Annotated in this window: 56 protein-coding genes (2 of these 56 only partly in view); 20 read left to right on the top strand and 36 right to left on the bottom strand. The window is 65.9% G+C overall.

Annotation, left to right across the window (positions count from 1 at the left end; genetic code table 11):
* Both G6N67_RS04955 and G6N67_RS04960 read left to right on the top strand, forming a co-directional pair.
* Positions 1-241: the end of an SMODS domain-containing nucleotidyltransferase gene (locus G6N67_RS04955; protein WP_230021367.1), read on the top strand. 1109 nt of this gene lie to the left of the window's left edge; 241 of the gene's 1350 nt are visible here — the last part of the coding sequence; its start codon lies off the left edge, out of view; the stop codon is at positions 239-241.
* An 801-nt stretch (positions 242-1042) separates the two neighbouring features.
* Complete coding sequence (locus G6N67_RS04960; protein WP_131524718.1) at positions 1043-1426, top strand: hypothetical protein; 384 nt, start codon at positions 1043-1045, stop codon at positions 1424-1426.
* Between the two features lie 51 nt (positions 1427-1477).
* Here G6N67_RS04960 and G6N67_RS04965 read toward each other — a convergent pair whose 3' ends face one another.
* Positions 1478-2932 (bottom strand): amino acid permease, encoded by a 1455-nt coding sequence (locus G6N67_RS04965; protein ID WP_036433794.1) that lies wholly within the window; start codon positions 2930-2932, stop codon positions 1478-1480.
* Positions 2933-3055: 123 nt separating this feature from the next.
* Between G6N67_RS04965 and G6N67_RS04970 the strand changes: the two genes are divergently transcribed.
* Positions 3056-3403 carry a hypothetical protein gene (locus G6N67_RS04970; RefSeq protein ID WP_051578813.1) on the top strand — a complete coding sequence of 116 codons (348 nt, stop codon included), beginning with the start codon at positions 3056-3058 and terminating at the stop codon, positions 3401-3403.
* Positions 3404-3409: 6 nt separating this feature from the next.
* On the opposite strand, the gene G6N67_RS04975 is transcribed toward G6N67_RS04970, so the two are convergent.
* On the bottom strand, positions 3410-4228 hold the full coding sequence (locus G6N67_RS04975; RefSeq protein ID WP_036433792.1) for a mycofactocin-coupled SDR family oxidoreductase: 819 nt from the start codon (positions 4226-4228) through the stop codon (positions 3410-3412).
* 279 nt (positions 4229-4507) lie between these two features.
* Here G6N67_RS04975 and G6N67_RS04980 point away from each other — a divergent pair, with 279 nt between their 5' ends.
* The 4 genes from G6N67_RS04980 (at position 4508) to G6N67_RS04995 (ending at position 7823) form a co-directional block, all read left to right on the top strand.
* A complete protein-coding gene (locus tag G6N67_RS04980; RefSeq protein ID WP_036433790.1) occupies positions 4508-4735 on the top strand; it encodes a hypothetical protein in 228 nt (75 codons plus the stop codon).
* Positions 4736-4906: 171 nt separating this feature from the next.
* Entirely contained in the window at positions 4907-6382 is a 1476-nt protein-coding gene (locus tag G6N67_RS04985; protein ID WP_036433788.1) for a carotenoid oxygenase family protein, read from the top strand.
* A 33-nt stretch (positions 6383-6415) separates the two neighbouring features.
* Entirely contained in the window at positions 6416-7279 is an 864-nt protein-coding gene (locus G6N67_RS04990) for a winged helix-turn-helix transcriptional regulator (protein ID WP_036435819.1), read from the top strand.
* A gap of 94 nt (positions 7280-7373) precedes the next feature.
* Complete coding sequence (locus tag G6N67_RS04995) at positions 7374-7823, top strand: Hsp20/alpha crystallin family protein (protein ID WP_036433786.1); 450 nt, start codon at positions 7374-7376, stop codon at positions 7821-7823.
* On the opposite strand, the gene G6N67_RS05000 is transcribed toward G6N67_RS04995, so the two are convergent.
* Complete coding sequence (locus tag G6N67_RS05000; RefSeq protein ID WP_036433784.1) at positions 7820-8425, bottom strand: GNAT family N-acetyltransferase; 606 nt, start codon at positions 8423-8425, stop codon at positions 7820-7822. The genes G6N67_RS04995 and G6N67_RS05000 overlap by 4 nt on opposite strands.
* Entirely contained in the window at positions 8422-8841 is a 420-nt protein-coding gene (locus G6N67_RS05005) for a hypothetical protein (protein WP_036433782.1), read from the bottom strand. Before G6N67_RS05005 ends, G6N67_RS05000 begins: the two co-directional genes overlap by 4 nt.
* A gap of 19 nt (positions 8842-8860) precedes the next feature.
* Here G6N67_RS05005 and G6N67_RS05010 point away from each other — a divergent pair, with 19 nt between their 5' ends.
* Entirely contained in the window at positions 8861-9307 is a 447-nt protein-coding gene (locus G6N67_RS05010) for a cupin domain-containing protein (RefSeq protein WP_036433780.1), read from the top strand.
* On the opposite strand, the gene G6N67_RS05015 is transcribed toward G6N67_RS05010, so the two are convergent.
* The 17 genes from G6N67_RS05015 to G6N67_RS05095 all read right to left on the bottom strand — a co-directional run bounded on the left by G6N67_RS05015 (position 9243) and on the right by G6N67_RS05095 (position 28427).
* Complete coding sequence (locus tag G6N67_RS05015; protein WP_051578811.1) at positions 9243-10016, bottom strand: 3-keto-5-aminohexanoate cleavage protein; 774 nt, start codon at positions 10014-10016, stop codon at positions 9243-9245. The genes G6N67_RS05010 and G6N67_RS05015 overlap by 65 nt on opposite strands.
* A gap of 27 nt (positions 10017-10043) precedes the next feature.
* Positions 10044-10817 carry a VOC family protein gene (locus G6N67_RS05020; RefSeq protein ID WP_036433778.1) on the bottom strand — a complete coding sequence of 258 codons (774 nt, stop codon included), beginning with the start codon at positions 10815-10817 and terminating at the stop codon, positions 10044-10046.
* Between the two features lie 71 nt (positions 10818-10888).
* Positions 10889-12073, bottom strand: a complete 1185-nt coding sequence (locus G6N67_RS05025; protein WP_179976803.1) for a dihydrolipoamide acetyltransferase family protein — start codon at positions 12071-12073, stop codon at positions 10889-10891.
* Between the two features lie 20 nt (positions 12074-12093).
* Entirely contained in the window at positions 12094-13077 is a 984-nt protein-coding gene (locus G6N67_RS05030) for an alpha-ketoacid dehydrogenase subunit beta (RefSeq protein WP_197747977.1), read from the bottom strand.
* A gap of 35 nt (positions 13078-13112) precedes the next feature.
* Positions 13113-14150, bottom strand: a complete 1038-nt coding sequence (gene pdhA / locus G6N67_RS05035) for a pyruvate dehydrogenase (acetyl-transferring) E1 component subunit alpha (protein WP_036433774.1) — start codon at positions 14148-14150, stop codon at positions 13113-13115.
* Between the two features lie 10 nt (positions 14151-14160).
* Positions 14161-15597: a dihydrolipoyl dehydrogenase gene (gene lpdA, locus G6N67_RS05040; RefSeq protein ID WP_036433772.1), complete on the bottom strand. Its 1437-nt coding sequence runs from the start codon at positions 15595-15597 to the stop codon at positions 14161-14163.
* Positions 15598-15655: 58 nt separating this feature from the next.
* Positions 15656-16879: a PucR family transcriptional regulator gene (locus G6N67_RS05045; RefSeq protein ID WP_036433770.1), complete on the bottom strand. Its 1224-nt coding sequence runs from the start codon at positions 16877-16879 to the stop codon at positions 15656-15658.
* Positions 16880-16888: 9 nt separating this feature from the next.
* Complete coding sequence (locus G6N67_RS05050) at positions 16889-17911, bottom strand: acyl-CoA dehydrogenase family protein (protein WP_036433768.1); 1023 nt, start codon at positions 17909-17911, stop codon at positions 16889-16891.
* Entirely contained in the window at positions 17908-19059 is a 1152-nt protein-coding gene (locus G6N67_RS05055) for an acyl-CoA dehydrogenase family protein (RefSeq protein ID WP_036433765.1), read from the bottom strand. The genes G6N67_RS05050 and G6N67_RS05055 overlap by 4 nt, the downstream gene beginning before the upstream one ends.
* On the bottom strand, positions 19056-19946 hold the full coding sequence (locus tag G6N67_RS05060; protein WP_036433763.1) for an acyl-CoA dehydrogenase family protein: 891 nt from the start codon (positions 19944-19946) through the stop codon (positions 19056-19058). Before G6N67_RS05060 ends, G6N67_RS05055 begins: the two co-directional genes overlap by 4 nt.
* Entirely contained in the window at positions 19943-21091 is a 1149-nt protein-coding gene (locus G6N67_RS05065) for an acyl-CoA dehydrogenase family protein (RefSeq protein WP_036433762.1), read from the bottom strand. Before G6N67_RS05065 ends, G6N67_RS05060 begins: the two co-directional genes overlap by 4 nt.
* An 11-nt stretch (positions 21092-21102) precedes the next feature.
* Positions 21103-22254, bottom strand: coding sequence for a CaiB/BaiF CoA transferase family protein (locus G6N67_RS05070; protein ID WP_036433760.1), 1152 nt, complete (start codon positions 22252-22254; stop codon positions 21103-21105).
* Positions 22247-23152 carry an SDR family NAD(P)-dependent oxidoreductase gene (locus tag G6N67_RS05075; protein ID WP_036433757.1) on the bottom strand — a complete coding sequence of 302 codons (906 nt, stop codon included), beginning with the start codon at positions 23150-23152 and terminating at the stop codon, positions 22247-22249. The genes G6N67_RS05070 and G6N67_RS05075 overlap by 8 nt, the downstream gene beginning before the upstream one ends.
* Positions 23149-24978, bottom strand: coding sequence for a flavin-containing monooxygenase (locus G6N67_RS05080; RefSeq protein WP_036433755.1), 1830 nt, complete (start codon positions 24976-24978; stop codon positions 23149-23151). The genes G6N67_RS05075 and G6N67_RS05080 overlap by 4 nt, the downstream gene beginning before the upstream one ends.
* Positions 24975-26171, bottom strand: coding sequence for an LLM class flavin-dependent oxidoreductase (locus G6N67_RS05085; protein ID WP_036433753.1), 1197 nt, complete (start codon positions 26169-26171; stop codon positions 24975-24977). The genes G6N67_RS05080 and G6N67_RS05085 overlap by 4 nt, the downstream gene beginning before the upstream one ends.
* A gap of 67 nt (positions 26172-26238) precedes the next feature.
* Positions 26239-27558, bottom strand: coding sequence for an aromatic ring-hydroxylating oxygenase subunit alpha (locus G6N67_RS05090; protein ID WP_051578809.1), 1320 nt, complete (start codon positions 27556-27558; stop codon positions 26239-26241).
* Positions 27559-27578: 20 nt separating this feature from the next.
* Entirely contained in the window at positions 27579-28427 is an 849-nt protein-coding gene (locus G6N67_RS05095; protein ID WP_036433748.1) for an SDR family NAD(P)-dependent oxidoreductase, read from the bottom strand.
* Positions 28428-28572: 145 nt separating this feature from the next.
* Here G6N67_RS05095 and G6N67_RS05100 point away from each other — a divergent pair, with 145 nt between their 5' ends.
* The 10 genes from G6N67_RS05100 to frdD all read left to right on the top strand — a co-directional run bounded on the left by G6N67_RS05100 (position 28573) and on the right by frdD (position 38145).
* Positions 28573-30147, top strand: a complete 1575-nt coding sequence (locus tag G6N67_RS05100) for an SMP-30/gluconolactonase/LRE family protein (protein ID WP_036433746.1) — start codon at positions 28573-28575, stop codon at positions 30145-30147.
* Complete coding sequence (locus G6N67_RS05105; RefSeq protein WP_036433743.1) at positions 30144-30878, top strand: GntR family transcriptional regulator; 735 nt, start codon at positions 30144-30146, stop codon at positions 30876-30878. Before G6N67_RS05100 ends, G6N67_RS05105 begins: the two co-directional genes overlap by 4 nt.
* Before the next feature lie 4 nt (positions 30879-30882).
* Entirely contained in the window at positions 30883-32367 is a 1485-nt protein-coding gene (locus G6N67_RS05110; RefSeq protein WP_036433741.1) for an AMP-binding protein, read from the top strand.
* A 1-nt stretch (position 32368) separates the two neighbouring features.
* Complete coding sequence (locus G6N67_RS05115; RefSeq protein WP_036433740.1) at positions 32369-33136, top strand: SDR family NAD(P)-dependent oxidoreductase; 768 nt, start codon at positions 32369-32371, stop codon at positions 33134-33136.
* Complete coding sequence (locus tag G6N67_RS05120; protein WP_036435812.1) at positions 33133-34596, top strand: acyl-CoA synthetase; 1464 nt, start codon at positions 33133-33135, stop codon at positions 34594-34596. The genes G6N67_RS05115 and G6N67_RS05120 overlap by 4 nt, the downstream gene beginning before the upstream one ends.
* A gap of 73 nt (positions 34597-34669) precedes the next feature.
* Positions 34670-34924 (top strand): hypothetical protein, encoded by a 255-nt coding sequence (locus G6N67_RS05125; protein WP_229480292.1) that lies wholly within the window; start codon positions 34670-34672, stop codon positions 34922-34924.
* Between the two features lie 9 nt (positions 34925-34933).
* Complete coding sequence (gene frdA, locus G6N67_RS05130) at positions 34934-36676, top strand: fumarate reductase (quinol) flavoprotein subunit (protein WP_036433739.1); 1743 nt, start codon at positions 34934-34936, stop codon at positions 36674-36676.
* Position 36677: 1 nt separating this feature from the next.
* Positions 36678-37418: a succinate dehydrogenase/fumarate reductase iron-sulfur subunit gene (locus G6N67_RS05135; RefSeq protein WP_036433737.1), complete on the top strand. Its 741-nt coding sequence runs from the start codon at positions 36678-36680 to the stop codon at positions 37416-37418.
* Entirely contained in the window at positions 37415-37789 is a 375-nt protein-coding gene (locus G6N67_RS05140) for a succinate dehydrogenase/fumarate reductase transmembrane subunit (protein ID WP_036433736.1), read from the top strand. The genes G6N67_RS05135 and G6N67_RS05140 overlap by 4 nt, the downstream gene beginning before the upstream one ends.
* Positions 37786-38145 (top strand): fumarate reductase subunit FrdD, encoded by a 360-nt coding sequence (frdD, locus tag G6N67_RS05145; protein WP_230021378.1) that lies wholly within the window; start codon positions 37786-37788, stop codon positions 38143-38145. The genes G6N67_RS05140 and frdD overlap by 4 nt, the downstream gene beginning before the upstream one ends.
* An 85-nt stretch (positions 38146-38230) precedes the next feature.
* Here the strand turns inward: frdD and G6N67_RS05150 are convergent, their stop codons facing one another.
* The 4 genes from G6N67_RS05150 to G6N67_RS05165 all read right to left on the bottom strand — a co-directional run bounded on the left by G6N67_RS05150 (position 38231) and on the right by G6N67_RS05165 (position 43615).
* Positions 38231-39253 (bottom strand): ABC transporter permease, encoded by a 1023-nt coding sequence (locus tag G6N67_RS05150; RefSeq protein WP_230021379.1) that lies wholly within the window; start codon positions 39251-39253, stop codon positions 38231-38233.
* 4 nt (positions 39254-39257) lie between these two features.
* Positions 39258-40781, bottom strand: a complete 1524-nt coding sequence (locus tag G6N67_RS05155) for a sugar ABC transporter ATP-binding protein (protein ID WP_036433734.1) — start codon at positions 40779-40781, stop codon at positions 39258-39260.
* Entirely contained in the window at positions 40781-41980 is a 1200-nt protein-coding gene (locus G6N67_RS05160) for a substrate-binding domain-containing protein (protein WP_081812563.1), read from the bottom strand. Before G6N67_RS05160 ends, G6N67_RS05155 begins: the two co-directional genes overlap by 1 nt.
* A gap of 204 nt (positions 41981-42184) precedes the next feature.
* On the bottom strand, positions 42185-43615 hold the full coding sequence (locus G6N67_RS05165; RefSeq protein WP_036433733.1) for an aldehyde dehydrogenase family protein: 1431 nt from the start codon (positions 43613-43615) through the stop codon (positions 42185-42187).
* A gap of 159 nt (positions 43616-43774) precedes the next feature.
* Here G6N67_RS05165 and G6N67_RS05170 point away from each other — a divergent pair, with 159 nt between their 5' ends.
* Positions 43775-44983 carry an ROK family transcriptional regulator gene (locus G6N67_RS05170; RefSeq protein ID WP_036433732.1) on the top strand — a complete coding sequence of 403 codons (1209 nt, stop codon included), beginning with the start codon at positions 43775-43777 and terminating at the stop codon, positions 44981-44983.
* Between the two features lie 13 nt (positions 44984-44996).
* Here the strand turns inward: G6N67_RS05170 and G6N67_RS05175 are convergent, their stop codons facing one another.
* Genes G6N67_RS05175 through G6N67_RS05200 form a run of 6 tightly spaced genes read right to left on the bottom strand, consistent with a single transcriptional unit; the run spans position 44997 to position 50318 of the window.
* Entirely contained in the window at positions 44997-45455 is a 459-nt protein-coding gene (locus tag G6N67_RS05175) for a 6,7-dimethyl-8-ribityllumazine synthase (RefSeq protein ID WP_197747978.1), read from the bottom strand.
* Positions 45456-45474: 19 nt separating this feature from the next.
* Positions 45475-46287, bottom strand: a complete 813-nt coding sequence (locus tag G6N67_RS05180; RefSeq protein ID WP_036433730.1) for a mycofactocin-coupled SDR family oxidoreductase — start codon at positions 46285-46287, stop codon at positions 45475-45477.
* Between the two features lie 23 nt (positions 46288-46310).
* Positions 46311-47333, bottom strand: a complete 1023-nt coding sequence (locus G6N67_RS05185) for a Gfo/Idh/MocA family protein (RefSeq protein ID WP_036433729.1) — start codon at positions 47331-47333, stop codon at positions 46311-46313.
* A 6-nt stretch (positions 47334-47339) separates the two neighbouring features.
* Positions 47340-48611, bottom strand: coding sequence for a Tm-1-like ATP-binding domain-containing protein (locus G6N67_RS05190; protein WP_230021381.1), 1272 nt, complete (start codon positions 48609-48611; stop codon positions 47340-47342).
* On the bottom strand, positions 48611-49420 hold the full coding sequence (locus tag G6N67_RS05195) for an SDR family NAD(P)-dependent oxidoreductase (RefSeq protein WP_036433728.1): 810 nt from the start codon (positions 49418-49420) through the stop codon (positions 48611-48613). The genes G6N67_RS05190 and G6N67_RS05195 overlap by 1 nt, the downstream gene beginning before the upstream one ends.
* Before the next feature lie 28 nt (positions 49421-49448).
* Positions 49449-50318: a phosphoenolpyruvate hydrolase family protein gene (locus G6N67_RS05200; protein WP_165572172.1), complete on the bottom strand. Its 870-nt coding sequence runs from the start codon at positions 50316-50318 to the stop codon at positions 49449-49451.
* A gap of 251 nt (positions 50319-50569) precedes the next feature.
* Between G6N67_RS05200 and G6N67_RS05205 the strand changes: the two genes are divergently transcribed.
* Positions 50570-51883 (top strand): MFS transporter, encoded by a 1314-nt coding sequence (locus G6N67_RS05205; protein ID WP_110798431.1) that lies wholly within the window; start codon positions 50570-50572, stop codon positions 51881-51883.
* Positions 51884-51977: 94 nt separating this feature from the next.
* Here the strand turns inward: G6N67_RS05205 and G6N67_RS05210 are convergent, their stop codons facing one another.
* The 5 genes from G6N67_RS05210 to G6N67_RS05230 form a co-directional block, all read right to left on the bottom strand.
* The gene (locus tag G6N67_RS05210; protein ID WP_036433725.1) at positions 51978-52427 is read right to left on the bottom strand and encodes a type II toxin-antitoxin system Rv0910 family toxin; all 450 of its coding nucleotides are present in this window, start codon (positions 52425-52427) and stop codon (positions 51978-51980) included.
* A 3-nt stretch (positions 52428-52430) separates the two neighbouring features.
* The gene (locus tag G6N67_RS05215) at positions 52431-52610 is read right to left on the bottom strand and encodes an antitoxin (protein WP_036433724.1); all 180 of its coding nucleotides are present in this window, start codon (positions 52608-52610) and stop codon (positions 52431-52433) included.
* A 70-nt stretch (positions 52611-52680) separates the two neighbouring features.
* Positions 52681-55167: an HAD-IC family P-type ATPase gene (locus G6N67_RS05220; protein WP_036433723.1), complete on the bottom strand. Its 2487-nt coding sequence runs from the start codon at positions 55165-55167 to the stop codon at positions 52681-52683.
* Between the two features lie 28 nt (positions 55168-55195).
* The gene (locus tag G6N67_RS05225) at positions 55196-56779 is read right to left on the bottom strand and encodes a serine hydrolase (RefSeq protein WP_051578807.1); all 1584 of its coding nucleotides are present in this window, start codon (positions 56777-56779) and stop codon (positions 55196-55198) included.
* 35 nt (positions 56780-56814) lie between these two features.
* On the bottom strand, positions 56815-57671 hold the 3' portion of the coding sequence (locus G6N67_RS05230) for an MBL fold metallo-hydrolase (protein ID WP_036433721.1). The gene runs 250 nt beyond the window's last position; only the last 857 of its 1107 coding nucleotides appear in the window; the start codon falls outside the window, past its right edge; it ends in the stop codon at positions 56815-56817.

Consider the following 57671-nt stretch of genomic DNA (forward strand, 5'->3'; position numbering starts at 1 on the left):
GCGGGTAACCAACACCGGCGAACACGCGCGCAAGGAATCCTCGCTCCGTGGTGACTTCTTCCGTGCCAAGGCACGTAACCAGCGGAAACCTTCACCCGACCCTACCGAGAACTGGGAAAGCACCGCCTACACCGGCACGCACCTTGTCGAAGTATTCCTCGTCGTCGGCCAACGAGTCGTCGCAAGGAGCGAGCCTTTCAAAGTAAATATCTACAATTCGATATTTCAATGGCGCCGCTGACGCTGATTCCGATCTCGCTCATGATTTGAACTGGGAATTCGGCTTGCCACGCTCGGCCCATGCCAAGACTTACGACGCCCACCTAACTATTCCACCATTCCTACCAAAAGCCCTGTGGTCAGAACAACCGGATCGGTTCTCGTTTCTCAGCTGGAATGACCAATTGGCTCTGCACAAGTACTACCCGCCTAGCTTGGATACGACCGAGTTGGAACTGATCGCGCATCGTGGCAACGTCCAGGTCGCCGATCCCTCACTCCCCCCAACGTGCCGGCCGTGCCTACGCCAAGTTGCTGCGTGGCGAAAGAGCGAAAGACTGGCTACGGTGCCATGCCGAACGGACGGCGAATCTCAATCCGCCCGCTTGTCCGACCGTGACCCGACGTTCGTCTGCTCGCCAAGGTCTTCTCCATATGGCGAACCAGGAGTTGGACGAAGACAAGAAAGATCGTTGGGACAACATCCCGATCAACAATCTTCCACCGCGCACGTCGAAGGCGGCGCCCGAGGGAATACCTGCCCAACCGTCAGCAGCCGCCCAGCCCTCGGCACCCGTCCAGCCGTCAGCACCCAAGGCCCCTGCCGAAGCGCCCGGGCCGAAAGCTCCTGTCGATTTGCCACCGCGAATGCGGCGCGGGCCCGTGATCGGCGGTGGCCCTGGCATATTCGGCCCAGAGCTCGTACCGTTGCCCGGCAGCGCGGACACCTCCCAACCCTGGGCACCGGAGAAGCCGAGGATGATTCGTAATGCATGAAAACTACTGCGCCCCAGGAAAGCCAACGTATGGAAGGGAACGCCTCATGAGCTTCATTCATACCCATTTTCTTCCTGGATTCTATTTTGGCGACGACGCCGTCATGCTCGCAATGGACACGGCAGGTGCGGCGACCGTCCACGCCGCGCTGAGTGACGCGGTGCAGCATGGGTCGTCGCAGTTGGAACACGAGGGAGTCGTCTACGACTTCCGCATCGAGAATGGCGCAGCCGATATCGAGCTGTGTGACGATCGCGTTGATTGGCACCTTGACCGGGCAACTGCAGCCGAAATCCTCGATAACTTGGCGGCACCGGCTGACCACGCTGGACATCACTACGTCGACATCCACGCTCCTGCAGAGACTCTGGTTCTATCGTATGACGAATACACGCCCGAGTACTTCGACCAGCTCGCCAGCGAATCGTAGATCTCTTGGTCCACGAGTGACTACCTGCACGAAAGTCCGCGCAGCCGTCCGCTACGAACCCGCAGCCGACTTCTTACCACCCGCCGCGGGGCTCAGGTGTGAATGGCGGTAGCTGTAGAGCCCGTAGATCACCAGTCCGATCACCAACCACACGGCGAACCGCAGCCAGGTGACCGTCGTGAGGTAGGTGGTCAGCCAGATCGACGACCCGACCCCGATGAGCGGGATGATCGGCATGCCGGGAGTGCGGAAACCACGCTCGATATCGGGCGACCGGTAGCGCAACACGATCACTGCGGTGCACACCACCGCAAAGGCAAGCAGGATCCCGATGTTGGTCAGTTCGGCGGCCTCGGCGATCGGCAGGAAGCCGGCGATCAGGCCCGAGCCGATGCCAACGATCCAGGTGACCCGCACCGGTACTCGGTGCTTGGGGCTGACGGCCGCGAACCACTCCGGCAGCAGCCCGTCGCGCGACATCGAAAACCACACGCGGGTCACGGCATACATGAAGGTCCACATCACGGTCGCGATGCCGAGGATGGCGCCGACCGAGATCAGCGTCGCGATCCACGGCAGCCCAACGCTTTCGAAGGCTTGCGCGAAGGCCGATTCCGGATCCACGTCGCTGTACTTCACCATCCCGGTGAGCACGAGGCAGGCCAGCACGTAGAGGACCATCGAGATGACCAGCGAGAGAATGATGGCTTTCGGCAACAGCTTTCGGGCACTCGTGGACTCCTCTGCCGCCGTGCTCATGGCGTCGTACCCGAAGACCGCGAAGAACACCACCGAAGCGCCCGCGAAAACCCCGCCCCAGCCGAACGGCAGGAACGGCGTGTAGTTGTCGGTGTTCACGTAGAACACGCCGAGCCCGACGATCAGCACCACGACTCCGACCTTGAGCCAGACCAGAAAAGTCTCGATGCGGGCGGCGCTGCGCACGCCGCGGGTGAGGACGAACGCGATCAGCAGGCACAGCACGAGCGCGAACAGGTCGACCACGCGGCCCGGTTGGTCGGGGTCACTGCCGGGCGCGCCGAGCATCCACTCGGGCAGGTTCAGCCCGATCTGCTCGACGAGGAAGCCGAAATAGCCCGAGATGCCGATGCCGACGACGGCGACGATCGCGGTGTACTCCAGCAACAGATCCCAGCCGATGAACCAGCCGACACCCTCGCCCAGGACCACGTAGCCATACGTGTAGGCCGAACCGGCCTTCGGGATCATGCCCGCGAACTCTGCGTACGACAACGCCGCACACGCACTCGCGATACCTGCGATCAGAAACGACAGCAAAACCCCCGGGCCGGCTTTCTCGTTCGCGACGGCGCCGGCGAGCGAGAAGATGCCGGCACCGATGATGCCGCCGATCCCGATCGCGGTGAGCTGCCACAACCCGAGCACCCGCTGAAGTCCGCCGCCCTCCTCGAGCTCTTCCGGTTCGACCTGATCAACCGGCTTGCGGCGGAATATGCCTGTCGCTGAGGTTCCGAGAATGCTCATGTGGCGCGGCCTTTCGACTAGTAACGCGACGGCGTTCAATCGATGTGACCTGTCTCAGGTTAGCTCGTCGGAGGTCACATCCGAGGCAGCTCGGCCGACGATGTCAGGGCCTATCCTGGTGCCATGTCGTTGCGGCGGGCAGGTCTGATCACGTGTGCGGCGTTGCTGGCGCTCCTGGTCGCACCGGGACAGGCTCTCGCGGCGCCCATCGACGAACCAGCGCCCACCATTCCGGTGCCGCCGAACGTCTCCGGGCTGCCGCTGCCGGTTCTGCCGTTCCCGGCGGGCCTTCCACCGTTCCCGTACCCGGCGGACGTCCCCGTCGTCGAGTTGCCCAGTGACATTCCCGAGGTGCCGCTACCCGGCGCGGTGCCGAACGTCGCACTGCCCGCAGACGTACCCAAAGTTGAACTGCCAGGAGATATTCCACCGGTCCAGCTGCCGGCCGACATCCCGCCGGGCCTGTTGTAGCTCGCGCTAGTTCAACCCGTTCGACAGCACCATGGACTCCCCCGTCTGCAACCGTCCCTGATCGGACACCAGGTAGAGCACGGCGTTCGCCACGTCTTCGGGCTCGAGCAGGCCGGGCCGGGGCCGGCCCTGCCGGAAGACTTCCTCGACATCGTCCCGATCCGGGTTCTCCAGGTCGGGACGGATGAACCGGTATGTCGTCGGGTTGTGGATCATCGGCGTGTTCACCCCGGACGGCAGCACCGCGTTGACCGTGATGCCGTGCTCGGCCACCTCGTAGGCAAGCGACTTCACCAGCGCCACCACGCCGGCTTTCGCGGCCGCGTAGTGGCCGGAGTTGCTGGCCCCCGAGTTCGCCACGATCGACGACGTGGCGACCATACGCCCGGCGCCGCGTTCGATCAGGTGTGGCAGCACGGCCCGGAAGGTGTTGAACACCCCGGTGAGGTTGACGTCGAGCATGGTCTGCCATCGCTGCTCGGACATCGTCGCGATGGGTGAGCTGCTGGCGATGCCGGCGTTGGCGATCACGACGTCGATGCGGCCGTAGGCGTCGACCGCGTCGGCGGCCACCGCTTGCATCGCCGTCAGGCTCCGAACATCGGCCGTCACCGCAGTGCACTGACGACCGAGCGCCTCCACCGATGCGGCGGTCTGATCGAGATCGGCCGGCGTGGGCAACGGGTAGTCCACTTCGGGTACCGGCGCGGCGATGTCGCACGCCACGATGTCGGCGCCCTCGCGGGCCAGCGTGAGGGCATGCGCCCTGCCCTGCCCACGCGCAGCCCCGGTGATCAGCGCAACCTTGCCGTCGAGCAGGCCCATTTCGTACCTCCCAGTCGTCGTTCCACCGTAGGGACTGCACGGAATTGCGGAATTCATCGCAGGACGCGGTGACGCAAGTCACTGGTCAGACGACAGTTCCGACGCGCGAGACAAAAATGGCAAAGCCGCAAATCGCCGTGACCGCGCAGCCCGCGAGAAGAGCAAAGTGATTGCGACACATGATCGAAACCCGGTTGCCAGGAATATCGTGAGGTGTACTAAGGTTCTTCACAGACGGGGGTTTGAGCTCTCACTAGGCAACAACCCGGAGGTGGGGAAATGGTTCGTTCGAATCTGAAGCGCGCGGTCGCGATCGGCCTCGGCACGCTGGCCGTGCCGGTCGGCATCGCAGTCGCAGGGGCAGCACCGGCATCGGCCGGCCCGGAACTGTGCGCGACCGGCCCGTACGGCTATGTCTCGGCATGCGTCGAAGCACCCGGCTGGGGCTGGTACGACAACGGTCCGCGCTGGCGTGGCCACGGGCACGGCCACGGTCACGACGACTGAGCCGACGCTCCGCGAGATCACCAGGATGGTCGCCGTCAGCAATTGACGGCGACCATTTTCGTTGTTCAGAATCCGTCAAATCCCTGTAGTCACTCTCTTAGTTGTAGTAGTTTCGGGGCATGCAGCACGTCTGGATCCTGGGCGGGGCTTCGTCGTGAAAGGAGTGCAGGAATGAACACCGAAGTCGTCGCGAAGTTCCTGTCCACGTTGCCCGAGGACGACGACCACCCGTACCGCACCGGGGCGTGGCGACCGCAGACAACCGAATGGAACGCCGATGATCTGGATGCAGTCGACGGCGAGATCCCGGCCGACCTCGACGGAATCTACCTGCGCAACACCGAGAATCCGCTGCACCCCGCATTGCAGACCTATCACCCCTTCGACGGCGACGGCATGATGCACATCGTCGGATTCCGGGACGGAAAGGCGTTCTACCGCAACAGGTTCATCCGCACCGACGGTTTCCTGGCCGAAAACGAGGCAGGTGGCCCACTGTGGCCCGGCATCGCCGAACCGGTCGGCCTCGCCAAACGCGAACACGGCTGGGGTGCACGGACCCTGATGAAGGACGCGTCGAGCACCGACGTCACGGTGCACCGCGGCGTGGCACTGAGCAGCTTCTACCAGTGCGGCGACCTGTACCGGATCGACCCGTACACCGGGGACACGCTGGGCAAGGAGGACTGGCGCGGCGGGTTCCCGAGGGACTTGGGAGTCTCGGCGCATCCCAAGGTCGACGACGCGACAGGTGAGCTGCTGTTCTTCAATTACGGCAAGCAGGCGCCGTACATGCACTACGGCGTGGTCGACGCGAGCAACCGGCTGGTGCACTACGTCGACGTGGAGCTGCCCGGCCCGCGACTGCCCCACGACATGGCGTTCACCGAGAACTACGTGATCCTCAACGACTTTCCGCTGTTCTGGGACGCCAAGCTGCTGGCGCAGGGCATACACCTGCCCCGCCTGCACAAGGACATGCCGTCGCGCTTCGCGGTGCTGCCCCGCCGCGGCGGCGCGGGCGACGTCCGCTGGTTCGAAGCCGACACCACCTACGTCCTGCACTTCACCAACGCGTTCGAGGACGGCGACGAGATCGTGCTGGACGGGTTCTTCCAGGGCAAGGCGGTCCCCGCGCTCGCCCTGGACCAGATGCAGACCCGGCTGCACCGCTGGCGGTTCAACCTGGTCACCGGTGAAACCCGCGAAGAGCACTTGTCCGACAGCATCACCGAATTCGGCATGATCAACTCCGCATATGCGGGCCGCCCCTATCGGTACGCGTACGCCGCGACGGGCAAGCCGGGGTGGTTCCTGTTCGACGGCATAGTGCGCCACGATCTGCACACCGGCGCCGAGCAGCGGTTCGCCTTCGATGACGGTGTGTACGGCAGCGAGACCGCGATGGCGCCGCGCGTGGGCGGCCACGGCGAAGACGACGGTTACCTGGTCACCATCACCACCGACATGAACACCGACGCGTCCTATTGTCTGATCTTCGACGCCGCGCGCGTCGAAGACGGCCCGGTGGGCAAACTCGCTCTGCCGGAACGGGTTTCCAGCGGCACGCATTCGACGTGGGTCGCAGGCACGGAACTGCGGCGGTGGCATCGGGAGGACCATCCGGCCGCAGCGGTCGGCCTGTAGGTGACGCAGCCCGGCCCCAACGCGGTCGGCCAGATGCTGGGCCTGCTCGGTGACGAGTGGTCGCTGCTGGTGATCCAGCAGGCCCTGCTCGGCGCGACGCGGTACGGGCAGTTCATCGAGCGTCTGCCGATCTCGAATTCGGTGCTGACGCGGCGACTCGGCGCCCTGACCGACGACGGCCTGCTGGCACGACACCGCTACCAGGACAAGCCGCCGCGGCACGAATACCTTGTCACCGACCGCAGCCGATCGTTGTGGCCCGTCCTGCTGTCCATCTGGGAGTGGGAACGGCACTGGGTTCCCGAACATCGCGAGCGCCTGCCGGCGATGCAGCACCTGCGGTGCGGCGCCGACTTCACGCCCCTGCACACCTGTGAGGCCTGCAGGCGGGTCACCGGTCCGGGCGATGTCACCGTGGCTTGGGGCCCGAGTGGCGGCTGGCAGCGATCCCTGCCCGTCACGACCAACCGCCGCCGCTCGGAAACCGATCAGCGGGACTCCCCCTCGGGGCTGTTCCCGCAGACCATGAGCGTGCTCGGCAATCGCTGGGCGTGCGCGATACTGGTCGCCGCGTTCGTCGGCACAACCCGGTTTTCCCGGTTTCAGGAGTTGCTGGCCGCGCCACCCGGTTCGCTCGCCGACCGCCTGCGGACCTTCCGCGACAACGGCATCCTGACGATGACCGAGGACCGTCCCGAGTATCGGCTGACGCCGAAGGGACTGGCGTTCTTCCCCGTGCTGACGACCGCGCTGCAGTGGGCTCAGCGGTGGTTCGACACCCTGGACGGGCCTGCCGTCGTCGTCACCCACACGGCCTGTGGCCAGCAGTTCCATGCAGTCTTGCGGTGCGACGGCTGCACCGAGGCGCTCACCGGAACAAGTGTCGAACTTGTCTAGCACTCTCCCACCGAGAGTGCTAATATCGGCGTTGCACAGTGATTGGCTGCCCGCCAGGGTGGCGGGCTCTGAGACGTACGGGAGGTGGATTACTGTGCTTCGTTTTGATCCGTTCAGCGACCTTGATGCCTTGACCAGGAGTTTGCTGTCGAGCGACGCCGGGTCAAATCGCACACCGCGGTTCATGCCGATGGATCTGTGCAAGATCGACGATCACTATGTGCTGACCGCAGACCTTCCGGGCGTCGATCCCGGCTCGGTCGACATCAGCGTCGACAACGGCACCCTGACCATTTCGGCGCACCGCACCGCCCGCTCGGAGGAATCCGTGCAATGGCTGGCCAACGAGAGGTTCTTCGGCCGTTACCGCAGGCAGATGACGCTCGGCGACGGCATCGACACGTCCGCGATCTCGGCGACCTACGAGAACGGCGTGCTGACGGTGACCATCCCGGTGGCCGAACGGGCTCGCCCGCGCAAGATCGAAGTCGCCCACGGCGGTGGCCAGAAGTCGATCGAAACCACCACTGTCGATTCCGATTAGGTGATCCCGCCGCGGCGGTCCAACCTGAACCTCAGGTTGGACCGCACCGCGGGCCACTCGATGTCCAGGATCGAGTAGACGACGGTGTCGCGGCGGGCACCGTCGGCCGTGATCTGGTGGCTCCGCAGCACACCGTCGAGTTTCGCACCGAGCCGCTCGATGGCGGCGCGGCTCGCGAAGTTGAAGAAGTGCGTGCGGAATTCCACTGCGATGCAATTCAACTCGTCGAACGCGTGACCGAGCATCAAGAGCTTGGTTTCGGCGTTGACGCCGGTTTGGCGTGCGGCCGCCGTGTACCAGGTATGCCCGATCTCCAGCCGCCGGTTGGCGCCGTCGACGTGCAGGTAGCTCGACGAGCCCACGAGCCGGCCGTCCAGGGACCGCACCACGAAACTCACGCCGTGGTCGGCAGCACGCAGCTCGAGCATGCGCTCGACCCACTGCTCGGCACCGCCTGCGGCGGGCGTCATGGTGTACCACAGGGTGCCCAGTTCCCCGTCGGCCGCGGCCGCGTCGATCTCGGGAATGTGCTTGCGGGTCAAAGGTTCCAGCGTGACCCAGCGGTCACCGGTCAACACAACCGGCTCGACGAACCCCGTCATCGCCGCCCCAGCGTCGCGATCAGGGCCCACACCGAGCACACCACCGCGGCCAGCGCGAACGCTCCGCCGACATACAGTCCGTAACCCGCGGCCATCGGAGGCTTGACGTTGAGGCTGTAGTACCACGCGGTCAACGCCACGAGCAGCAGCGAAATCACAAGGCCCGCAGCCGATGCCCAACGCTCGGACAAGCCGCGTCCGGCCATCGCTCCGGCAACGATCAACGTCGAGCCCAGCAACACGATGAGCTGCCCGGGCCCGAAACCGCGCGGGAGCACGATGCTGCCGACCGCGCCACCGATCGCGTTGGCCCGGCCGCCGCCGTCGGCACTGGTGGTCAACCACGGCAACCACGCGGCGACCACCAGCACGGCGGCACACAGTGCCACCAGCCAACCTGGACGTAGTCGAACCATAGCGACGAGACTATCGGGTGTGACTGAACTACCGGACTGGGCCAGGCGGCTCGACTTGTCCCCGCACCCCGAAGGCGGCTGGTACCGGGAGACCTGGCGCAGCGAACTGACGATCAGCCAATCCTCGCTGCCCGCCGGATACGCCGGGCCACGCAACGCAGGCACGGCAATCCTGTTCCTTCTCATGCCCGGGCAGCAGTCGGCGTGGCACACCGTGCGCAGTGCCGAACTGTGGTTTCACCACCGCGGCAGCCCACTGGAGCTCGAGATCGGCCCGACGCAGGATTCGGCGGCCACGCACCTGCTCGGATCGGACGTCGCGGCCCGGCAGCGTCCGCAGGTAGTGGTGCCGCCCGGGCACTGGCAACGGGCCCGGCCCCGCGGCGACGAACCCACGCTGGTCAGTTGTGTGGTGGTGCCGGGTTTCGACTTCGCGGACTTTGCCCTTGGCGCGACGTCTGACTGAGCAGATCCAGCGCGGCGGCGACCAACGTCGGGTTGTCCGGGGCCCGCGACCCGTCCGGAAGAAAGAGCGTGTCTTCCAGCCCGATACGGGCCTGTAGCCGCAGCGCTCCCGCGTATTCGAGGAGCGGCCAACAGCTTTCACCCTCGCCGTGCAGCAGCACGGGAGCCGGCGAGTCCGCGGCCGTCACGATGCGGAGCAGCGCTGCGGCCGTATCGACGTCGCTGTCGGGCGGCAGTTCGATCATCGCCCGCAGGCAATGCTCGGCCACCTCCGATGCCGCCCAGGCGGCCGCCGCCTCGGCGTGAAAGAGCCCTGCCTCCACGCCGATGCCCTTGTCCAGCAGTGCCCGCGCGAGTTCGTCGGCGCCCGGTTCGTGCCAGTTGACCGACGCGAAATCAGGCAGCACGTGCCACTGCCCGACGGTTCGCAGTCGTGCCTCCCGATCGGGCGACGCCCAGTAGCCTGTCGTCACACCGACCGGCAGACCGGGCACGGCATGGCGTACCGCGGAGACGGCCGCGCCGACGATGTCAGGTTCCAGCGAATCGACGCCGTCGGCGGTCTTGGGATGCAGATGCACGGCGCGCGCCCCCACGCGGTGCACGGCAGCGGCCGCCTCCGCAAGCTGCTCGGGGGTGACGGGCAGCGCCGGATGCTCGTCGGGGGTGCGCGCGCCGTTGAGGCATGCCTTCAGGTAGATCGCGGCCATACTCCATGCATACCCGGTCGGGACAGGTCAGTCCTGCAGCGACGAAAGATTGAACGTCGCACCGGTGGGATCGGCGACCGCCGCCAGCCGGCCGTACGGCGTGTCCTCGGCCGCGCGGACGACGGATCCGCCGTTCTCGACGATCAGTTCGACGGTCTTGTCGACGTCTGCGGCACCCAGGAATGCCGTCCAGGTCGACGGCATGCCATCGGGCAGGAACGTGGCGCCGTCCATCACGCCGAGCAGCTCCTCGCCGTCGAACACCGCTGTGCTGTAGCGGAACTCGTCGGTGTCGGACACGGTCTGGGTGGTCCACCCGAACGCTTTTCGGTAGAAGTCCAGCGCACCCGCGTAGTCGCGCGTCGTGAGCTGGAAGTACAGCGGTGCGCCCGTCTCGTTGAACGCCTGATAGCCGGCGTGCCCGGTCGGCTGCCACAACCCGAAGAAGCCGCCGGTCGGGTCGGTCATCATCGCCATGCGACCCTTCTCCGGGATGTCCATGACACCACCGCAGTTGCTGCCGCCGGCCGCGGCGGCCGCGGCCACCGTGGCGTCGGCATCGGCGGTGTGCAGGTACGTGGTCCACACGTCGGGCGTGTTCCACTTCGGGTCGTTCTGCATGAGCCCGGCCACGATCCGGTCCCCCAGGAACGCGCTGACGTAGCCGCCGTACTCCGGCCCGCCCGTTTCATATGTCCAGCCGAAAACCGCGCTGTAGAAATCCTTGGCGCGCTCGACGTCAGAGGTGGTCAGGTCGAGCCAGACGGGGGCGCCCAGCGGCGCGGACGAACGGGTAGCCACGATGGTGTCTCCTTCTCGGTGGGTCGGTCAGACGTATCGACCGGCACCGCCGGAGAAACTCATCGCAGGCGTCAGGTCACGATGCGCAGCGGGTGTTCCAGAAGCGCCGTCAGATCGCGCAGGAAGACCGCACCGGTCGCGCCGTCGATCGCCCGATGATCAGCGGACAGCGTCAGCCGCAGAATCTTGCGGGCCGCCACCTCACCGTCGACCAGCCGCAGTTCGTCGGTCGCCGCCCCCACCGCGAGAATCGCGGCCTCGGGCGGATTGATCACCGCGACGAACTGCTCGATGCCGTACATCCCGAGATTGGAGATCGTGAACGTGCCACCGGTCATCTCGTCGGCGCGCAGCTTTCCGATGCGGGCCCGCCCGGCCATCTCCTTGGTCTCGCCGGCGATCTGGGACACGGACTTGCGGTCGGCGTCACGCACGACCGGCACCACGAGGCCTGCGTCGACGGCAACCGCGACTCCGATGTGCACGCCGTGGTGGCGCAGCAACGTGTCGCCGCCGAACGACACGTTGACGCCGGGGTTGCCGCGAAGCGCCGACGCGACGGCGCGGACGATGAAGTCGTTGACACTGACCTTGGGGCCGCCGCCCGCCTCCAGGCTGTCGTTGACGGTCTTGCGGAAGCCCAGCAGATCGGTCACGTCGACAGCTGCGGTCAGGTAGAAGTGCGGTGCGTTCTGCTTGCTCTCGGTCAGGCGTTTGGCCGCCACCCGCTGCAGCGTGGTGAGCGGCACCGCGTCGAAGTCCCCTTCGACCGGCGTTGGGCCGGCCGGGGATTCGGCCGGGCGCAGGTGCTCGACGTCCTTGCGGATGATCCGGCCACCGGGGCCGCTCCCGGTCACGGTGGCCAGATCGACTCCGTTGGCCTCGGCGACCTTGCGGGCGAGCGGTGACGCCTTGGGGCGATCGGACCGCACGGCCGGTGCCGCGGGGGCAGGCGTCGGCGCGGCAGGGGCCGGGTTGGGCGCGGCGGCCGGCGCCGCTTGTGGTACCGCGGATGTGCCACTGCCGTCGCCGATGATCGCGATCGGGACACCGATCGGCACCCGGTCGCCCTCGCCGGCGAGCATGTGCTCGAGGATGCCCGCGTCGTAGGCCTCGAGCTCCATGATGGCCTTGTCGGTCTCGATCTCGGCGAGCACCTCGCCGGGCTCGACCCGATCCCCGATGTTCTTGTGCCACGCGATGATTACGCCGTCCTCCATGGTGTCGGAGAGGCGGGGCATGGTGATTTCAGGCACGTGTGATCCTCAACGTCGTATCAGAGCCGGCCGACGGCGGCCAGTGTTTCGCGGGCTGCGCTGTACAGCGATTCGGCTGAGGGCAACGCAGCCTGCTCGAGCGGTTTGGCATAGGGCAGCGGCACTTCCGCGGCCGCGACGCGGCGCACGGGGGCATCGAGGTAGTCGAAAGCGCCGTCCGAGATCGACGCCGCGACCTCGGCGCCGATGCCGTAGGTGAGCCAGTCGTCCTCGGCGACGACGGCGCATCCCGTCTTGCGGACCGACTCCACCAGGGTGTCGCGGTCGAGCGGACGCAGGCTGCGTAGGTCGATCACCTCGGCGTCGATTCCGTCGTCGTCGTGCAGTCGCCGCGCGACCTGCGTTGCGACAGCAGCCATCCGGGAGTATCCGATCAGGGTGATGTCAGACCCGACGCGGCGCACCGCGGCCTTGCCGATCTCAGCGGGTGCAAGATCGACAGGCACTTCGCCCTTGACGTTGTACAGCGCGAGGTTCTCCAGGAACAGCACGGGATCGTCGTCGCGGATCGCGGCGCGCATCAGCGCCCGGGCGTCGGCCGGCGTGCTCGGCGCGACGACCTTGAGTCCTGGGACGAACGCGTAGTACAGCTCGATGTTCTGCGAATGCGTTGCGCCGAGCTGTTGTCCGCCGCCGCCCGGGGTGCGGATCACCATGGGCACGCTGGTCTGGCCGCCGAACATGCCGTAGATCTTGGCGGCGTGGTTGACGATCTGGTCCAGTGCCAGCAGCGAGAAGTTGATGGTCATGATCTCGACGACCGGCCGTAGCCCGAGCATGGCGGCGCCGACCGCAGCACCGACGAAACCCTCCTCGGCGATGGGAGTGTCGCGCACGCGCTTCTCACCGAACTCGGCGAGCAGACCCGCGGTGATCTTGTAGGAGCCTTCGAAGACGCCGATCTCCTCGCCGATCAGGAAGACCGAATCGTCGCGCTGCATTTCCTCCCGCAGGGTGTCGCGCAGCGCTTCGCGATAACTGATGACAGGCAACGGTTTTCCTTCTTGCTGAATCGTGGTCAGAACAACGGGTCGGCGGGCAGCCGACGGGATTCGCCCGGCACCGGCGTGGCATAGGTGTAGTCGAACAGCGTCGACGGATCGGGATGCGGGCTCGCATCGGCGAACGCCACGGCCGCGTCGGCCTCCTCCTGCGCCGATCGCTCCAGCGCCGCGGCGCCGGCCTCGTCAAAGGCGCCCGCACGCAGCAGGGTGTCTTTGAACAGTGTCAGCGGGTCCGCGTCTTGTGCTGCGGCGACATCGCTTTCGCTGCGATACTTGGCCGGGTCGACCACCGAATGCCCGCGCAGGCGGTGGCTGACCGCTTCCAGCAGTGCGGGTTTGCCTTCGGTACGGGCCGCCTCGACCAACCGGCGCGCGGTGTCGCGGACCGCGAGCACATCGGTGCCGTCTACGCGTTCCCCGACCATGCGGTATGCCGCGGCCCGCTTGTACAGCTCGGGTTCAGCCGATGAGCGCTCGACCGTGGTGCCCATGCCGAGGTTGTTGTTGATCACCACGAACACCACAGGCAGCCGCCACAGCGCGGCGATGTTGAGCGACTCGTGGAAGGCGCCGATGTTGGTGGTGCCGTCACCCATCTGGCACATCACCACGTCGTCGCCGCCGCGGTAGTCGATCGCCAGCGCCGCGCCGACAGCGAGCGGAAGCTGGCCTCCGACAATGCCGTAGCCGCCGAGCAGGCGAGTCTCGGTGTCATACATGTGCATCGAACCGCCCCAGCCCTTGGACGTGCCGGTGCTGCGGCCGAACAGTTCTGCCATCACGCGTTTGGGGTCGATCCCCTTGGCGATCGCGTAGCCGTGTTCGCGGTAATTGGTGAAGAGGTAGTCGGTGGGCCGCAGGGCGGCCATGAGCCCCACCACGGTGGCTTCCTCACCGAGGTTGAGGTGGCAGTACCCGCCCACCTTGGCCTGTGTGTAGCCCTGTGCGGCGCGCTCCTCGAAGCGCCGGATCAGCACCATCTGGCGGTAGTAGCCGCACAGCGTGTTGAGATCCTCTCCGGCGAGCGTGGTCCGGGCGATCGTGTCGGTCATGGAGAGCTCCTCAGCGCTTGGGTGGCGTGATGTGTACGGGCAGGCCCAGCGCCGCCAGTGCGGCTTCCATCCCGATCTCGCCGAGTGTCGGGTGCGCGTGGATGGTGTCGGCGAGTTCGTCGAGCGTCGCCTCAAGCGTGATGGCCAGCGCGCCTTCGGTGATCAGGTCACTGGCTGCGGGCCCGATGATGTGCACGCCGAGCACCTCACCGTATTTGCGTCCGGCCACGATCTTGACGAATCCTTCGGTGTCGCCGAAGGTTCGGGCCCGGCCGAGTGCGGCGAACGGGAACTTGGCGGTCACCGGGTCGTGCCCGGCGGCCCTCGCCTGCGCCTCGGTGAGCCCGACGCTGGCGATCTCGGGATGGGTGAACGTGGCCGCGGGCACGACGTCGTAGTCGATGCGCTTGTCGTGTCCGGCCAGCACGTCGGCGGCCGTGAGACCCTGATGCGACGCGACGTGGGCCAGCAGGGCCTTACCGGTGACATCGCCGATGGCGTACACGTGGTCGACGTTGGTGTGCAGTTGCTCGTCGACCTCGATGAAACCCCGCGCGTCGGTGTGCACGCCGGTGGCGTCGATGCCGAGTTCGGCGGTGTTCGGTCTGCGGCCGACGCCGAAAAGCACGATGTCGGCATCGATCTCCTGCGGCTGCGGGCCTTCGACCGTGACCCGCAACGCCTCTGTCTGGGCGATCGCGCTGACGGTCGAGCCGGTCAGCACCGTGATGCCGCGCTGCTTGAACGAACGCCCCAGGGCCGCACCGAGATCAGCGTCCTCGGCCGGTACGAGCGTGTCGCGCATCTCTACGACCGTGACGGCCGAACCGAACGCCGCGAACAGGCTGGCCCATTCGGCGCCGACGGCACTGCCGCCCACGATGACGATCCGCGCGGGCACCTCGGTGAGACCGAAGGCACCGTCGGACGTGATCACACCCGGCAGGTCGGCGCCGGGGATCGGCAGCGGGATGGGTGTCGACCCGGTGGCGATGATGACGTCGCGCGCGGTGGCGCGGTCGACGGCCTCGGCCGGTGTCGCCGCGTACCGGGGACCGTCGCCGGCGGGCACGTCGCAGATCTCCACTGTGGTGGGTCCGGTGAATCGGGCGTGGCCCTCGATCACGGTGACGCCGTTGGCTTTCAGCAGGCCGGCCACGCCGTCGGTCAGCCCCGTGACCACCTCGGTCATGCGCCGTCGCACCGCGGCATAGTCGAATCCGACGTTGTCGGCACGGATTCCGTACTCGGCGGCGTCGCGCACGGTCTGCAGTACCTCGGCCGACCGCAGCATGGCTTTGGTGGGTATGCAGCCCCAGTTGAGGCACACGCCGCCGGGGCGTTCCTTTTCCACCAAGCCCACCGAGAGCCCGTGTTGGGCCGCGCGGATGGCCGCGACATAGCCACCCGGGCCGCCGCCGATCACCAGAAGGTCGAACTCACGCACGCAGTCGAGTCTGCTGCTGTGTGAGCGCCGCCACCATACGCGTCGGCCCAGCGTTGGATCACCCAGATTGGGCAGAGTGCCCAATCTGGGGCAGATCGAGCGCGGACAGCGCGAGAGACAGTTCGACGTAGGCGGCCCGGCCGTGCAGCGGCCTGCCGACCAGTTCGGTGATCCGGTGCAGGCGGTTGAGCACGGTGTTGCGGTGGCAGTGCAACCGCACGGCCGCGTTGGCCGTCGAGCGGTCCTCCTCCAGCCAGACGACGAGCGTCTCCAGCAAGACTTCGCGTTCCCGGGCCGGCCGGGCCAGGATCCCGCCGAGGTTGCGGGCCACGAGTCGCTGGGCCAGGTCGGGAGACCGCACGAGCAGGGCCTCGGGATAGTGATCGCCGAGCGACACCAGTTGCGTCACATTCGGCGGCACCATGCTCAACGCGATCAGGGCCAAGGTGTAGGCCGAGCCGGCCTCCGCGAGCCCCGACACCGCGGGCGAGGCCGCGGCCCGGCCCCGGGCCAGCGGTCTCAGGCGCGTGATCACATCGGCGGCGTCGCGCTGTTCGAGCGCCACCACACCGATGCGGGTGTCGACCTTGGTCTGCCACACCGACCGGAAGCCCAGCGCGTCGAGCGCCGTCCGCGGGCTCGCCAGCGCGGGACTGCCATCCGGCCGCACATCGGCGACTATCACCAGGTAGCCGCCGTTGGCGGGCAGCTCGAGCTCGCGCGCCACCCGCGCGGCGAAGGCGGCGTCGCCGGCACGCCCGCCGAGCAGATCCTCGATCAGCGCGTTGCGGCGCTGCTCGTCGTGGCGCACGCGTTCCTGCTCGCTGTCCCGGTAGGACGTGGACAGCGCCGAGGACAGCTCATCGATCACCGTCCACGTCGCGGTGCCTGCATCGAGCACATCGTCGGGTGCGACGCCGGTGTCCTCGGCCCGCTCCAGAAGCGCCTGCCAGACGATACGGCCGCCGAGCCGGAAGGTCCGCAGCATGACCTCAAGCGGCACGCCCTGGTCGGCGCGGTGCCGGGCGATCGCGCCGACAACCTCGTCGGCGGGGTCGGGCGCGCCGACCCGGCCGCTCAGCAGTTCCAGCACCCGGGTGAGGTAGTCGCGGCAGCCGTCCCGCAAATCATCTCGGGGAACGCTCGCGTAGTCGGTCCATTCGGGATTGTCGGTGAAGATCGCCGACAACAGCCGATCGATCAGCGTCTCGACGTCCGGCAAGGTGGCTTCGGCCAACGCACGGGTGACCTTCGTCGCGAATCCCGGGTGTCGCTTCTGCACAGCCGCACCCTACTGGTAGCGCCCCGCGAGCCGGGCCCGATGGTCTGCCGGGGAGCCGAACAGCGACCGGTTGAGTGCCGCACGTTTGAGGTAGATGTGCACACCGCTCTCCCACGTGTAGCCGATGCCGCCGTGCAGTTGCATGGCCTTGCCTGCGACGTCGACGGCGGTGTCGCACGCGTAGGACTTCGCCATCGCGGTGGTCGTCGGCCCGGGCTCGGTGACCGCGGCCATGACCAGTTGCCGGGCCACCGCGATGCACACCAGCATGTCGGCGCACGCGTGCTTGACGGCCTGGAACGCGCCGATCGGTTGGCCGAACTGGTGACGCACGCCGACGTAGGACACCGTCGCGTCGAGCATCGCCTGCGCGATGCCCAGGCTGTCGCAGGCCAGCGCCACGGCGGCCCGTTCCTGCAAGGCCTGCAGTTGCTGGTGCGGATCTTCGTCGAACCGCCACACCGCCGCACGGTCGACCGCTACGCCGTCGGCAGTCACGGTGGCCAGCCGGCGGGTCTCGTCGAGCACCGGTTGGCTGTCGATTCGCAGACCGGTGGCGTCGGACGCGACGTCGACCAGTACCGGAGTCCCCTGGGCATCCATCGCCGGTAGCAGAACATGTTGTGCGACAGCGGCATCCGCAACGAAGGTCGCGTGGCCGTCGAGGCGCCCGCCGGTGGCGGCGAGTTCGAATTGCGGCCGGGGTTTCTCGGCCGACAACGCGAGCGCGACCCTGGTCGTGCCTGCCGTCGCCTCCCGCAGCAGTTGATCGCGAAGATCGCTGGCCTGCAGGGCGATCAGTGCACCGATGCCCAGTACGGCCCCGCCCAGATAGGCGGTGCGTGCCGCGGCCCGGCCGAGTTCCTCGCAGATGACCGCGACCTCGGCGAACGTGGCACCGGAACCACCGAACTTTTCCGGTGCGTCCAAGCCGACCCAGCCGGCCTGCACTAGCAGCGGCCAATCGGCGTCTTTGACGAGGAGATCCTGTGCGACTGAGCGCAGTTCGTCGTGCAGCTCGGCGAAGTTCATCGGGGCAGCCCCAGTCCCCGCTCGGCGATGATGGTGCGCTGTATCTCGCTGGCCCCGCCAGGGATGGTCCATTCCCACGAGCCGATGAAATCGAGCATCCAGTTGCCGGACTCCCAGCCGCTCGAGGCCGGTTTGGTCAGTACGGTCTGGCCGGGCAGCCCGGCGATCTCGGCGCCGAATCCGGTCATACGCTGCAGCAGTTCGCTGTAGTAGAGCTTGACGATCGACGCGTCGGCCGGGCCGATCTGCCCCTTCTCCCCGCGCTCGACCAGATCGCGGCACAGGCCACGCAAGCCCGCGAGCTCGATCTCGAACTGCGCCAGGCGATCCCCGACCAGTGCATCGTCGACCGGTGCGCACGCCTGCACGAGCCGGCGGAAACCCGCATTGCTCAGCCGCTCGGCCAGTTCCAGCATCGTCATGCCGCGCTCGGCTCCGAGCGTGGCCTGGGCCACCTGCCAGCCCTGGTTGACGGGACCGACCAGGTTGGCGGCGGGAATCGCGACGTCGTTGAGGAAGATCTCACAGAAGTGCGACTCGCCGACCGCGTTGCGGATCGGCCGGACCTCGATGCCCGGCGTGGCCATGTCCATCAGGAAGTACGAGATGCCGTGCCGTTTCGGGGCCTCCGGGTCGGTGCGGGCCAGCAGCAGGCACCAGTCGGCATGCATCGCGCCGCTGGCCCAGAGCTTCTGCCCGTTGACCACGAACGTGTCGCCGTCGCGCCGTGCACTCGTTCGCAACGCCGCCAGGTCGGATCCGGCCTCGGGCTCGGAGAAACCCTGCACCCAGATCTCGCCGTCGAGGATCGCCGGGAGGTGGCGTCGTCGTTGCTCCGCGGTTCCTGCCGCGAGCAGGGTCGATGCCGCGTGGTGAATACCGACGAAGGCCAGCACCAGGCGCGGCGCGTCGTGCGCGGCGAGTTCCTGGTAGAGCACGATCTGCTGGGGCACACTCATGCCGCCGCCCCATTCGGCGGGCCAGTGCGGCACGGCGTAACCGGCGTTGCGCAGCTCGGCGAACCAGGACTTCTGGAACGACACGAATTCGTCGTCGCTGACGCCGGTTTGGGCCGCGCGCCAATCCGAGGGAACGTGTCGGGCACACCAGTCCCGGACGGTCGCCCGGAACGCGTCGAGCTCCGTCATGAGAACAATCCGGTGAGCCCGCGGCGGCCGAGTCGCGTCGTGAGGATGTCACGTGTCTGGGACAGTCCGAACGGCAGGCGGCGCAACGGCTGGCTGTACCGCGACAGCCAGGACAGCGTGGTCTCGTCGCAGAACCCGACCGCGCCGTGCAGCTGATGGCACACCCGGAACACCACCTCGGCCGCCTCGAGCACGGCAAGCCGCAGCGCCAGCGAATCGTCGATCGCGGTGTCGGTATCGGAGGTGACCAGGCTCCAGAGTGTGTACTTGGCGAGGATGTCGAAACCGCTGCGCTCGACCTCGGCGTCGGTCAGCTGGAACTGCACGCCCTGAAACGCCGACAGCGGCTGCCCGAACTGCTTGCGCAGGCTCACATGTGCGGTGGTGAGTTCGAGGGCCCGGTCGAGCATGCCGAGCAACGTCCAGCACGGCAGCACCAGACCCAGGGCGACGTCGGCGGTGCCGTCCGTCGCCGTCAACTCCACCGCCGTGGTGAAGGCCGGCCCGCCCGCACCCAGTCCGGTGACACGGCTGCGCCTGCCGTCCAATGTCGCGGCAACCCAATCGGTGTCGAGCCCGGCGAGCTGTGCTTCGGGAGCTGTGTCCGAGACGACGAGCAGTCCGGCCAGCCGTTCGGCCACGGGATACGGCAGCGCCCAGTAGCCGGCGCTGCGGCACAACGCCGCGGCCGCTTCCAGGGCATCGGGATCGGTGCGGGGTTCGAGTTCCCATGCGCCGAGACCGCTGAGGGCCGGTGCCACCAGGGCTTCACGCGTGTCGGGCTTGGCCTCGGCCTGCTGCAGCAACTGGTCCCCGCCGGCCGCCTCGAACGCTCGAAGGGCCTGGCGGCCATATTCTTTGGCGTCGTCGCTGAGGTCGATGTTCACGCTCGGACCTCCGCCAGCATGGCCCGCGACAGCAGGATGCGCTGCATCTCGATGCTGCCCGAGGACACCGTCGACGCCTGTGCGTAGCGCCAGTGGTCCTCGACTTCTGCGCGGAAGTACTCGCTCTCGCCCCGCGGCAGCGCCGCGACGATCTCCATGAGCACCTCGGCGCTGTCCTGGTCCAGTTTGGTCACCGCGATCCGATATGCCGCCGCGTCACCGGGTTTCACCCGGCCGGTGCTCTGCAGCGCCACCACGCGATAGGCCATGAGCCGGGCCCTTCTGCAGTGTGTGAGCATGCGGGCCCAGCGCCCCCGCAGTTCGGCGGGCAGGGCGTCCCACGCATCACCGAGCTCAGCGGGCGCGGCCTGCAGGAGCTTTTCGCACCTGGCGTACCGCGCGATACCGACCCGTTCGAACGACATCACGTCCTGCACGATCGACCAGCCGTCGTCAATTTTGCCGAGAATGTCGGCCTCGGTGACCTTGAGCTCGTCGAAGAACACCTCGTTGAGGTGGTGCGGGCCCATCATGGTGCGGATGGGCCGCACGGTGATGGCCGGATCCGACATGGGCACCAGGAAGATCGTCAGACCGTGTTGTTTCTTCTCACCTTTGGACGTTCTGGCCAACAGAAAGCACCACTGCGCCATGGTCGCGTAGGACGTCCAGATCTTCTGCCCGTTGATGCGCCAGCCGTCGCCCTCACGGCGCGCAGAGGTACGCAAAGACGCGAGGTCCGAACCGGCCTCGGGTTCGGAAAACCCTTGGCACCAGATCACTTCGCCGTTGGCGATGGGCGGCAGGTGTTTGCGTTGCTGCTCTTCGGTGCCGTGCCGCATGATGATGGGGCCCACCCAGTTGACACCCATGTACTGCGCGCCGCGGGGCTCGTGATGGGCCCACATCTCTTCGCGCACCACAGTCTGCTCCCACACCGAGGAGCCGCCGCCGCCGAACTCCTCGGGCCACGACATGCACAGCAGCTGCCGCTGCGCCAGGGTTCGACAGAACCGCTGGGCCACATCGAGATCCGCGGGGTCGTCGGTGAACGCGCCGAGGAAGTCGGCCGGTATGTGGTCGGCGATCAGCCCGCGCAACTCACCGCGCAGCGTGGTGGCTGCCTCACCCAGATCGAAATCCATTGAACGTCTTCCTAAGCGGTCTTGTGGCCGGCGTCGAGTTCGGCCAGCACCTCGGCGGTGTCGGCGCCGAGCTCCGGCGCGAACCCCTGGACGCGCCCGGGGGTCCGGGAGAACCAGGTCGGCACGCCAGGGAACCGGACCGGCCCGTGGGGGGTGTCGACGGTTTCGAACAGGCCGACCGCGTTGAGGTGGGCATTGTCGAACAATGCGTCCGGCGTGTGGACCGCCGCCGCGGGAATCTCCAAGTCCCGGAACAGCTGCAGCCACTCGTCGGTGGTGCGTTCCTTCAGGGTCTGCGCCAACAGGCCGTACACGGCGTCGATCTGGTGGGCCCGCTGCTCGAGCGTCGCGAACTGGGGGCCGTTCCAGGCGGGCTGCACCCGGTCGATGAAGGCGTTCCAGTGCTTGTCGTTGTAGATGAGCGCCGCGATCTGCCCGTCCTTGGTCTCGTAGGGCTTGCGGTTGGGCGCGACCGCGCGCGGGTAGACCGCGGGGCTCAGCGGCGGATCGAACATGGCACCGTTGGCGTGCTCGACGAGCATGAACGAGGCCATCGTCTCGAACATGCTGACCTCGACCTCCTGCCCCTCGCCCGTGCGTGCGCGGTGGAACAGCGCCATCATCGTGGCGTACAACGCGGTCAGGCCGGCGACCTTGTCGGCCATGATGGTGCCGACGTAGCCGGCCTCACCCGTCAATTGCCGTTGAACCGCGGGCAATCCGCATTCGGCCTGGATGGTGTCGTCATAGGCGGGCCGGTCGGCGTCAGGTCCGCGCCTGCCATAGCCGTAGCAGTTGGTGTAGACGATCGCGGGATTGAGCGCGGCGACGTCGTCGTAGCCGAAGCCCAGCTTGACGACGGCCTTGGCCCGCATCGAATGGATGAACACATCCGCGGTGGCGATCAACGCACGCAACGACTCCCGGTCCGCCTCGGTCTGCAGATCGAGCACGATGCCTCGCTTACCGCGGTTGACATTCGCGAACACACCGCTCATACCCGGCGCCGGGCCGACCGAGATGTAACGCGTGTTGTCGCCTTGCGGCGGCTCGACTTTGATGACGTCGGCACCCATGTCGGCCATGATCTGCGTGCAGTACGGGCCCATCACCATCGCGGTGAGGTCGACCACGCGCACGCCATGCAACGGTCCGTCAGACATGAGCTCGCCCAAAGCTGTAACGGATGTGCTCGGCGTGGCCGTCCGGAACCACGGGGAACGTCACAGGTGTGGTGATATCGCGGATCGCGTCGATGTCGGCGTCGACGTCCTCGATCGTCCATTCCGGCCGGTAGACCCCCGGTGATTCCGACACCACGGCACGGGCCACCCGCCCGGCGATCGCGACGAACACTTCGCCCGTCACAGTGCAGTTTTCGTGCGCCAGCCATCCCACCACGGGGGCCACCAACTCCGGGCCCATCGGAGGATAGGCCGACGTGTCGAGCCCGTCGGCCATGCGTGTCACGGCGCCCGGCACGATGGCGTTGCACGTCACGCCCTCGGCCGCGCCTTCCAACGCCACGACGTTGCACAGCCCGACGATGCCCGCCTTGGCCGCCGCATAATTGGCCACCTCACGGTTGCCGTACAGGCCGCCGATCGACGACGTCAGCACCACGCGGCCGTAACCGGCCGCGCACATGACCGGAAAAGCCGGCCGCACCACATGAAACGCCCCGCGCAGGTGAACGTCGAGCACCGCGTCGAAGTCCTGGTAGCTCATGTCCTTGAGCGAGCCTCGCCGCACGATGCCCGCGTTGTGGATCAGGATGTCGACGCGGCCGTAGGTCTCCAGTGCGGAGTCGATGATGGCGCGGCCGCCCGTTGCGGTCGCGACCGTATCGGTGGTGACGACGGCTTGGCCACCGGCCGCACGGATCTCGTCGACCACGGAGTGCGCGGGGCCGGTATCGCAGCCGTCACCGGTGAGGCCGCCACCGGGATCGTTGACGACGACCTTCGCTCCGCGCGCGGCCAGCATCAGCGCGTATTCGCGTCCGAGCCCCCGGCCGGCACCGGTGATGACGGCGACGCGATCGTCGAAACGCAGGTTCACGTGGTTTCCAGGCCTTCCAGATCGCCCTTGTCCCGCCATGCTTTGAGCAACTCGCCGAACGCGTAGAACCCGGGACCATAGGGCTCACCTAGGTGCGATCGGATGCCTTCGCCGCCACCGCCGCCCTCGTTGTTGTAGTAGCCCGGTGTGCATTCGGCGTCGAATGCCGAGTTGTCGACGAAGGTGTCCTTGATGGTCTGGCACCAACCGTCCTGCGCGTCCTGGCTGGGCTCCACCGTGGTGATGCCACGGCCCAGCGCCTCGGCGATCACGTATGCGATGTGTTCGCCCTGCAGTTCGTAGTTCGCCGAGATGTTGGCCGAGATCCCGACCTGCGTGAAGCCCGTGAAGAACTGGTTGGGGAACCCGCGGCTGGTCATGCCGTGCAGGGTCCGATAGCCACCGGCCCACGCGTCGTAGAGCGACAGGCCGTCGCGGCCGGTGATCACATCGATCGAGTAGCGGCGGTGGATCTCGGTGGTGATCTCGAAGCCACTGGCGAAGATGATGCAGTCGACGTCGTATTCGCGGCCGTCGGCGACCACACCGGACGCGGTGATGCGTTCCACGCCTTTGGATTCGGACACGTCGACGAGGGTGACGTTGGGCCGGTTGAAGGTCGGCAGATAGTCGTCGTTGGAACATGGCCGCTTGCACAGGAATCGGTAGTACGGCTTGAGTGCCTCGGCGGTGTCCGGATCGTCGACGATGGCCTCGACGCGGCGTCGCAGCCGCTCCATGACCTTGTAGTCCTCTTCTTCCCGCAGCGCCATGAACTGCTCGGGCGTCATGGCGGCCGGATCGGGCAGGGCCAGCACGCGCGCGGCGGTGTTACGGCCGAGTTCGGTCCAGAAATCGCACACGTAGTCTGGCTGGCCCAGCGCCATACCCTCGAAGGTCCAGGCGTGAAAGTTGCGCTGTCGTTCCTTCTGCCACCCGGGCTGCAGCGTCTTGACCCACTCCGGGTCGGTCGGGGTGTTGTTGCGTTCGTCGACCGTGGACGGCGTCCGCTGAAACACGTACAGGTGCTGGGCATCCCGGCCGAGGTGCGGCACGAGCTGAACGCCGGTGGCGCCAGTGCCGATCAGCGCCACCTTCTTGTCGGCGAGCTTTTCGAGCCCGCCGGAACTGTCCCCGCCCGTGTAGTCGTAATCCCAGCGCGACGAGTGGAAGACGTGGCCGGTGAAGTCCTTGATGCCGGGGATGCCGGGCAGCTTGGGACGATTGAAGGAGCCCGACGCCATCACGACGAACCGGGCTCGGATGTCGTCGCTGCGGTTGGTACTGATGCGCCACCGCTTGAGGTCGTCTTCCCACCGCAGATCCTTGACCTGCGTCGAGAAGATCGCGCCGTCGTAGAGGCCGTAGTGCTTGCCGATGTTGCGGCAGTGCTGCCAGATCTCGGCGCCGTCGGCGAACTTCTTGCTCGGCATGAAGTCGAGCTCTTCCAGAAGCGGTATGTAGCAATAGGACTCGTTGTCACACTGGATGCCGGGATAGCGGTTCCAGTACCAGACCCCGCCGAAGTCTCCGCCCATCTCGATGATGTGCACGTCCTCGACGCCGGCCCGCTTGAGCGCGGCACCTACCAGCAGGCCGGCGAACCCGCCGCCGAGCACCGCGACGTCGATGTCGGTGTCGATCGCATCGCGTTCGACGTACGGGGTGTGGGGGTCGACCTCGCCGAACTCGGCGAACCGCTCACCGGTTTCCAGATACTGCTTGGATCCCTCTGCGCGCAGCCGTTTCTCGCGTTCGGCGCGGTACTTCTCGCGTAGCGCAGGAATGTCGATGTCGTCGGGGGTGTCCGTCGGCCCGCACGTCATGCGGTGACCCCGTCCGGCAGGACCGCGGCATGCAGCGGCGCCTCCATGTCGTGCACCGCGGGCAGCACCTCCTTCGCAAACAGCTTGACGCTGTCGAACGCATCCTCGTACGGCATGGTGCCGAACTGCGGCACGATGGTGACCTCGGAGAACGAGCATGCCTCCTGAGCCGCCTTGAGCCGCTTGAAGATCTCCTCCGGGGTGCCGATCAGCAGGTTCGACGCGTGATACCCGGGCGGGCCCTTCTTGTCGCCGGGCTTGGGGCCGCCGGTGCCGTCACCCTGTACCGACTCGGCGAGCAGTGCGGTGGCCGAACCCTGGCGGTTCGCGTATGCCTCATAGCCCTTGACGCCCTTGAAGTTGGCGGCGTCGGCGAACCCGTAGTGCACCGTGACGTCGCGGTTGGCGGTGTAGATCCATTCCTCGGTCTTGGCAACGTCGTCGTCAGACGCCACGCAGTACATGAACATGACGTTCTTGGGCTGGCACGGCGGCAGGCCCTCTTCGGCACGGAAGGTGTTGACCTTCTTGACTTCCTCGCCGGCATCCCAGATCGGCTTGTTGCCGACGAACAGTGGGACCATGCCGCGCCGCGCCAGGATCTCCAGCGATTCGGGCGTGGAGCTTGAGCTGTAGATGCGGTCGAACAGATCGGTGCTCAGCGGCGCGGGGCGCAGCGACATCTCCGGGAACTTGAAGATCTCGCCGTCGTAGGAGAACCGCTCACCGGAGAACGCGAGCTTGAGCACGTCGAGGGTTTCGTTGAAGCGTTGCCGGCTCTCCTCGCGCGGCACCCCGACCGCGTCGAACTCGCCCTTGGACACGCCACGGCCCAGGCCGATCGTGGTGTAGCGGCCGTTGGACACGATGTCGAGGTAGGCGATCTGGTGTGCCAGCCGGACCGGGTGCCACCACGGCGCGACCGCGACGAACGTTCCGAGGCTGACCCGCTCGGTGCGGGCCGCGAAGTAGGTGAGCGCCTGGATCGGGTTGGGCGTCATGCCGTATGGCGTGCCCTGGTGTTCGGGGAACCAGATGCCGTCGAACCCGAGCGGTTCGGCGAGGTCGCCGAGGGCCAGCGCGGCCTGCACGCACTTGTAGTCGGGCGTGGCGGGCGGTGAGCTGAAATCGCCCGCCAGCACGCGGTCCCAGTCGTGGGAGTTCTGCGCCCCCGTGCCGAGATTGACCTTCATGTTCTCTCCTTGTCCGAGTGATTTTGTGTGCGTTTAGCGGCAGTGAGCGCCGGTAAACGCACACAAATCACTCGAGGTTCTGGGGTTCTCCGACGCCCATGTATTTCGACAGTTGGTAGTGCAGGTTGACCGTGCTGCGTTCGCGGTACGGATTCGGTTTGGTGCCAGGGAAACCGGCTGATTTCATGCCCTGCTGCACCGCGGCCATGTTCGAGAAGTCCTGCGGCAGCACCGAGCGCCAGTTGGGGCTGTCGGCCGGGGTGTACTCCCAGTCTGTCTGTGGCTCCTCGCCTTTGGGGTACAGCTCGAACACGGAGACCTCGAAGATGCACTTGTTCGGGTCATAGCTCGGGTCGGGCCGGGCGCTGTAGCACAGGGCACTGGTGAGGCCCTGGCCGATCTGGAAGTTCGGGAAGATCTGCCAGGCGGTGCCGCTCTGGCCGAGAATGTCCGGCGGGATGGTCGGCCAGATGACACCACGCGCCTCGTCGTCGCGGCGGGCCGAGGTCAGCCAGTGTTCGAGCACCTTGTCGGCGGGGGTGCCCTCGGGCAGTTCGTCGACCAACCGCTTGGCGGCGTTCACCAGCGTCTGCGTGGTGGTCGCGTTGGTCTCTTCCATGGTGTAGACCTGCATCTCGGCCGTCGAGATCCGCGGGTCGCCGGTGCCGAGCCGGATCTTGGACTTGGTCTCCTCCATGTCGTCCGGTGCGTCGTAGCCGATGTTGCTGTGCCGGCCTTGGGCTTTCGCCCATCCTTTGAACTCGCCGAACTTGTTGAACTCAGGGTGTGTCGTGAACACGTGGTAGGTCTCGTTGAAGGCCTCCATCGCGACTTTCCAGTTGCAGTCGAAGTACAACCATTTGCGCCACTTGTAGCGCATGTTCTCCAGTCCGAACGGGTCGAGGATCTTAGCGGCGGGAAACAGATAGTCTGCCAACGGTTCCGGGTCGGGGTCCATGTTGACGAACAGCCAGCCGGCCCAGGTGTCCACGGTGACGCGGGGCAGGTGGGTGTTGGCCGGGGTCAGCGCGCCCTGCCAGTCGTCCTGTTCGCGGATGTGGGTGCACGCCCCGTTGAGGTCGTAGGTCCAGCCGTGGAATCCGCACACGAACGACTTGCGGGTGCGGGCGCACGCGTTCTTCGCACCGTTCGGGGTGTCGACGAGCCTGCGACCGCGGTGCATGCACACGTTGTGGTGTGCGGCGAAGGTGTCGGCACCCGTTCGTACGACGATGATCGAGTCGTCGAGGATGTCGTAGGTCAGATAGCTGCCGACCTCTGGCAGCTCCTCGACCCGGCCGACCTGCTGCCATACCTTGCGCCACAACCGATCCCGCTCGGCCCGCGCGTACTCCGGGGAGATGTAGGCGTCGACGCCGATGGTCATGGGCGCGGATAGCTCTTCGGTCACTCATACCTCCTTATGGCCGCGCGGAAGTCGTCGTCCTTGAGGAACAGCGAGGTGTTGTCCGCACCGAGATGGGTCCAGCGCAGGTTGAGTCCACCGTCGACCAGCAGCGTCTGCCCCGTGATGTAGCTCGACAGGTCTGACAGCAGGAACAGGATCGCCCCGGCTTGTTCGTCAGGGGTGCCGCGCCGGCCCATCGAGATGGCGCGCTGGTCGCGTTGGGGATCGGCGTCGACGTAGGTCGCGGACGCCGTGGTCTCGGTGACCCCGGGCGCGACCGCGTTGACCCGGATGCCGTCCGCCGCGAGTTCGACGGCCATGGTGCGGGTCGCGGCCACGATCGCGGCCTTGGCGGTGCCGTAGGCGACGTGGTAGGGCGCGGTGTTCATGCCGCTGATCGATGACACCGAGACGATCGAACCCGGGGTTCCGTGGCTGCGGATCTCGCCGGCGATCGCCTGGCTCATGAAGAACATGGTTTCGAGGTTCGCGGTGAACAACTCGCGCCAGTCCGACCGCGAGACGCGGGTCGCGGGCATCCACGTCGACGGTGCGGCTCCCCCCGCGACATTCACCAGGCCGTACAGAAAACCGTCGGCGCGCCGGGCGGCGTCGAGCACCGTCGCGATGCCGTCATCGGTCGCGGCATCGGCCGCCACGGGCATCACCGGCAGGCCACGGCGCGCCAACGGGGCGACGTGCGCGTCGAGGTTGTCCTGCGAGCGGCTCACCGCGATGACGGTGGCGCCCGCCTCGGCGACCTGCCGCGTCACGGCGGTGCCGATGCCGCCGCCACCGGCACCGGACACCACCACGACCCGGCGCTCCAGGCTCAGGGGGTTGGCCATGCTCGCCCTAATTGTCCGGACAACATATGGTGCTCTTCATTCTGGAGAACACTATTCCGCAGGAGTTATTCGACCGTCAAGGGTGTTGATGTGGCATCGACAACCTATTGTCTGGACCACTACGGGCTTGCTAACGTCCGACGTCATGACATCGGGCGCCCGCTACACCGCTAATCCGTCGGCGGTCGAGGGCTGGCAGTTGCGGCAGCTCACGGCACCGAGTCGGTTGTTCGGTGCGAACGGCCTGCGCACCGGCCCGGACGGACGCGTCTACGTCGCACAGGTGACGGGCAGCCAGATCTCGGCGCTGAACGTCGACACCGCACAGGTCGACACCGTCAGCGCCAAGGGCGGCGACATCGTCGCGCCCGACGACGTCGCGTTCGACGCGCACGGCCACCTGTACGCGACCGAGGTCATGGACGGCCGGGTCAGCGTCCGCGAAACCAACGGATCGACCCGGGTGCTGCGCGACGACGTGCCGTCCGCCAACGGCATCACGTTCCACCACGGCCGGCTGTTCGTCGGGGAATGCCGCGAAGGTGGCCGGCTCATGGAATTCGACCTCGGCGGCGGGCCACCGCGGATCCTGCTGGACAACGTGCCGTCGCCGAACGCCATGGAAGTCGGTCCGGATGGGCTGCTGTATTTCCCGGTGATGGGCGCCAACGAGATCTGGCGGATCGATCTCGCCGGCGGTGAGCCTCAGGTGGTGACCTCCGGGCTGGGCGTGCCCGACGCGGTGAAGTTCGACGCCGAAGGGTTCATCGTGTCCACCCAGGTGGCCAGCGGCCAAGTGCTGCGCATCGATCCGCGCACCGGTGAACAGACAGTGCTCGCGCAACTCACTCCCGGGCTCGACAACCTGACGTTCGTCGGGGGCCGCCTGTTCGTCTCGAACTTCACCGGCGAGATCACCGAGATCTGTGCCACGGGCCCGACGACCGTGCTGGCCGGTGGGCTGAACTGGCCGCTGGATCTCACCGTCGCCCCGGACGGCAACCTCTACATCGCCGACGGCACCTACTTCTACCGGGTCGGCCCGAGCGGCCTGGAGACCGTCGGCATGCTCTTCTCGCCCGGATATCCCGGCTTCCTGCGCGGCGTGACAGCCTCTGCGCCAGGGGAATTCGTGGTGACCACAGCCGGTGACACGGTGGCGCGGTACCGCCCTGCGACGGCCGAGACCGACGTGCTCGCGTCAGGTGTGGACCAACCGTACGGTGTCGCGCTGGCACCCGACGGCACGCCCGTGGTGGTCGAGCAGGGCACCGGGCGCCTGCTCGCGGTCCGCGACGGTGCGGTCGACGTGCTGGCGGCCGGACTCGAGCGCCCGGTCGGGGTGACTTTCGGCCCCGACGGTGCACCGCTGGTGTCGGTCGCGGGAGCGGTTGTCGGGGTGGGCGGTTCGGGCCTCCACGTCGACGGCTTGGACACCCCGCAGGGCATCCTGGTGCGCGATCACGTGCTGTACATCGTCGATGCCGGCAGCAAAGAGCTCGTCAGCGTTGACCTCGACACCGGAGCGCGCGTCGTGATCGCGTGCGGCCTTCCGGTCGGACCGCCGCCCGGCGTGGTGCCGAAACCGCTGCGCGGCATGCCGCCGTTCTCGGGACCACAGGGACCGTTCGCCGGAATCACCGCGGGAGCGGATGGGACGCTCTATGTTTCGGCCGATGGCGACGGCAGCGTGCTGACCCTACGACGGGTAGCGCCATGACGGTCGCACCCACCGAGCATCGCTACCTCCAGGTGGCGCGCACCCTACGTAAGGAGATCGTGGACGGCGTCTACCCCGTGGGATCCCAGCTGCCCACCGAACACGAACTGTGCGAGCGCTTCGAGGTGAGCCGCTACACCATCCGGGAGGCGCTGCGGCGATTGCGGGACGACAACCTGGTGACCTCCCGGCCGCGGGCCGGCACCGTGGTGGTTCCCCGCGCCGCGACGAATTCGTATGCGCAGGACGTGATGTCGATCAACGACCTGCTCGCGTTCGCGACCGGCGCACAGTTCACCATCGAATCCAATGCGATGGTCACCATCGACGCGGAGCTCGCCGAACGAACCGGCCTACCGCTCGGTGAGCAGTGGCTCGCAGTCCGCGGATATCGGCAGGGCGACGGGGATGTCCCGGTGTGCCGCACCGAGTACTACATCAACCGCACGTTCGCCGCGGTCGGCAGGCTGCTGCAACGCCACACCGGACCGATCTTCCCACTGATCGAGGATCTGTTCGGGGTGAGCATCGTCGAAGTGCACCAGGTGATCTCGGCGATATGCACGTCGCCCGAACTCGCGGCGGGCCTCAAGGTGGAGGCCGGCAGCGCGGCGCTGCAGATGCAACGCACCTACACCACCTCAGACGGCGAGATCGCCCAGGTGACCGTGAACACCCACCCCGCCGGCCGTTTCCGGCATTCGATGACCATGCGCCGGGTCAAGGGCTAGGCACATGGCCGACTGGTCCACGCTGGCCGAAGCACTGGACGACGCCGCGCACCGCACCCCCGACCGGGTGCTGATCGTCGACGGGGACACCCAGTTGACGTGCCACGACCTGCACCGTCGGGCTCTGGCGTTGGCCGGCTACCTGGCCGAACGGATGCCCACGGGCAGCGTGGTCTCTGTCATGCTGCCGAACTGGCATGAGGCGGCGGTCATCTACCTCGCGGCGACCGTGGCCGGCATGGTGGTCAACCCGATCCTGCCGTCGTTACGCGACGCCGAGCTGCGGTTCATCCTCGCCGACGCCGACAGCCGGATGATCTTCATCCCCGGCCGGTTCGGTAGCCACGACTACCCGGCGATGCTGAGCCGCGTGACGGCCGAGCTGCCCGATCCACCCGAGGTGGTCGCGGTGCGCGGCGCCGCGCCGCTCCCCGCCGGGGCGCCGCGGTCGTTTCCCGCGCTCGCCCCGGACGCCGTGCGGATGATCCTCTACACGTCGGGCACCACGGGACGGCCCAAAGGGGTTCTGCACAGCCATCGTTCGATCAACGCGCTGATCCGTCAGTTGCAGGAACACTGGCTGATCGAACCCGGCGACGCGTTCCTGGTGCCGTCACCCATCGCCCACATCGGCGGATCGATCTACGCGTTCGAATGCCCACTGCTGCTGGGCACCACCGCGATCCTGATGCAGCGCTGGCACGCCGACGACGGTGTCGCGCTCATGACCCGGCACGGCTGCACCCACATGGCCGGCGCCACCCCGTTTCTCGAACAGCTCCTGGCCGCCGCAGAGCGCGCGGGAACCCGGCTGCCCGAACTCAAGGTGTTCATCTGTGGCGGCGCGTCGGTGCCGCCGTCGCTGATCCGCCGGGCCACAACCTATTTCGACCGCGCGGTGGTGAGCCGAGTCTACGGCTCGACCGAAGTGCCGGTCACGACGGTCGGGTCACTGCGGCCGGGCGACGTCGACCATGCCGCCGAAACCGACGGGCGCCCGGGATGTGCCGAGATCCGGCTGGTGTCCGGTGAGATCCGCGCGCGTGGACCGCAGATGCTGCTGGGGTACCTGCACCCCGAGGACAACGCCTTCGACGATCAGGGGTTTTTCCGGACCGGCGATCTGGGCCGGTGGGTGGACGGCGACTACCTCACGGTGACCGGACGCGCCAAGGATCTGATCATCCGCAACGGCGAGAACATCTCCCCCAAGGAGATCGAGGACATCCTGGTCGGTCAACTGGGCATCACCGAGATCGCCGTGGTCGGGTTGCCCGACGCGCGCACCGGAGAACGCGCGTGCGCGGTGATCGTGACATCCGACGGAGCCGCGCCGGACGTGACCGCGCTGGGTCGACTCCTGGCCGATGTCGGGGTGGCCCGGTTCAAAACACCTGAGCAGGTGGAGATCTGGGATACGCTGCCGCGCAACGACGCGGGCAAGGTACTGAAGCATCGGATCCGCGCAGCACTGATGGAAGCGAACTGACATGCAGGTAGCGATCGTCACCGGGGCCAGCAGCGGCATCGGATTCGGCTGTGCCGTCAAGCTCGCCGAGGCAGGCATGGCGGTGCTGGGCACCGGGCGAGATCACGACCGGTTGGCCGAGCTAGAGCAGGCCGCGGGTGACCACGTCGCGACGGTGGCCGTCGACCTGACCGCCGACGACGCGCCGCAGCGGATCGTCGACGCCGCGCTGTCCCGCTGGGGCCGCATCGATTTCCTGGTCAACAACGCGGGCGTGGGCAGTCCGAAGCCGTTGCACGAGACCGACGACGAGACCCTGGATCATTTCCTGGGCTTGATGCTGCGGGCACCGTTCCGGTTGGCCCGCGACGTGATCGGCCACATGGTGCCGGGCTCGGCGATCATCAACGTGACGTCGACGTTCGCGGTGGTCGGCGGATTGCGGGGCGGTGCGTATTCGGCGGCCAAGGGTGGCTTGACGGCGTTGACCACCCACATCGCCTGCCAGTACGGGGCGCAGGGCATCCGGTGCAACGCCGTCGCACCCGGCGTCACGCTGACCCCGATGGTCGCGGCCAGGCTCGAAGACGAACGCTTCCGCAAGATGCAGACCGAGATGACCCCGCACACGCGACTCGGCCAGGTCGACGACATCGCCGCGACCGTGGCGTTCCTGTGTTCGGAGGGCGGCAGCTTCATCAACGGGCAGACCATCGTCGTCGACGGTGGCTGGAGTTCGACGAAATACCTTTCGGACTTCGCGTTGACCTCCGAGTGGATCGCCCGGTGAATCTCTTCGCAGTCCTCGACCAGGCCGCCGCCCAGTTCGGCGAACGGGGTGCGGTGTACTCCGGCGACCGGCAGCTGCACACCTTCGGGCAGCTGCGCGACCGCGTGCTGCGGCTGGCATCGTCATTGCAGACCGTAGGCGACTGTGGCACGCGAATCGCCGTCGCGAGCGAAAACCGGCCCGAGATCGTGGAACTCATGTTCGCGATCTGGGCGGCCGAATGCGTCTTCGTGCCCGTCAACTTCAAACTCCACGCACGCGAGATGGCCGACATCGTCGCCGATGCGGGCGCGTCGGTGGTTTTCGCGTCGCCGAAGATCGCGGCAGGCCTGAGTGTGGACGTACCGGTCGAGGTCATCGGGTCCGACGCGTACACCGAGCGGTTCGCTGCCGCGCCCACCACACCACCGGTCACCGACCCGGCCAGCCTGGCGTGGCTCTTCTACACCAGCGGCACCACCGGTAAATCCAAGGGCGCCATGCTGTCTCATCGCAATCTGATGGCTATGACGGTGTCGCACCTGGCCGATATCGACGATCCCGACGAGAACTGCAGCCTGATCCACGGCGCGCCGATGTCGCACGGATCAGGGTTGTACGTGGTGCCCTACCTGCTGCGCGGGGCCCGGCAGGTGGTGCCCGAATCGGGAGCCTTCGAACCTGACGAATTCCTGGATCTGTGTGCGCACCATCCGGGTTCATCGGCGTTCCTGGCGCCGACCATGGTGCAGCGGCTCGTCGACACCGGCCGCGCCGCCCCGCGCAACCTGCGCACGATCGTCTACGGCGGCGGGCCCATGTACGTCGACGGCATGAAGAAGGCGCTGGCCGCGTTCGGACCGGTGTTCACGCAGATCTACGGGCAAGGCGAATCTCCCATGACCATCACCGGTCTGCGCCGCCGCGACCACGCCGCCGTCGACGAGGCCGTGTTGGGATCGGTCGGGACGGCCAGGTCAGGCATGCAGGTCGCGGTGGTGGGCGACGGTGGCCGCCCCGTCGACGTCGGTGAGATCGGCGAGATCGTGTGCCGGGGCGATGCCGTCATGTCCGGGTACTGGAAAAACCCGAGTGCGACCGCGGCGACCCTCAAGGACGGCTGGCTCTACACCGGCGACATGGGGTCGTTCGACGCGCGCGGTTATCTCACCTTGCGCGACCGGTCGAAGGATGTGGTGATCAGCGGCGGCAGCAACATCTATCCGCGTGAGGTGGAAGAGGTGTTGCTGGAGCATGCCGGGGTCGCCGAGGCGTGCGTGGTCGGCGCGCCCGACCCGGACTGGGGCGAGATCGTCGTGGCGTTCATCGTCGGCGATGCGGACGCGGCCGAACTCGACGCGCATCTGCTGGAGCGCATTGCGCGCTTCAAGCGGCCCAAACGCTACGAGTTCGTCGACACGCTGCCCAAGAACAGTTACGGCAAAGTCCTCAAACGGGAGCTGCGGGCCCGTTTGGGCTGACTTTTCCATGCCGAACAGACGCGGTAGTCTCATGTGATGTAGATCACTCTCCGGAGGCCCGAGGAGGCGGACGATGGCCGCCCAGTTTGTCAAACAGACCACGCATTTCTCCCGGCAGAAGGCGCCCTGTGGGCGCATGGCAGAAGGCGATCACCACGTCGAGAGCGATGACGACGGCCTCAGCTACGACGACCTGAGGTTCTCGTGCGGCTGTCGCGAGAGCCGGCACGTCTATCACGACGGATGCGTGGCCATCCGCACCGTGAGACACGACGGCAAGGTGCTGCGAGACGAGCGCTGTGGAGAGCATGAGGCCTTCGAAGTGTGAGGCCGCGCGATGACGGCCTCACACGACATCGTGGTGATCGGTGGGGGCGGCGCCGGTTTGCGCGCCGCGATCGCCATCGCCGAGACCAACCCCGCGCTCAATGTGGCGATCGTGTCCAAGGTGTATCCGATGCGCAGCCACACCGTCTCGGCGGAGGGCGGCGCCGCGGCCGTGGCGGGTGCCGATGACACCATCGACGAGCACGCGTACGACACCATCTCCGGCGGCGACTGGCTGTGCGATCAGGACGCGGTCGAAGCGTTCGTCGCAGAGGCCCCGCTCGAGCTGACGCAACTCGAGCACTGGGGCTGCCCGTGGAGCCGAACGCCCGACGGGCACATAGCCGTTCGCGCGTTCGGCGGTATGAAGAAGCTCCGCACCTGGTTCGCCGCTGACAAGACCGGGTTTCACCTGTTACACACGCTGTTTCAGCGGGTGCTGGCCTATCCCGACATCGTGCGCTACGACGAATGGTTCGCCACGACACTGCTTGTCGACGACGGTGCCGTGCGCGGCCTGGTCGCGATAGAACTGGCCACCGGGCGCATCGAGACGATCCTGGCCAAGGCCGTGATCATGTGCACGGGCGGATGCGGCCGGGTGTTCCCGTTCACCACCAATGCCAACATCAAGACGGGCGACGGCATGGCATTGGCCTTCCGAGCGGGCGCACCGCTCAAGGACATGGAGTTCGTGCAGTACCACCCAACCGGGTTGCCGTTCACCGGGATCCTGATCACCGAGGCTGCCCGCGCCGAGGGCGGCTGGCTGCTCAACAAGGACGGCTACCGGTATCTGCAGGACTACGACCTGGGCACGCCGACGCCCGAACCCAAGCTGCGCAGCATGGAACTCGGCCCACGTGACCGGTTGTCACAGGCCTTCGTGCACGAGCTCGACAAGGGCCGTACCGACGAAACCCCGTACGGGCCCGTGGTTTACCTTGACCTACGGCACCTGGGAGCCAAGCTGATCGACACCAAGCTGCCGTTCGTGCGCGAGCTGTGCCGCGACTATCAGCACATCGACCCCGTCACCGAACTGGTGCCGGTGCGTCCCGTCGTGCACTACATGATGGGTGGCGTCCACACCGACATCAACGGCGCGACAACGCTTCCCGGCCTCTACGCGGCGGGCGAGACCGCATGCGTCAGCATCAACGGGGCAAACCGGCTGGGCTCGAACTCGCTGCCCGAGCTGTTGGTATTCGGGAACCGCGCCGGCCGGGCCGCGGCCGAGTACGCGGCCGGCGTCGGTGCGAATTCCGCTGCGGTGCAGGCCCAGGCCCGCGCCGAAGAGCAGCGCCTGGAGCGCGACCTGAGCCGGCGCACCCAAACCGGCAAGGAACGCATCGCCGACATCCGCACCGACATGCAGACCGTGCTGGAGACCGCGGCCGGGATCTACCGCGACGGCCCCACCCTGACCAAGGCCGCCGAGCAGATCCGGGAACTACAGGAGCGTTTCGCCGACGCCGGTATCGATGATCACAGCCACACGTTCAACACCGAACTGCTGGCGTTCCTCGAACTGTCCGGGATGCTCGACATCGCCCAGACGATCATCGAATCCGCCTCGCACCGTACCGAATCCCGCGGCGCACACCAGCGCACCGATTTCCCCGGCCGTGACGACGACCGGTTCCTGGCCCACACCATGGCCCATCGCGAGCCCGACGGCTCAGCGCGGATCGACTACCTGCCGGTCACCATCACCCGCTGGCCGCCTGGCGAACGGATCTACGGGAGGTGAGATGGCAGACCGAATTGTCATGGAAGTGGCCCGCTATCGGCCCGAAACCGACAGCGAGCCGGTGTTCCAGTCCTATGACGTCCCGCTCACCCGGGAGTGGGCGGTGCTCGACGGGCTCAACTACATCAAGGACCGGCTGGACGGCACACTGAGTTTCCGATGGTCATGCCGCATGGGCATCTGTGGTAGCTGCGGCATGACGGTCAACGGCGACCCGAAACTGGCATGCGCGACGTTCCTCGTCGACTACCTGCCAGGACCGGTGCGCGTGGAGCCGATGCGCAACTTCCCGGTGATCCGCGACCTCGTCGTCGACATCAGCGATTTCATGACCAAGCTGCCCCGCGTCAAGCCGTGGATCATCAATGATGACGAACCGGCCGCAGACACTGAATACCGCCAAACCCCAGCCGAATTGGAGGAGTTCAAACAGTTCAGCATGTGCATCAACTGCATGCTGTGCTACTCGGCGTGCCCGGTCTACGCGCTGGACCCGGACTTTCTCGGGCCCGCGGCCATCGCGTTGGCCCAGCGCTACAACCTGGACTCGCGCGACGAGGGCGAGGACGACCGGCGCGATGTGCTGGCCGCGGCCGACGGTGCGTGGGCATGCACGTACGTGGGCGAATGTTCGGTGGCGTGCCCGAAGGGCGTCGACCCGGCCGGCGCGATCCAGCGCTACAAGCTCACAGCCGCAACACATTCGGTGAAGAGCCTGCTACTCCCGAGGGCTGCGCGATGACCACGTACCGGCAACCGGTCCCCCTCCTGTGGTGGACCCGACGCGCTTCGTATCTGCGGTACATGCTGCGCGAGGCGAGTTGCGAGGCCGTGGCGTGGGCGGTGGTGTATCTGGGCCTGCTGGTGTGGGCGCTCGGCACCGGTCGGTACGACTGGTTTCAGGACTTCAGCGCCCATCCGCTGGTGATCGCGCTGAACCTCGTGACGCTGGCATTTCTGTTGTTGCACACCGTGACCTGGTTCAGTCTGGCGCCACGCGCGATGGTCGTCCACGTGCGGGGCCAACGCGTGCCCGCGGGCGCGGTCCTGGCCGGACACTACGCCGCGTGGCTCGTCGTCTCGGCGGTGATCGCATGGCTGGTGCTGGCATGAGCGCGCCCACCCGTCGCACGCCGGAACCGTTCTTCTGGCTGTTGTTCTCGGCAGGCGGCATGGTGAGCGCACTGATGCTGCCGGTGGTGATGCTGCTGTTCGGCGTGGCGTTCCCGCTCGGCCTGCTCGACTGGCCCGGCCAGGCCCACCTGATGGCCGTGGTGGGCAACCCGCTGACGCGGATCGTGCTGGCCGGCGTCTTTGTGCTGGGCCTGTTCCACTGGGCGCACCGGTTCCGCTTCATGGTCGAGCACGGCCTCAAGCTCGGCCGCTTCGACCGGGCGATCGCGGTGTGCAGTTACGGCGTGGCCGCCGTGGGCTCGGCCGTCGCGATCTGGTTGCTGCTCACCTTTTAGCGCGAACAGACGCGCAGGTACCCGAAAACCGCGATTTTCGGGTACCGCCGCGTCTGGTCGGCCGAGAACGATGACGTGTCGGTTCTCAGCGTGTCTTCGCCAGCATCACTGCCAGAATGATGATGACGCCCTGGATGATCGCCTGCTGACTGATATCGAAACCTGCGAGAACCAGACCGTTGTTGAGCAGCCCGATAAAGATCGCACCGAACACCGACCCGAGCACTCGCCCGTACCCGCCGAACAGACTAGTACCTCCGAGCACGACCGCAGCAATGACCGACAATTCGTCACCTGTTCCCCACTGATACCGGCCGGATTGTAGGCGGCCGGCATAGAGCATGCCCGCGATGCCGGCCACAAGACCGGAGACCAGCAGTATGGTGAAAGTAATGCGCCGGGTGCGCACACCACTGAACACTGCGGCAATCTCGTTGCCGCCGGTTGCAAGTACCTGCCTGCCGAAGGTGGTCTTGTTCAGGACGACGATACCGACGACGACAGCGGCAAAGGCCCAGATCAACAGGGACGGTATAGGTCCAACGTCACTCGACCCGAAAATATCGGTAAATGTCTTGTCGAGAATCGGTTTTGGCTGGAAACCCGACATCCATTGGGCGACGCCGATGGCGACTCCCATCATGGCAAGAGTCACGAGAAACGACGGCAACCGCAGCATCGCTACGAGGCTTCCGTTGATAGCGCCCACCACGGCACCTGCCGCCAACCCGCTCAGAGCACCCAAGATCCAGCTGTCCGACGACGAGATCGTCATCGCGGTCACGACGCTCGCGAGCCCTGCGGTGGCACCGATAGACAGGTCGATCTGCGCTGCGGCGATCACGAACGTGCCTGCGACGGCCATTATCACGATGATCGCCGTTTGCCTGACAATATTAAGCAAGTTGCCGAGCTGCAGGAACCCCTCGTCACGGAGCAGCAGCGCGAAGAGTGCGAACACTACGACGAAGCCGATGTAGATTGCGAAGTCGCGCCACTCCAGATTTCCTGGTCGGAGGTGGTAGTTTCCCCTCGGACCACTCTCAGCGACCGACCCGGCCGACGGCGAATTCTCGATGTTTGCTTGCTGTGTCAGTGGTGTCGACACGGTTTCACGCTCCTTGTATTGCCAATTGCAGGGATTCCTCATTTGCGATGTCAGCGCGGCTGATTCGGTCCTCGATACGGCCGTGCCGCATAACGAGTATCCGGTCGGCGATTGCCAGAAGTTCTTCGAGCTCAGACGAGATCAGCAGGATCGCCGTTCCTTTGTCCGCGAGATCGAGCACCAGCTGCATGATGTCGACCTTGGACGCGATATCCACACCGCCAGTAGGCTCATCGAGGATCAGCACTTCAGGCCTGATTCCCACTTGTGCAAGAGCGAGCCACTTCGAGAAAACCACCTTCTGTTGGTTGCCACCGGAAAGGCGGACGATCGGCTCACTGAGCGCGCTCTCTCGGATGTTGAGCCGCCGGGCGAGCTCACTACACAGCTGGCGGCCGCGTCGATCGTCAATAAGATGCCGACGAGCGAGGTGAGACAGACTCGGAAGCAACATATTTGTCTGCACTGTGTGTTTACCGACCAGCCCCTGGCTCGCTCGGTCCTCTGGCACAAGCATGATTCCAGCGTTGATCGCATCTTGCGGACGACGGATGGCAACGTCACGCCCGCGCACCCGGACCTTTCCGGAATTGCGCGAATCTGCGCCGAACAAGCAACGTGCGAGTTCTGTTCTGCCACTGCCGATCAAGCCGGCCAGCCCGACCACCTCACCCTCGACGACATTAAAACTGACGTCGGTCAGCTTGTCGGTGGTAACCCCTTCGACAGCCAGTACGGTCGGAGCCCCGATGCCGGGACGGCGATTGCGTTGGAAACCAGACAGGATCTCGCGACCGACGATGGTTTCGGCGATCCGGTCGGGCGAGACTTGCGGCACCCGGTCCGTGAGTACCCGCCGGCCATCACGGAGCACCGTAAGCCGATCGGCAACACGAGCTATCTCGGCCATCCGATGACTGATGTAGATGATCGAGATGCCCTGCTGCTTAAGCCTTCCGATGAGTTCAAACAGCATGTCAACCTCCGAATAAGGCAGGCTTGCGGTGGGTTCATCCATCACCAGGATCCTGGCTTCCGAGCTCAGCGCCTTGGCGATTTCGGTCACCTGCCAATACCCCACCGGCAGATCGGCAACAGTTCTGCGCGGGTCGAGATCTGCGCCCATCTGGTCGAGCAGAGCGCGAGCGCGCCGGTTGATTTCGTGATCGTCGACGAGGCCAAACCTGCGTGGCTCGCGCCCGAGGAAGATGTTGGCGGCGACAGACAGACTGGGAATGAGACTGAACTCCTGGAAAACCATGCCGATTCCGGCCCTGGTCGCATCCGCTGGTGAGTTGATCACAACAGGTGAGCCGTCGATGCTGATGTGACCCGCATCAAGACGATGAACTCCCTGCAGGATCTTCATCAACGTCGATTTCCCTGCCCCGTTTCCTCCGAGAAGCGCATGCACCTCGCCGCGCTGCAGGTCGAAATCGACACCACGCAGAACTTCGTTGGTGCCGAATGATTTACAGACTCCCCGCATCTGGACTGCCAGGGCGGGATCGGTTGTCGTCTCGGCCATCAGTACGCACCCAGCGCTTTCTGAACATCCGCCGGCGGCTCCGTACGGTATACGGTTTCCCACGCCTCGGTCAGGTTGTGCCGGTCCACCGGCAGTGCCGGAACCTCGACGAACGGTGGCGCCGCCTTACCTATCAGGGCATAGCCTGCCAACCGGGCTTCCACGATGCCCTGCCAGTACGGCTGAGCGGCGGCGATGCCGGAAACGAAGGCCCCCCGCGCCATGTCGACGGCGACATTCGTTCCGAGGTCAATGCTGGTGACTACCAGACGATCCCGGCCAGAGGACCGCGCCGCATCGATGGCACCCTCGCACGGCGCGTCGAACCAGCACCACACTCCGCCCAGATCCGGGTGCTTGGTGAGCCAAGCGTTGACTGCCGAGCCAGCCTCGACGTTCCAGTTCGGGCCTAGCAGGCCCTTTCGTCCGACGATGTCGATATCCGGATAGTTACGCTCGATCGTTTCGACGAATCCCCGTTCCCGTAGTTCATTGGTCGGCACCTGTGCAGCATGGAACAGCACGCCCACACTGCCTCTTCCGCACAACGCCTTTGCCATCTGATGCGCGTTGACAACCCCGGCGCCGTAGTTGTCTGTGGCGACGACCGATACATAGTCGGGCCCCGACTGGAAGCTCCTCGCCGGGTTCTCCATGAACACCAGCTTGATGCCGGCAGAAACCGCCTTGCGGTACGCCGGCGCCAAGGCCGCAGGGTCCAGCGAAGGGATCGAGACGATCACGTCCGGCCTTGCGGCGACTGCGGTTTCGATATCGGAGAACTGTTTGGCCGGGTCGGCCTGCGCATCGCTCTGCGCGACAACCGAGATGCCCAGGCGGTCGAACTCAGATTTCAAGCCGTCGACCTGAGCTGTACTCCAACTGTCACCAGAGAAGTGCATGACAATCGCTGCTGTGGCGTTACGTCCACGTACGTGCTCGATCTCGTTGCCGGACAACTGGATCGAATCGGCGGATACGGGCGCCTCACCGTATGGCCCCAGCCCGATCACTCCGTGCGCGGTGACCGCGGCGATCGCGTCGTCATACGGCGCCGGGTCGCATTCCGGCCCGCCTGCGGCGGTCGACGGTGAAGTGCACGCCGCGCCTGCTGTGATTGCGACAAGTGCGACCGCGCACGATTCGCGAACCCGAAACGGAACGCCTCGTCGGCGTGCGGGCAGGGCACGGAACGGCATAGCTCACCTCGCTGCGTGTGAATTCCGGATTCGAACGAGTTACGTCGCTAATCGACGTAATAATGACTTTCTTCAATCTAAATGTGGTTGGCGCCGCCGTCAATGGTCGAATGCGAACCACATCACACCCATCCGGTCCACAAACGCATGTCAGGCCGCAGCGGCACGGGGTCGCTGCGGCCTGACTCTCCGAAAGGCTGTTATTTACAACGTGATGCACTTCATCTGGGTCAAGGACAACAGTCCCTCCGGCCCGCCCTCACGGCCGAAGCCCGACTGCTTGACGCCACCGAACGGCGCCGCCAGGCATGGGAACGTCGCATTGACGACGAAGACGCCGGATTGCACGCGGCGCGCAACCTCCAACCCGATGTCGGGGTCGGAAGTGAACACCGACCCGGACAGGCCGTAACGAGAATCGTTGGCGATGTCGATCGCCTCGTCGATCGTGTCGAAGGGGATCACGCAATACACCGGCCCGAAAATCTCCCGTTGAGCGACCTCCATGTCGCGCGTGACATTGGTCAGCAACGTCGGTTCGAGGAAGTACCCGTCTAATCCCGCGGGTCTCCGGCCCCCGTAGGCGACCGTCGCACCCTCGGCCACCGCTCGATGGATGTAGCCCTCCGCACGCTCAAGGAATCGCGGGGCAGCCAATGGACCCCACGTTGTTTCCGGATCGGTCGGATCACCGACCTTCAGAGCCTTCAGGCCGGCGACGAGGCCCGCGACGACCTGATCGTGGATCTCTCGTGCTACGACGAGCCGAGTCATGGTCAAACAGATCTGGCCGCTGTAGAGCGCCATGGCGTCGACCAGCGCAGGGACAGTCGCTTCCAGATCGGCGTCGGCGGCCACGATCGCCGCCGATTTACCGCCCAGCTCGAGCACCACGTTGGCCACCCGGTCAGCACAGGCGTGCATGACCGCCCTCCCGACCTCAGTACCACCGGTGAAGTGCACTGCCGCAACGTCGTCGTGCTCCACCAGATACTGGCTGACGTCGGCATCACCCGCCAAGATGCTGAGAACACCCGGCGGAAAGTCGGCCTCGGCAGCTGCGGCGGCGAACAGATACCCCAACATCCGGCTCTCGGGAGCCAGCTTGATGATCACCGTGTTGCCGGCAAGCAACGCGGGAATCATGGCCAGTGCGAACTGCATGTGGGGTCCGTTGAAGGCAACGACACCCACTACCGGGCCGACCGGCTCGTGGCGCACCTCGACCTTTCCCATCGGCGTATCCCGAACCTCGACCCACGGGGCAGTGAGCGCCTCGTCGAGCGCACGGTGCCAAAACACTGACGCGTCCGTGGTCAGGGCCAGGCCATTACCGTGCGGCATACCGGCTTCCAACGCCCACGTCGCGACGATGTCGTCGATCCTCTTGTCGAGACCGGCGCAGAACCTCGCGACTACCTCGTGCCGCTCTTCCAGGGTCAGGTCACGCCAGGCCCCGAACGACGCAACCGCACCCTCGACGGCGTCCCGCGCGTCCTCGACGGAGGGACGCGGCAGCTGCGCGACGGTCTTGCCGGTGAACGGCGCGACGACTTCGGCCAGTTCGGTTCCGTGCGGTTGCACCCATCGGCTCCCGATGAACAGTTCACGTCCGTGCGGAACTTCGATATCCATTGCACTCCTCTTGTGGTGGCTTACTCGGCGGTGACCGCCTGACATGCACGCCGCATATCGCGCACATTGACAATAATACGTCGATTTTCACCGTATATCGACCTCTTATTGCTGCAGCGGTGAGCAACAGAGGCTCTTCCCGCCGTATACCATCGCGCTATGACCTCTTCGCACGACCGTCCGAAGCGGGTGCTCGGTCGCACCGCACGCGCAGGCGAGATCCTCGACCTGGTGCGCTCGGGTGAGGCCGGGACGGTGACGCAATTGGCCAAATCCCTCGGCGTGGCCCGGTCCACCATCAACGAGCGCATCGACCTGCTGCAGCGAATCGGGTTGCTGTCCACCGCCGGTGAGGCTACGTTCGGCCGGGGGCGGCCCGCCAACATACTCGCGTTCAACGCGAAAGCCGGTGTGACGCTTGCAGCGTTGGTCGGTATGAGCGGAACTCTGCTGGCGATCACCGACCTCGAGGCAGAGGTACTGTGGCGCACACAGGTGCAGTTCGACATATCCCGTGGGCCCGAGGCCTTCGTCGAGCTCCTTTGCACCGAGTTCCTTGCGGCACTGACCGATCTGGATATCCCCCCATCCGACGTCTACGGTGTGGGCATCGGGGTGCCCGGAGATGTCGAAATCTCGACAGCACCGCCTGTCAGTTCGGACCTTCCCTCCCAGAAGTGGACGAATTTCCCTCTGGCCGAACGCGTATCGCAACGCCTCAATGCGCCGACATTCGTCGATCGCGATGTGAACCTGATGGCACTCGGTGAACACCGTACCGGCTGGCGTGATGCCGACGTGCTCGTGTCACTCAAGGTTGGCACGGTGGTCGCCTGCGGCTTGGTGATCGGCGACAGCGTGGTGCGAGGCTCCTCATTGATGGTCGGCGAGATCGGCCATACCAAGCTCGCGGGAGTTGATCGTGCCTGCCTGTGCGGGAGCCGCGGTTGCCTCAATACCGTGGCCGGTGGGCCGGCAGTGGCCGAAGAGATTGCGGCGCAAGGCTATGACGCACACACCGCACGAGATGTCGCCGAACTAGCCAACGCCGGAGTGGTCCCCGCCGGAGTGGCTGTGCGCGAAGCCGGTCGGCGCGTCGGGGAGGTGATGGCAACGGTGGTCAACCTGCTGAACCCGGACGTGATCACAGTCTGGGGCTACCTGGTCGACTCTGGCGACCAATTTCTCGTTGGTATGCAGGAATCCATCTACAAGTTCGCGCTGCCCACTTCAGCGCGTGCCGTGACAATCGCCCGCGCTAGGCTCGGTGACGACGCCGGCCTGCGCGGCGCCGCACTCACCGTCATCGAACATGCGTTGTCGGCAGATGCTGTCGACAGTCTCGTGGCAACCGCACAGACCGGCTGACCGCTGAACCCGCCTACGAGACGGCGGGTTCAGCGTGTTCGGCATCGGCTGCGCACACCTGCAGGAGCGCTTGGGCCAATTCCTGTCCCTTGACCACGAAATGGGTGGAGAAGAACATCCGGTGTTCGTAATGCTCGTGGAACGCGTGCGGTGTCAGCACCGCCGAGAAGACCGGCGTCTCCTCATCCAGCTGAATCCGCATCAGCGCATCGAGCACTGTATGCGCGACGAACTCGTGCCGGTAGATGCCGCCGTCGACAATGAAAGCGCATGCCGCGATTGCCGCGTAGATTCCGCTGCGCGCCAACCGCTGCACGCGCAGCGGAATCTCGAACGCGCCCGGCACTTCGAAACGGTCCACGGCGAACCTCGGGTGGGCATCGACCTCGCGGCAAAAGGTATCGACAGCATGGCCGACAATGTCGCCGTGCCAGCGAGACGACACGACGGCTACCCGATCGCTCTGTGACATGCCGGTCATCGACACCGCACTACTTTCCGGCGAAGCCCGCGTCGACGGGCAACGCCACGCCGGTGACGTAGCGCCCTTCGTCGGACGCCAGCCAGACGATGGCATTGCTGATGTCTTCTGGTTCAAGAAGATCAACCGGCAGCGCGTTCGAGATGTTCGAATCCCATTCGGGGTGTGCGTCCAGGAAGTCGCGAATATGGTCATTGTCGAGCAGTTTCGTGCGGACGCCCGTCGGGTGGATCGTATTGACCCGAATCGAGTGCTCGGCAAGCTCATTCGCCAGCGTGCGCATCAGCCCGACGACACCGTGCTTGGCGGTGACATAGTGCCCTAGGTTCACCATTCCTTTGGTGCCTGCCGACGAACTGGTGATCGCGATACACCCACCGTTACCCGCGGTAATCATCGCCGGGATCGCCGCTGAAACCGTCTTCCAGACACCGGTCAGGTTCACGCCCAGCATGTCGTTCCACTGCGCCTCGGTTATCGACCACGTGTTGCGCACATAGCAGGTGAACGCCGCATTCGCGCAAACGATGTCCAGCCGTCCGAACTCCTCGACGGCGTTCTGGACGAGAGCAGAGATCGCCGCTCCGTCGCGCACATCGGCTTCGGCCGTGAGCATCCGCCGACCCAGACCCTCCACCAGTCGCTGTGTCTCCTTGAGATCTTCGGTTGTCGCCAACGCGTAGGGTGCGGTTGCGACCTGCCCGCAGATGTCGAAGCCGACGATGTCGGCTCCTTCTTCGGCGAATCGCACAGCATGCGAACGGCCCTGCCCGCGCGCTGCGCCCGAGATCAGGGCGACCTTGCCCTCAAGCCGACCAGCCATATGTATTCCCTTCGTTGCAGATGTCACTTGTTGACGCTCGGGGTGCCAAGGTCCAACTCGACGGGTACCCCACTGGACTGAGAGTCGTGAACGGCCTGCATGACCGCCACCACTGTGCGCGCCTCGGCCAATCCGGACTGCGGTGCGCGCTGCTCCCGGACGGCGGTCACGAACTCGATGAACTGCTGTTCGAATGCACTGTCACCGTTGATGTACGGCACGACCTGTTCACTGACGACGAGATCTTCTCCCACCCAGAGGTTTCGGTCGTCGGTCAACCGCATGCTGCCGTCCGGGCCGTTGATGAGCCGGTCGTTGACGGGAATCCGAGTGTTCAGCGACAGGTATCCGGTACCGAGACTGCCGTCTGCGAACTCGACCAGCAGAACGGCCTCGTCTTCGCCCTCCCAGCGGTCACGCAATCGGCGGGTCTGCGCATACACGCGTACCGGCTGGGAGCCTATGAGCCACACCATGGTGTCGATGACATGGGGCCCGTTGAGGCCCACCGCGAGGCCGCCGGCCTGCGCTGCTGACCTCCACCAGCCGACGGCGGCATCCTCGACGTAGACACCGAGGTTGTGCACCACACTCACCGGCCCGCTCAGGGTCGGCATGCGTTGCTTGGCTTCTTGGGCACCTGCGAAGAACCGTCGGCATTGTCCGACCATCACCGTCTTGCCCGAAGCGGCTGCCGCAGCGGCTATCTCGTCGACTTCGGCCACCGTGGTGGCCAGCGGCTTCTCGACGAGAACATGTTTGCCGCTGTCAAGGATCGCTACCGCAAGCTCCCTGTGAAGATGGTTGGGAACAGTCAGCACGATGCCGTCGATATCATCGGCCGACAAGATCTGGTCGAAATCATGCACCGCTCGCTGCGCGCCGTAGCGCAACGCTAGTTCTTCGGTACGCTCTCGCTCCTGGGGTAGGCCGGCGACCGCAACGAGCTGCGCCTCACCTTTGGCCGCAGCGATAGCTTCGAGATGCGCCGTCGCGATCCGGCCGGGGCCGACGAGTGCAACACGCATGATGTTGTTGTCAGACATGAACTCTCAATCCTTTGCCGGTACCGAGGGCATAGCCGGGAGCAGGTCCAGCAGTCTGCGCGCGGCCATCTTGGCAAACGTTCGGTCGTTGATGTGCTGGGCGGTTTCGATAACCCGCACAGCAGTCCCGGCCAGCTCCGCTGTGACGGCATCCTGGAGTACGCGCCGCGCCACCGGATCGTCGAACGGCTGACCGGCGGCGTCGAGCGCCGAAGTCCCAGCGGACGGGATGAGCACCGTGCACGGCCCTGCACAATTACGGAGCTGAGCACCGATCGCCCGCCCGATCCGGCGAGCTTCCTCGATGTTGACGCGCATAAGGGTGTTCTCGGCGTTGTGCTGATAGAAGTTTCTGCCAGTGAACCGATCCGGAATCGTCTCCAGCGGACCGAAGTTCACCATGTCGGTGGCGCCGAGCGATACCACCTGAGGCACACCCGAACGTGCCGCGGCACCCAGCCGCTGCGGCCCTGCCGTCAGAATGCCGCCGACCACTTCGTCGGCCCACTCCGTGGTGGTCAGATCCAGCACTCCGTCAACATGGCCATCGGCGATCAGTCGCTCCATGGTCCGGCCACCCGCGCCGGTCGCGTGGAAAACCAGCACCTCGCATCCGGCGTCCTCCAGGAAGGCCTTCGCCTGCGTCACGCACTCTGTGGTGACGCCGAACATCGATGCCGCGATCAACGGGCGGTCGGGCACGTTGTCGTCGTCGGTCGCTGTTTCCGCGGCACCCAAAACCATGCCCGCGAACGCGTCGGCAGCGCGCCGATAAGTTATCGCACTGATTCGATTGACGCCCGTGAAATCCACGATCGACGGGTACATCACGATGTCCGACGTGCCGACGTAGGGAGTCGTGTTCCCGGCCGCGACCGTTGACAGAATTGCCTTCGGCAAACCTAGGGCCAAGTCACGCATCGCGATGGCTCCGATTGTCGTGCCCGCGCCGCCGCCGATCGCGAAAACTCCACCGAGCACGCCGGTTTGAGCCAGATCGGCGACTACCGAACGTGCGCCGTCGGCCATGGTGGCAACCGCCGTGGACCGGTCGTGTCGGGCAACGAGTTCGGCGATCGTGGTACCCGCCGATACCGCGACGGTATCTCGCGAGATGTCAGCCTCAAGGTGAGGTGTGCCGAGCACACCGATGTCGATGAGAACGGTCTGGAGCCCACGCCTGCGAAGGCGTCGCAGGATGAAATCAGCGTCCTCGCCCTTGGTGTCGAGGGCACACAGCACGGCGACCGTGGACGGTATCGGGAGTGCGGCAGCCATCAGACCGTCAGAATCCCACCGTTGACATCAATGGTGGCTCCAGTGACGAACCGGGACAGATCTGACAGCAGAAACAACGTAACCGCAGCAACATCCTGCTCATATACGTTGCGGCCCAGCGGCGTCTGGTCAGCGAGATCGGCCAAATCCTGCTCGCGGTGCAGTTCGGTGAGCAGATCGGTCATCCGCGTTCCGACGATTCCGCCAGGGCATATCGAGTTCGCGCGGACGTTCTGTCCGCCGAACTCCTTTGCGAGATGGCGGGTAAGGCCGAGAATGCCAGCCTTCGCCGCCGAGTAGTGGCACCCGAGAAACGGGCTCGAGGTCCGGCCCGCCAGCGACGAGATGCTGACCAATGCACCCCCGCCTGCTGCGATGATGTGAGGAAGACTTGCCTGGTAGGTGATGAAGGCACCCTTGAGGTTCGAATCGACAATCAGATCCCACTCGTCGGAACTGACCTCGAGTGTCGGCCGTTGTGCCCGGTACGCGCCTGCCGAGTACACCACGTTGTGCAGTGCGGTGAAGGTGTCGGCCGCGTGCGCCGCGACCCTACGTGCATCTGTGGAATCCGTCGCGTCTCCGACGACTGCGGTGAATCGCGGCCCATAGAACTCGAATTCGGCCGATACGGCCTCGATGCGCTCGGCGCTGAGGTCAGAGACTGCCACCCTGGCACCCATCTTGAGCAGGTTCTCGGCGATAGTTCGCCCGGTACCCCTTGCGCCACCCACGACGAGGGTGACCGATTCGGAAAGGTTGTCTCCGATGATCTTCCAGTCGAGGCTTTCGTGCAGCGAAGTGCTCATATCAGATCCTCCTTGTGGTCGGGGCTGCTCAAGCGACTGCCGTCGCTTTGAAGGCGGCGGTAACGTCGATCAAGGCCTGTTCGACAGGAAGTCGCTCCATGCTCGACGCGCCAACGAACCCGACTGCCCTGGTGCGCTTCATGACGTATTCGGCATCAGCCGGCTCGGCGATGGGGCCGCCATGACACAGTACGATCGCGTCGTCGCGCACTCCGCGCGCAGACGCGGCGATAGCGTCGACCCGCTGGCAGGAGTCGTCCAGTGAGAACGCCCCGACAGTCGACATCCCCACGCTGCCCCCGACAGTCAGGCCCATGTGGGCGATCACGACGTCCGCTCCCGCCTCGGTCATCGCAGCCGCCTCGTCCGGAGTGAACACGTAGACGATCGTGAAAAGGCCGAGTTGGTGTGCGGTCCTGATCATCTCGACCTCCCGTTGGAAGCCCAGCCCGGATGCCTCCAACTCCTTACGAATGCGGCCGTCGAAGAGGCCAACCGTAGGAAAGTTATTGACACCGGAGAATCCAGCCGCCGCCACTGAATTCAGCAGACGACCCATGTCCCGGGTCGGATCGGTGCCGTTGACACCGGCGACAACGGGCGTGTTACTGACGACCGGCAGCACTTCCCGCTCGCCCATCTCGAGCACGATGGCGTTGGCGTCACCCAATGGAAGCAGCCCGCACATCGAGCTGTGACCGGCCATCCGGAAACGCCCCGAGTTGTACACAATGATGAGGTCGGCACCACCACGCTCGATGAACTTGGCCGACAAGCCCGTGCCGGCGCCCGCACCCACGATCGGGCGTTGCGCAGCGATCTGCTCCCGCAACCGATCAACGACTTGATCTCGTGTGAACACCACTTGGACTGCCCCTTCTCCACTACTTGCGATCATCGCCACGCGTAAATATGTTGAAAAGCAACGTATATCTGGCGCAGGTCGATGTCAACCCAGTCGGCCGGTCGAACCGATCCGACCCCTGCACGTATCGCTAGATGGGTTTTACCTGCAGATATATCCGAAGCGCGCGCTAACTGCCAGCCTCCGGGGCCAATGCGCTACTTCTCTTGACATCGCCCAGACGTATATATACGTTGATTTTCGACATATTTAAGTGACTGTGGTCACATACCGAACGAGGCACAGTGGCGAATCAAACTTCACCAACGCAGGCGACCGGACAGAATCGGCCCACCGGTCTTGTCCGGGTGGTTGCTGCCAGCAGCACCGGCATGGCGCTGGAGGCTTACGACTTCCTGTTGTACGGCTCGGCGGCCGCCCTGGTCTTCAATAAGCTGTTCTTCCCAACGGTGGATCCCCTAATCGGAACACTGCTGGCTTTTCTGAGCTATGCCCTCGGATTCTTCGCGCGCCCCTTGGGCGGACTCGTGTTCGGACATTTCGGTGACCGAATCGGTCGCAAGCTGCTACTCATCATCAGCTTGGTCATGATGGGCACTGCAACGTTTGCAATCGGTCTGTTGCCTACCTACGCGTCCGTCGGCATCTTGGCTCCCCTCATGCTCAGCACATTGAGATTGATCCAAGGCTTCGCGCTGGGCGGTGAGTGGGGCGGCGCGATGCTGTTGGTGGCCGAACGGGTGCCGGCTCACAAACGCGGAACGTGGACCAGCCTCCCCGAGGCCGGCATCCCGCTGGGCAACCTCATCGCTACGGCGGTACTGGCGGTGCTCTCAGCCACGCTAAACGATGCCGCATTTCTGGAATGGGGTTGGCGCATACCGTTTTTACTGTCCGCTGTCCTGCTCGTACTGGGCTACTGGATACGCACCACCGTGCAGGACGCAGCGATCTTCGCCGAAGCGCGCGAACATGCTGTCAACGAAGCACCAGTCAAGGTGGTTCTGCGGACGCGGCGCCGCGAGCTGATCCAGTGTGCGAGTGCAAGACTCACGGAGAACGTGGCCTACTACATTCTGGCGTCTTTCGCCATCGTCTACGCAGTAGAGAACAGCGGAGTCGACAAAAGCGTGGTCCTGAACGCCCTCGTGGTCGCGAACGTCGTCCAGCTGTTCGCAACACCGTTCTTCGGAGCCCTCTCTGACCGAATCGGGCGCCGGCCGGTCATCATCGCAGGCGCACTCGGAACTGCAGGCTGGATCTGGATCTTTTTCGCGCTCTTGGACACCGGCGGCTCGATCGCTGTTTGTGCCGCCATCGTGGTCGGCCTGATCTTTCATTCCGCGCTCTACGGACCCCAAGCGGCGTACTTCGCCGAACAGTTCGAAACCAACAGTCGCTACACCGGCATGTCGATCGCCGCCCAGGTCACCACAGTCGTCGGCGGCGCGATCGCACCCCTCCTCGCCACAGCGCTTCTCGCCCAATACGACTCGTCGATCCCGATCGCGGTCTACATCGTCGTCGTCGCAGTGATCACAGTGGCGGGAGTGTGGTGGTCGCAGGAGACCTATCGGCGAGACCTGCGCGAGCCATAGGTGAAGTGCTCACCTTTTAGCGCGAACAGACGCGCAGGTACCCGAAAACCGCGATTTTCGGGTACCGCCGCGTCTGCTCGGCGGAGAAAGGTGACTACGACGGTGCGTAGAGCGCCTTGAACTTGTTGAGCGACTCCTGGATGTCGCCTTTGAGCGCGGACGCCACCACCATGCCGATCGGACCGAACAGCGCCGGGCCGCCGAGATGGACGTCGAACGTCACGGTGGCGCCCTCGGCGCCGTCGACCGGCGCGGGCTTGATCTTTCCGATCAGCTTGACTTTGACCCCGCCGCGGCCGTCGCCGTTGAGGGTCAACGAATGCGGCGGCTTGTAGTTGACGAGGGTCCATTTGACCCGGTTGAGCATGCCCTTGACCTCGACGATCGAGTCGATGACGGTGCCCTTCTCAAGGGTTTCCGGCAACTTCGACCGCCAGGCGCGGTGGATGCTCAACCACTCGTCGTAACGGGACAGATCGGAGGCGTACTCCCACGCCTTCTCCGGCGGCAACGGCACATCGACGGAGACTGACAGTTTTGCCATAGGTTACTGCTGGGGCCCTTCTTTACGGATGGCGTTCTTGGCGGCATCCTGCGCCTTGTCGACATGCTGGCTGTACTTGCCCTGCGTCTTCTGATCGAGGACGTCACCGGCCTTGTCGATCGCCGTGTCCACCTTGTCGGCGTTCTTGGAAAGCAGATCTTTCGCCTTGTCCAAAAATCCCATTTGCCCACCCTATCGTCTGAGATTCACCGGAACGCGGGGCGCGTTCCGTTGCCAGTGTCCCGCGTGCCAGCTATCTCCACAAGCGGCGCCGTTCACCCAGCATGGCACCCTGTACCCACCACAGCACCTCGATGAGCGCCGCGCCGATCACGCCGATGCCCAGCGCCATGAAGGTCAGCTGCGCATTCGACGGATCGAGCATGAACAGCTTCTGGGTGACCGGCATCGCGAAGATCAGCACGTAGGCCAGCACTGATACCGCGACGAGCAGTACCCGCCACCACTCGTAGGGCCGCGCCACCACCGACAACACCCACACCGACGACACCAGCAACGTGATCAGGGCGGCGGTCGACGCTTGAGTCTGCTCGGTGACCGACGCCGCCTTGCCCTGATAGGCCAGCAAATAGCTGACGAACGTAACGGTGCCGACGACAAGCCCCGACGGCAGCGCCGAGGTCATCACGCGGCGCACGAACCCCGAATGGGCGCGCTCGTTGTTCGGCGCCAGCGACAGGATGAAGGCGGGGATACCGATGGTGAACCAGGCCGCGATCGTGACGTGGATGGGCTGGAACGGGTACAGCAGCGGATCGGTGCCGAAGATCTTCGCGGACAGCCCGGCCAGCCCGACCAGGATCGCCAGCAGCACCGAGTACACGGTCTTGGTGAGGAACAGGTTGGAGACCCGCTCGATGTTGCCGATCACGCGGCGGCCTTCGCCGACGACGTACGGCAGCGTCGCGAACCGGTTGTCGAGCAGCACGATCTGCGCCACGGCGCGCGAGGCCGAACTGCCCGAACCCATCGCGACCCCGATGTCGGCGTCCTTGAGGGCCAGCACGTCGTTGACGCCGTCGCCGGTCATCGCGACGTTGTGCCCCCGCGATTGCAGCGCGTGCACCATGGCACGCTTCTGATCCGGGCGCACGCGGCCGAACGTGGTGTATTCCTCGAGCGTCTCCGCGAGCGCGTCGGACTCTTCGGGCAGGCGACGGGCATCCATCGTCTCGCCGTGCAGTCCGAGGGTGCCGGCCACCGCACCGACCGAGACCGCGTTGTCGCCCGAGATCACCTTGACCGTGACATGTTGGGAGGCAAAGTAATCGAGGGTGTCGCGCGCATCGGGGCGGACGCGTTGCTCGAGCACGACCAACGCGACGGGGGTGACGGCGCCGGGTGCGTCGGGCGCGTCGACCGCCCGATCGGACGAGCCCACGAGCAGCACCCGAAGCCCCTGCGCACCGATCTGCTCGGCCTGCTCGGCGGCCGGAGAGGACGGATCCAGCAGCACGTCGGGTGCGCCGATCACCCAGTTGCCGTGCTCGCCGTAGGACGCCCCGCTCCATTTGGTGGCCGATTTGAACGGTGCCGTCGCGGTCGCCGTCCATCCCGGCGGCTGCGGGTAGGCCTCCGCGATGGCCAGCATGCTGGCGTTGGGCCTGGCATCGTCGGCGGCCAGCTGCGCGAGAACGTCGGCGACGGGATGATCCGCCAGCGACTGCAGATCGCTGACCCGCATACCGTTTTCGGTCAGCGTGCCGGTCTTGTCCGCACACACCACATCGACGCGGGCCAGGCCTTCTATGGCCGGCAGCTCGTTGACCAGACACTGCCGCCGGCCGAGCCGGATCACGCCGACCGCGAACGCGATCGACGTCATCAGCACGAGTCCCTCAGGCACCATAGGCACCAGCGCCCCGACCATGCGCAACACGGGTTCGTGCCAGACGGCGTCGGTGGTGAAGATCTGGCTCATGATGATCGCGAGCGATTCGCGCCAACCGCCGTCGTTGTCGACGATGTCGTGGAAGGTCTTTTGGAGGGACTCCAGGATCCGGGGATCGGTGGTGAACAACTGGGTGTAGATGATCAGCAGCCCGGCAGGCACCAGCATGTAGGTGATGACCTGCAGGATCTTGTTGATACCGTTGCGCAGTTCGGATTTGACCAGGGTGAACTTGCTGGCCTCCTCGGCGAGCTTGGCCGCGTAGGCCTCTCGGCCGACCTTGGTCGCCCGGTAGGCGCCGGTGCCCGCCACCACGAAACTGCCGGACATCACGGTGTCGCCGACGTCCTTGGCGATCGGATCGGCCTCACCGGTGAGCAGGGATTCGTCGACCTCGAGGTTGGCTTCCTCGATGAGCTCGCCGTCGACCACGATCTGATCGCCCGGCCCCAGCTCGATCACGTCGTCGAGCACCACCTCTGCGGGCAGCACGGCCCGGCTGCCCGACTCCCGCCGCACCGTGGGCTTGGCCTGCCCGACGATCGCGAGCTTGTCCAGCGTCTGCTTGGCCCGGATCTCCTGGATGATGCCGATCGCGCTGTTGGCGATGATGAGCAGCCCGAACGCGCCGTTGATGATCGACCCCGTCGACAGCACGATGATGAACAGCACACCCAGGATCGCGTTGATGCGCGTGAACACGTTGGCGCGCACGATCTCCGAGACACTGCGAGCGGCCCGGGTGGGCACGTCGTTGGTCTTGCCGTCGGCGACGCGCTTGGCGACCTCGGCGTCGGTCAAACCCGCGGAGGTAGTGGTCAGCGTCATGGCATCTGTTCTTCGCGCAAGCGGCTCGTCATCGCGTGAAAGTCCCCATCCCGTCCTCGTCGTAATACTCCAGAACAAGTTTCGCGCCTGCGAAGGTCGCCTTCGAAACCGAGCCCGGAGGCGAGTTCTCGGTGACGAACGCGAACGTGAACACGTCACCGTCCCAATGTTTCAGCGGCACGGTCAGTTTCGGGCCCAGCGCGAGCGTCAGCGCACCGCCGTGCTCGGTGACGCGTGCGGTGCCCCAGTACGGGTTGGTGTAATCGCCGACGTAACGTGACAATGGCGCGGCAGGCGCGGGATGCGCGGGGGGCTGCTTGCCGACGAGCGATCCGACGGGCGCGGACAACGGCGCAAGACCCTTGCTGTACAGCTCATACCAATCCTGGCGGACCTCGCCGAACTGTACGAGGTCGGCGAACTGCGCGGTGAGCGCCTCGGGCACCCCCGACGGCGTGGCATTGGTCAGCGCCACGATGGCCACATCCGCCGACGGCAGGATCAGCAGGTTGGTGCCCGCGCCGAGTTCGAACGCGCCCGAGTGGCTGAGCTGGGTCCGCGCGGCCGACGTGGTGCCCACGTTGAAACCGTAACCGTAGAAGCCCGACCGCATAGCGGGCTGCGTCGCGCGATCGGACGTCACCTGCGGCGTCAGCGCGGGCAACAGCGCGGCCTCGTCGATGATCTTCTCACCGTCGTGAGTTCCGTTGCCCAGCACCATCGCCAACCAGCGCGCGACGTCGTCGACCGACGAGCTGACCCCACCCGCGGGCGCCTGCGGGTCAGCGTCGCGCACGAAGTCCGGGCGGTAGCCGCCGTCGATGCGGATGTGCCCGAGCGCGCGGTCGGTCCGGGCCTCGAAGTCGGCGAACCGGTAGCTCGTCGACGTCATGCCCAGCGGCCCGAAGACCGCGTCGTCGGCCAGCACGTCCCACGGCTTGCCCGCGGCCATCGCGACCGCCTCGGCCCCGGCGGTCAGCCCGAAGTTGGTGTAGGCGTAGGAAATCCGGAACGGGCCGAGCGGCAGCTGACGTAACCGGTCGAGCACCTGGCGTCGGTCGTACCCCATGTCCTCCAGCAGATCACCGGCATGGTCGGGCAATCCCGAACGGTGCGAGAACAGGTCACCGACCGTCACCATCCGGGTCACCGCCGGATCCGACAGCGCGAACCAGGGCAGCTTGTCGACGACGGGCGTGTCCCAGCCGACGGCCCCGACCCCCACCTGCTGGGCCACCACCGAGGCGCTCAACGGCTTCGACAAGGACGCCAGCTGGAACACTGTGCCGGGGCCCACCCGATTGTCCTCACCGGTACCGGCCCTGACGTCTTTGACTCCAAACCCTTTGGCGTAGACGGTCTTTCCTCCGTGTACCACGGCAACGGCCAGGCCGGGGACGCCGGACTTCGACATCAGTTCGTCAGCGAGGCCGTCCAGTTTGGCGACCGCGTTGTCAACGGCGTTCTCCGGCAACGGCATGGCAGGCACGAGCGGTGGCGGTTCATCGATGAGTGCCGGGGCGGTGCGCTCGGCGCACCCGCCCAGCAGGACCAGACTCACGGCCAGCGCGAGAACCCGCTTGGTGTCCACAACAGGCGAGTATGCCCGCATTCGCGCCGGTACTACGGGCATCTACGCGCATTGCCTCACAACTGCCACCACGGATCGACAACCGGTGAATCCCGGTCCACCCGCTGCCCGGGCTTGGGCAGCGCCAGCTGCACACCGGCCGGTTCGGCCGCGGCCAGCAACCGGTGCACGGGCTCGGCCCACGGATGCGGCGCGAGCCGGAACGTCGCCCAGTGGATCGGGACCAGCAGCCCGGACTCGGTGACGTCGAGGTGTGCGCGCACGGCCTCCTCGGGGTTCATGTGGATGTCGGGCCAGGCCGGGTGGTAGGCCCCGATGGGCATCAGGGTCAGGTCGAAAGGTCCGTGCTGCGAACCGATCTCACTGAAGCTCTTGGTGTAGCCGGTATCCCCGCCGAAGAATGCGCGATGCGCAGGCCCGGCGATCACCCACGATGCCCACAACGTGGTGTTGCGCTTGAACATGCGCCCCGAGAAGTGCCGCGCCGGGGTGCACACCAGGGTCAGCTCGCCGATGCGATGGCTTTCGTTCCAGTCCAACTCGACGATGCGCGACTCGGGAATGCCCCACTTGCGCAGGTGCGCCCCGATGCCGAGCGGCACCACGAACGGTGCCCGCTGGGTACGGGCCAGCCCGATCACGGTGTCGATGTCGAGGTGGTCGTAATGGTCGTGGCTGATGATGATCGCGTCGATCGCGGGCAACGCGTCCAACGCCAGTGGCGGCTCGTGCAGGCGCGAGGGCCCGACCACTCGCGACGGCGAGCAGCGTCGGCTCCAGATCGGATCGGCAAGCACGCGGTATCCGTCGACCTCCAGCAGGGCGCTGGAATGGCCGTACCACGACACCGCGCACTCCCCTGCCGGCCCGTCGGCCGGGTCGGCCAGCGGGATGGTGCCGCGAGGCCAGCTCG

The organism is Mycolicibacterium mageritense, assembly GCF_010727475.1.
Taxonomy (GTDB): domain Bacteria; phylum Actinomycetota; class Actinomycetes; order Mycobacteriales; family Mycobacteriaceae; genus Mycobacterium; species Mycobacterium mageritense.

Bases quoted from the DNA above. Each gene is read 5' to 3' on its own strand.
- G6N67_RS04960 (WP_131524718.1), top strand. From the start codon at position 1,043: ATGAGCTTCATTCATACCCATTTTCTTCCTGGATTCTATTTTGGCGAC.
- G6N67_RS04965 (WP_036433794.1), bottom strand. From the start codon at position 2,932: ATGAGCATTCTCGGAACCTCAGCGACAGGCATATTCCGCCGCAAGCCG.
- G6N67_RS04970 (WP_051578813.1), top strand. From the start codon at position 3,056: ATGTCGTTGCGGCGGGCAGGTCTGATCACGTGTGCGGCGTTGCTGGCG.
- G6N67_RS04975 (WP_036433792.1), bottom strand. From the start codon at position 4,228: ATGGGCCTGCTCGACGGCAAGGTTGCGCTGATCACCGGGGCTGCGCGT.
- G6N67_RS04980 (WP_036433790.1), top strand. From the start codon at position 4,508: ATGGTTCGTTCGAATCTGAAGCGCGCGGTCGCGATCGGCCTCGGCACG.
- G6N67_RS04985 (WP_036433788.1), top strand. From the start codon at position 4,907: ATGAACACCGAAGTCGTCGCGAAGTTCCTGTCCACGTTGCCCGAGGAC.
- G6N67_RS04990 (WP_036435819.1), top strand. From the start codon at position 6,416: ATGCTGGGCCTGCTCGGTGACGAGTGGTCGCTGCTGGTGATCCAGCAG.
- G6N67_RS05000 (WP_036433784.1), bottom strand. From the start codon at position 8,425: ATGACGGGGTTCGTCGAGCCGGTTGTGTTGACCGGTGACCGCTGGGTC.
- G6N67_RS05005 (WP_036433782.1), bottom strand. From the start codon at position 8,841: ATGGTTCGACTACGTCCAGGTTGGCTGGTGGCACTGTGTGCCGCCGTG.
- G6N67_RS05015 (WP_051578811.1), bottom strand. From the start codon at position 10,016: ATGGCCGCGATCTACCTGAAGGCATGCCTCAACGGCGCGCGCACCCCC.
- pdhA (WP_036433774.1), bottom strand. From the start codon at position 14,150: ATGACCGACACGATCGCCCGGACCACGCTCGCCGGAGAGGATCTCAAC.
- G6N67_RS05050 (WP_036433768.1), bottom strand. From the start codon at position 17,911: ATGAACTTCGCCGAGCTGCACGACGAACTGCGCTCAGTCGCACAGGAT.
- G6N67_RS05055 (WP_036433765.1), bottom strand. From the start codon at position 19,059: ATGACGGAGCTCGACGCGTTCCGGGCGACCGTCCGGGACTGGTGTGCC.
- G6N67_RS05065 (WP_036433762.1), bottom strand. From the start codon at position 21,091: ATGGATTTCGATCTGGGTGAGGCAGCCACCACGCTGCGCGGTGAGTTG.
- G6N67_RS05070 (WP_036433760.1), bottom strand. From the start codon at position 22,254: ATGTCTGACGGACCGTTGCATGGCGTGCGCGTGGTCGACCTCACCGCG.
- G6N67_RS05080 (WP_036433755.1), bottom strand. From the start codon at position 24,978: ATGACGTGCGGGCCGACGGACACCCCCGACGACATCGACATTCCTGCG.
- G6N67_RS05085 (WP_036433753.1), bottom strand. From the start codon at position 26,171: ATGAAGGTCAATCTCGGCACGGGGGCGCAGAACTCCCACGACTGGGAC.
- G6N67_RS05090 (WP_051578809.1), bottom strand. From the start codon at position 27,558: ATGACCATCGGCGTCGACGCCTACATCTCCCCGGAGTACGCGCGGGCC.
- G6N67_RS05095 (WP_036433748.1), bottom strand. From the start codon at position 28,427: ATGGCCAACCCCCTGAGCCTGGAGCGCCGGGTCGTGGTGGTGTCCGGT.
- G6N67_RS05100 (WP_036433746.1), top strand. From the start codon at position 28,573: ATGACATCGGGCGCCCGCTACACCGCTAATCCGTCGGCGGTCGAGGGC.
- G6N67_RS05105 (WP_036433743.1), top strand. From the start codon at position 30,144: ATGACGGTCGCACCCACCGAGCATCGCTACCTCCAGGTGGCGCGCACC.
- G6N67_RS05110 (WP_036433741.1), top strand. From the start codon at position 30,883: ATGGCCGACTGGTCCACGCTGGCCGAAGCACTGGACGACGCCGCGCAC.
- G6N67_RS05115 (WP_036433740.1), top strand. From the start codon at position 32,369: ATGCAGGTAGCGATCGTCACCGGGGCCAGCAGCGGCATCGGATTCGGC.
- G6N67_RS05125 (WP_229480292.1), top strand. From the start codon at position 34,670: ATGGCCGCCCAGTTTGTCAAACAGACCACGCATTTCTCCCGGCAGAAG.
- frdA (WP_036433739.1), top strand. From the start codon at position 34,934: ATGACGGCCTCACACGACATCGTGGTGATCGGTGGGGGCGGCGCCGGT.
- G6N67_RS05135 (WP_036433737.1), top strand. From the start codon at position 36,678: ATGGCAGACCGAATTGTCATGGAAGTGGCCCGCTATCGGCCCGAAACC.
- G6N67_RS05140 (WP_036433736.1), top strand. From the start codon at position 37,415: ATGACCACGTACCGGCAACCGGTCCCCCTCCTGTGGTGGACCCGACGC.
- frdD (WP_230021378.1), top strand. From the start codon at position 37,786: ATGAGCGCGCCCACCCGTCGCACGCCGGAACCGTTCTTCTGGCTGTTG.
- G6N67_RS05155 (WP_036433734.1), bottom strand. From the start codon at position 40,781: ATGGCCGAGACGACAACCGATCCCGCCCTGGCAGTCCAGATGCGGGGA.
- G6N67_RS05160 (WP_081812563.1), bottom strand. From the start codon at position 41,980: ATGCCGTTCCGTGCCCTGCCCGCACGCCGACGAGGCGTTCCGTTTCGG.
- G6N67_RS05165 (WP_036433733.1), bottom strand. From the start codon at position 43,615: ATGGATATCGAAGTTCCGCACGGACGTGAACTGTTCATCGGGAGCCGA.
- G6N67_RS05170 (WP_036433732.1), top strand. From the start codon at position 43,775: ATGACCTCTTCGCACGACCGTCCGAAGCGGGTGCTCGGTCGCACCGCA.
- G6N67_RS05175 (WP_197747978.1), bottom strand. From the start codon at position 45,455: ATGTCACAGAGCGATCGGGTAGCCGTCGTGTCGTCTCGCTGGCACGGC.
- G6N67_RS05180 (WP_036433730.1), bottom strand. From the start codon at position 46,287: ATGGCTGGTCGGCTTGAGGGCAAGGTCGCCCTGATCTCGGGCGCAGCG.
- G6N67_RS05185 (WP_036433729.1), bottom strand. From the start codon at position 47,333: ATGTCTGACAACAACATCATGCGTGTTGCACTCGTCGGCCCCGGCCGG.
- G6N67_RS05190 (WP_230021381.1), bottom strand. From the start codon at position 48,611: ATGGCTGCCGCACTCCCGATACCGTCCACGGTCGCCGTGCTGTGTGCC.
- G6N67_RS05195 (WP_036433728.1), bottom strand. From the start codon at position 49,420: ATGAGCACTTCGCTGCACGAAAGCCTCGACTGGAAGATCATCGGAGAC.
- G6N67_RS05200 (WP_165572172.1), bottom strand. From the start codon at position 50,318: ATGATCGCAAGTAGTGGAGAAGGGGCAGTCCAAGTGGTGTTCACACGA.
- G6N67_RS05210 (WP_036433725.1), bottom strand. From the start codon at position 52,427: ATGGCAAAACTGTCAGTCTCCGTCGATGTGCCGTTGCCGCCGGAGAAG.
- G6N67_RS05215 (WP_036433724.1), bottom strand. From the start codon at position 52,610: ATGGGATTTTTGGACAAGGCGAAAGATCTGCTTTCCAAGAACGCCGAC.
- G6N67_RS05220 (WP_036433723.1), bottom strand. From the start codon at position 55,167: ATGACGCTGACCACTACCTCCGCGGGTTTGACCGACGCCGAGGTCGCC.
- G6N67_RS05225 (WP_051578807.1), bottom strand. From the start codon at position 56,779: ATGCGGGCATACTCGCCTGTTGTGGACACCAAGCGGGTTCTCGCGCTG.